The following is a 54,688-nucleotide window of genomic DNA, read 5'->3' on the forward strand; positions in this document are numbered from 1 at the left end:
CTTCCCGCACCCCGAGCTGCTCGGCGATCCGACCGGTGATGCTCTGCACTGTCATGGTGGTTTCTTTCGGCGAAAGGACTGGCGAACGAAACGATCGGGCCCCACACGGCACGTGGAGCCCGATCGGAAGTATCTCGTGGAACGGTTGTCAGCTGATCACGGTCACGCCGGTTGCCTGGGGGCCCTTCGTGCCCTGGCCGATCTCGTAGCGCACCTTCTGGTTCTCCTCGAGGGTGCGGAAGCCGCTCGACTGGATCTCCGAGTAGTGGACGAAGACGTCCGAGCTGCCATCCTCCGGCTGGATGAATCCGTAGCCCTTCTCCGAGTTGAACCACTTCACGGTGCCCTGGGCCATGCCTGTCTCCTAGCTGTCCTGCTGTGGCCGCGGGGGCGGCCGTACATGTGTCGGCGGACGCGGGTTTCGATGCCGGGCGAACACGGCGGCGAAGCGAGCGACCACGGCCAGTCAACCACAGCGCCGGGGGCATGGCGAGGATCGAGCGCGGGTTCATGACCCGGACGGGTGGCCCAGGATGCCGGTCAGGGACTCCCGCACCGACTGCCGGATCTCCTCGGTGGCAAGCGCCCGCGCGCCTGCCCCGGCGATCCGGTCGTAGATCAGCCCGTCGAGGAAGGCGACCAGCGCGCGGCCCTTCCGCTCGGCGTCGCCTGCCCCGGTCGCGGCCACGATCCGCATGGCCAACTGGCGGTACCGCTCGCCGACGGCGGTCAGCGCTGCCCGCAGTTCCGGCCTCCGCGTGGCCTCAATGGACAGCTCGTACCGCGCGAGCATCCGGTCCCGGTGCGTTGTCGAGGCCTGCTCGACAAGGTCGGCGACGAGCGCGGCGAGGTGGTCGACGTCCATCGGCGGCAGATCGGCGGGGACCAGGTCGACCGTGTCCAGGTCGGCCATGCGCGTCACGGTGCCGACGAGAAGCGCGTGGCGGGTGCGGAAGTAGTACGAACACGACCCTTCGGGCAGTCCGGCGGCCCGGTCGACGGCCCGGTGTGTCAGCCCGCGCAGGCCGTCCCTGGCGAGGGTGGCGATCGCGGCGTCGGTCACCTGGTCCCGTCGAGTCACTCTACGAGTGTAGAGTTGCTCTACACCTGTAGAGGGAGGATGGCTATGCGAACGGCGGCGATCGTCGGCGGCGGCATCGGCGGCCTGGCCACCGCGGCGGCCCTGGTCCGGCGCGGCTGGGACGTGCGGGTCTACGAGCAGTCCCCGGAGTTCGGCGAGGTGGGCGCGGGCATCTCTATCTGGTCCAACGCGCTGTCCGCCCTGGACTCCCTCGGCGTGGGCGACCAGGTCCGGGCGGCGGGCGGCCACCCGGGCAAGGGCGGCTTCCGCGACCGCGCGGGCCGGTGGCTGGTCCGGGGGACGGGCTCCGACGACGAGGTCGTGATGCTGCACCGCGCCGACCTGCTGGCGATCCTGCGCGCCGCCGTCCCCGCCGAGTGCCTGATCCCCGGCAGGCGGATCGACGACCCGCGCGTCGAGGACGGCAGGCCGGTGGTCGACTCGACGCCCGTGGACCTGCTGATCGGCGCCGACGGCATCCGCAGCCGGGTCCGCGCCGTCTTCTGGCCGGACGCCCCGGCCCCGCGCCCGGCCGGGTTCACCGCGTGGCGGATGGTGGTCCCGCGCGCGGGCATCCCCGCCTTCGACGGCAGCGAGACCTGGGGCGACGGGCTCGTCTTCGGCGTCTTCCCGATGGGGGAGGACACCGTCTACTGCTACGCGTCCTCCGCCCAGACAGCGCCCGTCGACGACGAGCTGGCCCTCCTGCGCCGCCGGTTCGCGGGCTGGCCGGACCCGATCCCCGCCGTCCTCGCCGCCGCGGACCCGGGCGCCGTGCTCCGCCACGACCTCTACTACCAGCCGGACCTGCCGTCCTTCGCGCGCGGACCGGTCGCCCTGGTCGGCGACGCCGCGCACGCCATGACCCCGAACCTGGGCCAGGGCGCCTGCCAGGCCCTGGAGGACGCGGTGACCCTGGCCGCCCACGCCGACGAGGCCGACGGCCTGGCCCGGTACGACGCCGTGCGCCGACCCCGCGCGCAGGGCATCGTCAAGCGGTCGCGGCAGGTCGGGGCGATGGTGCACCGCCGCAGGGGTCAGGCGCTGCGCAACCTCGTGGTGCGCGCCACGCCCCCGATCGTGATGCGCAGGCAGCTGCAGTCGGTCGCCGGATGGACGGCTCCGGGACAATCGCCTGCGTGATCTCCGACATCTTCGGCGAGCAGTTCCAGCCGCCCGCGGCGATGGTGCTCATCACCGCGGCCGCCGCCCTGCTCGTCGTGCTGTGGGACGCGCTGTGGCGGCCCGCGCGCAACGTCGTCACGATCGTGCACGAGGCGGGCCACGCGCTGGTCGCGCTGCTGGCGGGCAGGCGGCTGTCGTCCATCCGCCTGCACTCGGACACCTCCGGCGTCACCGTCTCCCGGGGCCGCACCGACGGCCCCGGGATGGTGTGCACCGCGCTCGCGGGCTACCTCGCGCCGTCGGTGCTCGGGCTCGCGTTCGCCGGGCTGCTGCTGTCCGAGCGCGTCGGCGTGGTGCTGGTGACCTGCGCGGTGCTGCTCCTCGGGGTCCTGGTGATGATCCGCAACCTCTACGGCGTGCTGTCCATCCTGGTGACCGGCGGCGTCCTCTTCGCCGTGTCGTGGCTGGCCACCGAGGAGGTCAAGGCCGCGTTCGCCTACCTCATCACCTGGTTCCTGCTCGTCGGCGGCGTGCGCCCGGTGTTCGAGCTGCAGCGCAAGCGCCGCCGCGGCCGCGCCCGCGACTCCGACGCCGACCAGCTGCACCGGCTCACCGGCGCGCCCGGGCTGTTCTGGGTCGGGATGTTCGCCGTCATCAACACCGGCGCGCTCGCCGTCGCCGCGGCCTGGCTGCTCGTGCCCTGATTACGCTGCCGGTATGGCACGACTGACCAGGGCGCAGAGCCAGGCCCGCACCCGCGAGCGGCTGGTCGCCACCGCCCGGCAGATGTTCCTGCACGACGGGTACCACGCGACGTCACTGGACAAGGTCGCCGACACCGCGGGCTTCTCCAAGGGCGCGGTCTACTCCAACTTCCGCAACAAGGACGAGCTGTGCCTGGCCGTCCTCGACGACATCCACGCCGGCCACATCGAGGAGATCGCCGCCCTCGTCGTCGGCAAGACCCCCGACGGGGCCGTCACCGCCCTCGCCGAGTGGGCCGAGCGCATGGTCGGCGACGAGGGCTGGACGATGCTGGAGGTCGAGTTCGCCGTCCACGCCCACCGCGACCCCGGGCTCCGCGCCGAGCTGGCCGCCCGCGACAAGGCGGTGCGCGGCGCCATCGAGGCCCTGGCCAGGGATTGGGCCGAGCGCACCGGCCCGGCGGGCCTGCCGCCTGCCGACCTGGCCACCGCGCTGCTCAGCCTCGGCATCGGCCTGGGCATCCAGCGGGTCATCGACCCGGGCATCCCCGTCCGCGTGCTGACCGACACCCTGCGCGCCCTGCTGGCCGCCCCGGACCGCCAGCCGACCTAGCGGCACGGCACAATTGGCCTCCTGACCAGCACGGACGAGAGGGAAGCCCGCGTGACCGAGATCCTCGACCTCGTCAGAAGCTGCGCGACCAAGGCGAAGGCGGCAGCCCCGGCGCTGGCCGCCGCCACCGACGAGGCGATCGACGCGGCGATCGGCGAGATGGCCGCCCGGCTGTCGTCGGCCCGCGGCGCGGTCCTCGCCTCCAACGCCGAGGACGTCGCGGCCGCCGAGGCTGCGGGCATGAGCGGCGGCCTGCTCGACCGGCTGCGCATCACCGAGGAGCGCCTCGACGGCATGGCCGAGCAGCTGCGCCTGCTCGCGTCCGTCCCGCACCCGGCCGCGAGCCGCAAGGTGGGCACGCTCGACGGCGGGTTCGACCTGATCGAGGTCCGCAAGCCGGTCGGCGTGATCGGGGCCAACTACGAGGCCCGGCCCAACGTCACCATCGATGTCGCCTCCCAGCTGGTCAAGTCCCGAAACGCCGGGGTGCTGCGCACCGGGTCGGCCGCGCTCAGGAGCGCCCAGGCGCTCCTCGACCGGGTCATCGCCCCCGGCCTGTCCGACGTCGGCATCGATGAGGACGTCATCCAGCTCGTCCCCACCCCCGACCGGGCCGCGGCGGGCGCGCTGGTCGAGCTGCCCGACCTGATCCCGCTGGTCATCGTGCGCGGCAGCGGCGAGACCACCCGCGAGCTCGACCGCAGGGCCGCCCAGCACGGCGTCCGCACGCTCGCGCACGCCGACGGCGGCGGCGTCCTCTACTACGACGCCGAGGCCGACCCCGACTTCGCCGCCGACCTCATCACCCGCAGCCTCGACCGGCTCGGCGTCTGCAACCGCCTGAACCTGCTGCTCGTCCACAAGGCCGTCTACGACGCCGCCCTCCCCGGCATCACCGCCGCCCTGGAGAAGGCGGGCGTGCGGGCGTCGCTGCCGCCGCACGAGCACCCCATCGGCTACGAGTGGGCGCTCGACGGCGACAACGAGGCGACCGTCACCATCGCCCCGGTCGACGACCTCCAGCACGCGGTGCGCGTGGCCAACGAGGACACGTCCGGCCTGGCAGCGGGCATCGTCACCACCGACGAGAAGGCCGCGGAGGCGTTCTTCGCCGCCTACACCGGCACCGGGGTGTTCTGGAACGCCCCGACCCGCCTGCTCGACGGGTTCAAGCTGCTCGGGGTGCCCGAGACCGGCATCAACCTCGACCGCGTCCCCGGGCCCCGCGGTCCGGTCACCTTCACCGACCTGGTGTTGCGCCAATACGCGGTGCGGCCGGGAGGCGGCGCGGCGTGATGTGGTGTGACCTGGGCAACTGGACCGAAACCGGGCAGAGCCCAGCCGCGCTCGGCCCCACCCGGAGGGCTACGATCCTCCCGGGTGCTCGTCGGGTACCCGCGAGTAGTCCCACCACAAGGCAGTGCAGGAGGCAGGAGTGACTGCAGTAGCCCCCAAGCCGATCGCCACGCGGCCGTACCCGGCCAGCGCGAAGGCCAAGGGTTCGTACCTGCTGCGGCTGTTCCGCACGACGGACCACAAGCAGATCGGCATCATGTACCTGGTCACGTCGTTCGCCTTCTTCATGGTGGGCGGCGCGATGGCCATGCTGATCCGCAGCGAGCTGGCCGTGCCGGGACAGCAGTTCCTGTCCCAGGAGCAGTACAACCAGCTGTTCACCATGCACGGCACCGTGATGCTGCTGCTGTACGCGACGCCGATCCTCTTCGGCTTCGCCAACTTCGTCCTGCCGCTGCAGATCGGCTCCCCGGACGTCGCCTTCCCGAGGCTCAACGCCTTCTCGTACTGGCTGTACCTCTTCGGCGGCCTGATCGTGATGGCGGGCTTCCTCACCCCGGGCGGCGCCGCCGACTTCGGCTGGTTCGCCTACACCCCGCTGTCCGACAAGATCCACTCACCCGGCGTCGGCGCCGACCTGTGGATCACCGGTCTGGCCGTCGGCGGTCTCGGCACCATCCTGGGCGCGGTCAACATGCTGACCACGATCGTCTGCCTGCGCGCCCCCGGCATGACCATGTTCCGGATGCCGATCTTCACCTGGAACATCATGATCACCAGCATCCTGGTGCTGCTGGCGTTCCCGATCCTGACCGCGGCGCTGTTCGGCCTGCTGGCCGACCGCCAGCTCGGCGCGCACGTCTTCGATCCGGAGAACGGCGGCGTCATCCTCTGGCAGCACCTGTTCTGGTTCTTCGGCCACCCCGAGGTCTACATCGTCGCGCTGCCGTTCTTCGGCATCGTCTCGGAGATCATCCCGGTGTTCAGCCGCAAGCCGCTGTTCGGCTACCGCGGCCTGATCTACGCCACCCTGGGCATCGCGGCCCTGTCGATGACCGTGTGGGCCCACCACATGTACGCCACCGGCGCGGTGCTGCTGCCGTTCTTCGCGTTCATGACGTTCCTCATCGCCGTCCCGACCGGTGTGAAGTTCTTCAACTGGATCGGCACGATGTGGAAGGGCCAGCTCACCTTCGAGACCCCGATGCTGTTCAGCGTCGGCTTCCTGGTGACGTTCCTCTTCGGCGGCCTGACCGGCGTGCTGCTGGCCGCCCCGGCCATCGACTTCCACGTCTCGGACACGTACTTCGTCGTCGCGCACTTCCACTACGTGCTCTACGGCACCATCGTGTTCGCGACCTTCGCGGGCATCTACTTCTGGTTCCCGAAGATCACCGGCCGGTTCCTCGACGAGCCGCTGGGCAAGCTGCACTTCTGGACCACGTTCATCGGCTTCCACGGCACGTTCCTCGTCCAGCACTGGCTGGGCAACGAGGGCTTCCCGCGCCGCTACGCCGACTACCTGGCCACCGACGGGTTCACCACGCTCAACATGATCTCCACGATCGGGGCGTACATCCTGGGCGCGTCGACGCTGCCGTTCATCTGGAACGTGTTCAAGAGCTACCGCTACGGCGAGATCACCACCGCCGACGACCCGTGGGGCTACGGCAACTCCCTGGAGTGGGCCACCAGCTCGCCGCCGCCGCGCCACAACTTCACCGAGCTGCCCCGGATCCGCTCCGAGCGCCCGGCGTTCGATCTGCACTACCCGCACATGATCGAACAGTCCCACCACGACAAGTACGTGGGCGTCGGCTCGGCCAAGCACCGGCCTGCCCCGTCGGAGATCGTCGCCGAGAAGATGAACCCGGACGAGATCTCCAAGGGCGATCCCACGCTGCCGAACTAGACCGTCGAGGCCCCGCCCAGTGCGGGGCCTCGTCGCGTCAGCGGTTGCTGTTTGACTGTGTCGGTGGGACGGCGTGGGTACGGTTGGAGCGTGGACGTGACTCCGCGGCGGGACCGGCGTCGGCCGTTCGCCGCGCTGGGCGTGGCCGAGCGGCTCGTCGGCGACGCGCGGGGTCGCCTGCGCCGTCCAGTGACCAGTGAGAACCGCCATGACGCCGTATCGGCGGCGGAAGGCGGCGCCGCCCTCGGGCACGGACCGACCAGGCCGGTGCCGGAGGGCGGGCAGGAGCCCGCAGCCCCGTCGCGGTCCGCGCACACGATGCGCCCGGCCGGACGGGGACCGACCAGGGACCGCGGGCGACCAGCGCACCCACCACCGTTCGGGACGCGCGCAGTGCCAGGACCAGGGCTCGAGCCCACCCCTCACCACTGAAAAGGAACGGTTCTCCAGTGGCATCCACACCTGTCCTGATCACCGTCACCGGCCCCGACAAGCCGGGTGTGTCCTCGGTGCTGTTCGCCGTGCTCACCCGCCACGGGGTGGACATCCTCGACGTCGAGCAGGTCGTCATCCGGGGGCAGCTCGTGCTCGGGGTGCTCGTCGCGGCCGGGCACGACGCCGAGGGGCTGCAGGAGTCCGTCGAGCAGGCGATGGCGTCGGTGGCGATGCGCGTGGAGGTCGAGGTCGGGGTCGACCCGGGCTCGCGGGCGCGGATCGGCTCGTCGCACGTCGTGGTGGTGCTGGGGGCGCCGATGACGGCGCGGGCGTTCACCGAGGTGGCCCGCAGGCTGGCCGCCCTGGGCACCAACATCGACGCGATCCGCAGGGTGGCCGACTACCCGGTGACCGGGCTCGAACTGCGCGTCTCGGTCGACGACGACACCGAGGCGGGCGACGCCGCGCTGCGCTCGGCGCTGGTCGAGGTGGCCACCCGGGTCGGCCTGGACATCTCCGTCGAGCGCGACCTGCTGGCCCGGCGGGCCAAGCGCCTGATCGTCTTCGACGTCGACTCCACGCTCATCCAGGGCGAGGTCATCGAGATGCTCGCGGCCAAGGCGGGCTGCGAGGCCGAGGTCCGCGAGGTCACCGAGGCCGCCATGCGCGGCGAGCTGGACTTCGCCGAGTCCCTGCGCCGCCGGGTGGCGACCCTGGCTGGCCTGCCGGAGTCGGTGCTGGACGAGGTCGCCGCTGACCTGGAGCTGACGCCCGGCGCCCGCACCACGATCCGCACGCTCAAGCGCCTCGGCTTCCGCTGCGGCGTCGTGTCCGGCGGCTTCACCACCATCATCGACCGCCTGGTGGACGACCTCGGGCTGGACTTCGCCGCCGCCAACGAGCTGGAGGTCGTCGACGGCAGGCTGACCGGCAAGGTCGTCGGCGAGATCGTCGACCGCCCGGGCAAGGCCGTGGCCCTGCGCCGCTTCGCCGACCAGTACGACATCCCCCTCGCCCAGTGCGTGGCGGTGGGTGACGGCGCCAACGACATCGACATGCTCTCGACGGCGGGTCTGGGTGTCGCGTTCAACGCCAAGCCCGCTCTGCGCGAGATCGCCGACACGGCGGTGTCCAGCCCCTACCTGGACGCGGTCCTGTTCATGCTGGGCGTGACGCGGGCAGAGGTGGAAGCCGCCGACCTCGCGGACGGCCTGACCCCGTCGCGGCTGTGAGCGTTCTGTCGGGGCTGTTCGACCGGGATGGCGCCGAGCCCAGCGTGGTGCGCGCCATGCCGGTGATCCTGCGCGTGGAGCGGGACCTTCCGCGTCGTACGCCGCTGCTGGAGGCCGCAGCGGCCGCGGCCGTGGCGGTGTGCCTGGACGAACGCGCGCAGGAGGGCGGGGAGTGGCATCCGCTGGTGTCGGCGTGGATCGACGGGCGCATCCGCAAGGTCTCCCGACGGGCGCGGGGGGCGCACTGGCACGCGGTGCAGGACCTCCCCGGGGTGACGGTGTCGGTCGACGGGGCCTCGGCGCGGGCGTTGCTGCCGTGGCCGGTGGACGAGACGCCGAAGACGGTCAGCAGGCTGCAGATCAGCGGCACGGAGCTGCCGATGGACGAGCCCGGTCCCGTCGCGGACGGCGTTCCGGTGCTGTGGGTGAACCCGACGGTGGAGATGACGGTGGGGAAGCTGGCGGCCCAGGTGGGACACGGGTCAATGCTGCTGGCCGCCATGGCCGAGGCGGACGGGGTGGACCTGTCCAAGTGGGACTGCCACTGCGCGGTTCGGATGGCTCGCCCTGGCGAGTGGAACCCCGACGTCTCATGGGAGAGGGACCGAGCGGTGGCGGTGCGGGATGCGGGGTTCACCGAGGTGGAGCCGGGGACGGTGACCGTGGTTGCCCAGTGGGGCTGAGGTTCGGCTGGCAGCCAGCTGGTTTCTAGTTGCCGGGGTTCCGGTTGTCAGTGGGGCTGGGTCGCATATCCCCGGCCGCGTGCCTGGGCCTCGCCTTGGGCTTCAAAGGGTGTTGCACGCGTGCTATGGATTGGTGTTCTCCCCTCGGCCTCGATTGTTTAACCCTGGGAGGGCGGAGTAAAGGGCGCCTTCGGCGTCGCTGCGCGACAGGCTTCGCCTGCCCTTGACACCGCCCTCCCAGGGTTAAAGACGGCCAGGACGAGGGGAAGGGGGTGGAAGGGTCGACTGCTTGGTGAGGTGACGGGGGGTGCTGTACCGCGCCGCCCCGGACACCACCGCACTCCGCCGCGCGCACCAGCGCTCTGCACCGGCCGCGCGCACGCGCCACACCGCCCGCACCACCACCCCGCCGCACGTGTGCTCTGCACCGGTCGCGCGCACGCGCCACACCGCCCGCACCACCACCCCGCCGCACGTGTGCTCTGCACCGGTCGCGCGCACGCGCCACACCGCCCGCACCACCACCCCGCCGCACGTGTGCTCTGCACCGGTCGCGCGCACGCGCCACACCGCCCGCACCACCACCCCGCCGCACGTGTGCTCTGCACCGGTCGCGCGCACGCGCCACACCGCCCGCACCACCACCCCGCCGCACGTGTGCTCTGCACCGGTCGCGCGCACGCGCCACACCGCCCGCACCACCACCCCGCCGCACGTGTGCTCTGCACCGGTCGCGCGCACGCGCCACACCGCCCGCACCACCACCCCGCCGCACGTGCACTCCGTTCCGGCCGCGCGCACGGGCCACACCCCGCCGAGCGCACGCTCCGCACCGGTCGCGCGCTACGCATCGCGCGCACGCGCTAAGGGGGTCGGTCCTCTGCCCTCGGTCTCCGCCTAGGCTTCGAACTCCACCAAGGCTCGGACCTGAACCGAGCCGTAGCGGGCGGTGGGGATTTTGCGAGCCCACGTTAACGCCGTCTCCAGGTCGGGGACTTCGACCACCATCAAGCCTGCGATGGTGACGCCCTCGGTGCCCTTGACTGGGGCGGGGCTGGCTGTCGTGACCGTGTGGGCGTCGGCCGCCGAGTGGAAGCCTGCGGAGTAGACGTGGGCGCCTGCGTCCTTGACCTCCTGGTCGAGGGCCATCCACTCCTCGATCTCCGCCATGCCGCCCGGGGTCGCCTGGGCTGGGTCGTACTGGTAGATCAGGGCGTACTTCATCGGAGCTCTCCCCACCTGTGGTCACTCGGGCGCCCCCAGGGAGCCCCTTCATCGCGGACACCGTATCGGGCCGCACCGACAGAAAAAGGAGAACCGGGTGGGCGGGAGCAGTGGCCGCCCACCCGGTCCGGATCAGTGGCCGACCTTGTCGGCGGCGATCAGCAGGTAGTGGAAGCTGCCCTCGCGGTAGGCCTGGAGGAAGGACTTCTCCACGCCAGTGACCACAAAGGACCGTTCGCGCAGCCCCAGTGCGGGATCGTCTGTGGGGCCACGTCGACCACGGTGATCGGCGTCAGACCGTTGGCCTGCGATGCCTTGGAGCCGCTGCCGGTCGCGTCGTTGCAGCAGCCAGCAGCCAGTTCCGACTCCGCCGCAGGTGCGAAGACCCGGGACAGCACAGACATGGCGCCTCCTCAACGGCCGGAGCTCAAAGCTGGACGCCGTCCAGCACGCCGAGCGCGTCCGGGACCAGGACCGCTGCCGAGTAGTACGTGGTGACCAGGTACGAGGCGATCGCCTTCTCGTCGATGCCCATGAACCGCACGCTGAGCCCCGGCTGGTGCTCCTCGGGCAGGCCCGTCTGGTACAGCCCGACGACGCCCTGGTTCTCCTCGCCCATCCGCATCGCGATGACGGCGCTGGTGCCGCCCTGGCCGATCGGGATCTTGTCGCACGGCAGCAGCGGGACGCCGCGCCACGACGCCTGCTCGGTGCCCTCGACCGACACGCTCGGGGGGTTGAGCCCGCGCCTGCTGCACTCCCGGCCGAACGCCGCGATCGTGCGCGGGTGCGCCAGGAGCACCTGCGTCTTGCGCCTGCGGGACAACAGGTTGTCCATGTCGTCCGGGGTCGGCGGGCCGGTGCGGGTGCGGATCCGCTGGCTCGGGTCGACGTTGTGCAGCAGCCCGAAGTCGCGGTTGGTGACCATCTCGCGCTCCTGGCGCTCGCGCAGCGCCTCGATGGTCAGCCGCAGCTGTTCCTCGGCCTGGTTCATCGGCGCGCTGTAGAGGTCGGACACGCGCGTGTGGATCCGGAGCACGGCCTGCGCGACGCTCAGCTCGTACTCGCGCGGGTGGAGCTCGTAGTCGGCGTAGGTGCCGGGCAGCGTCACCTCGCCGTCGTGCCCGGACGCGACCGCGATCTCCGCCTCGCCCCGCTTGTTGACCGCGGGCGGCCGCCGGGACAGGTGCTCGCGCAGGTGCGGCGCGGCGTCCAGCACCGCGGCGACGGCGGAGCGCGGCAGGGTGAGCGCGGTGACGTCGGTGACGGCCTCCACGCGGTAGTTCGGCTCACCGCCGCGGAACACCTCCTGCCCGACGCAGCCGCCCTCGCCCAGCACGTCGATCACGACGGTGTCGCCGTACTCGCCGCGGCCGAGCTTGCTCACCTTGCCGTGTGCGACCACGGTGACGCCGTCGGCGGGCAGCGTGTCGCCCGCGGCGAACTCGCGCTGCTCGAACCGGTCCGACAGCGCCGAGAGCACGTCCTCGTCGGCGAACCCGGCCAGGACCTCGGCCAGTTCGCTCGGGATCACCCGGTAGAGCGAGCCGATGGCGGTGCAGCCCACCAGCCCGTCGCCCGCCACCGGGACGCGCCTGCGGTTGACCCGGTAGGCGCCGCCCCTGGCCTCCACCCACGGCAGCACGCGCAGCAGCCACCGGTCGGTGATCTCCTGCGACTGGGGCGGGGTCTTGGTCGTGGTGGCGAGGTTGCGGGCGGCCGTGGTGCTGAGGCTCATGCGCCATTCGGCGACGAGCTGGGCGACCACGGCCTCAGCCCTCCCGGCCGATCTCGACGTTCTCCAAGACCCCGAGCGCGTCGGGGATCAGCACCGCGGCGGAGTAGTAGGCGCTGACGAGGTAGGAGATGACGGCCTTCTCGTTGATGTTCATGAACCGCACGGACAGGCCGGGCTTGTACTCGTCGGGCAGGCCGGTCTGGTGCAGGCCGATCACGCCCTGGTTCTCCATGCCCGCGCGCAGCAGGATGATCTTGCTGGTCTGCGTCTCGCTGACCGGGATCTTGTTGCACGGCAGGATCGGCACGCCGCGCCACGCCGGGATCTTGTGGCCGGTGAACTCGATCGGGTCGGGGTAGATGCCGCGCTTGTTCCACTCCCGGCCGATGGCCGCGATCGTGCGCGGGTGCGCGAGGAACGCGGTCGGCTCCTTCCACACCACCGACAGCAGCTCGTCGAGGTCGTCGGGGGTCGGCGGGCCGGTGCGGGTCTGGATGCGGTTGGCGTAGTCGGCGTTGTGCAGCAGGCCGATCTCGCGGTTGTTGATCATCTCGTGCTCTTGGCGCTCGCGCAGCGCCTCGATGGTCAGCCGCAGCTGCTGCTCGACCTGGTCCATCGGCTCGTTGTAGAGGTCGGCGACGCGGGTGTGCACGCGCAGGACCGTCTGGGCGACGCTGAGCGAGTACTCGCGCGGGGAGAGCTCGTAGTCGACGTACGTGCCGGGCAGTTCGGCCTCGCCCTCGTGCCCGGCGGACATCTCGATCTTGGCTTCGCCGTGCTCGTTGCGGTTGCGGGCCTGCCGCGCCTGGAAGTCGTGCAGGTGGGCGCGCAGCGCGTCGGACTGGCGCAGCACCTCGTCGAAGCCCGCCTGCTGCAGCACGAGCACGGTGCAGGTGGTGGCGGCCTTGACCGTGTACTCCCACATGCTCTGCGGGTCGGCCAGGGTCTCGTCGCCGAAGTGGTCGCCGTCGGCGAGCACGCCGAGGTCGGTCGGCTCGCCGTACTGGCTGGTGCCGATCTTCTTCACCCGGCCGTGCACGATGAGGAAGGCGTGGTCGGAGGGGTTGCCGAACTCGACGATCACGTCGCCGGGCTGGTACTCGCGCTGCTCGAAGCGCTCGGCCAGCGCGGTGAGCACCTCGATGTCGTCGAACCCGCGCAGCAGCGGCAGCTCGCACAGCTCCGGCGGCACGACCTGGGCGCGGTCGCCGATGTTGGAGAAGGTGACCCGGCCGTCGCCGACGGCGTAGCTCATCCTGCGGTTCACCCGGAAGGTGCCGCCCTTGGCCTCGATCCACGGCAGCACGCGCAGCAGCCAGCGCGAGGTGATCGCCTGCATCTGCGGCACGGACTTGGTGGTCGTCGCCAGGTTCCGGGCCGCCGCAGTGCCCAGGGTTGATGGATACGGGTTGTCGGAGTCAATCCGGGGCTCTACGGGCTCGGTCACAGTCACTACGCCGCACCGCCAATTCGGGAATTGTCGTCGTCGATCACAGGACAAATCGCGGTGGTGATCACCGGGTCCCGAAGCTAGCAGCGGCCTGCGTCACCGGATAGTCGCACGAAGGTGTTCACCGACGCGCCCCATTCGGCACAGTGTCGGTCCTGCGCACAGTAATGGGCGTCACTCGGTCGAAACGTCGAGTCAGCCGTGGGACGCCAGACGGGTGAGTGCGCCCCGGACAACCTGAGGATTCGTCGTTGTCCAGAACGGCGGCAGCGAATTGCGCAGGAATCCCCCGTACCGGGCGGTGGAGATCCGCGGGTCCAGCACGGCGATCACGCCGCGGTCCGACGTCGAGCGCAGCAGCCTGCCCGCGCCCTGGGCGAGCAGCAGCGCGGCGTGCGTCGCGGCCACGGTGAGGAACCCGTTGCCGCCGTGCGCCTCGACCGACCGCTGCCGCGCCGAGGCCAGCGGGTCGTCCGGGCGGGGGAACGGGATGCGGTCGATCACGACCAGCGAGAGCGACGGCCCCGGCACGTCCACGCCCTGCCACAGCGACAGCGTGCCGAACAGGCTGGTGGCCGGGTCCTCGGCGAACTTCTTGACCAGCAGGGAGGTGGAGTCCTCGCCCTGGCAGAGGATGTCGGTGCCGAGCCGGTCGCGCAGCGCCTGGGTGGCGTGCTTGGCCGCGCGCATCGAGGAGAACAGCCCGAGGGTGCGCCCGCCCGCGGCCTCGACCAGCTCGGCGAGCTCGTCCAGCACGGCGTCGGGCAGGCCGTCGCGGCCCGGCGGCGGCAGGTGCTTGGCCAGGTAGAGGATGCCGCTCTTGGCGTGGTCGAACGGCGAGCCGACGTCCAGCCCGCTCCACCGGATGTCGCTCTTGTCGTGCGGGGCCTCCTTGGCGGTGGCCGCGCCGTCCGCCTGCCTGCCCTGGCGCTGCTCCGGCGGCAGGCCCCACTGCCGGGCGAGCGCGTCGAAGCTGCCGCCGAGGGTCAGGGTCGCGCTGGTGAGCACGGTGGTGGTCTCGCCGAACAGCCGCTCGCGCAGCAGCCCGGCGACGCTCAGCGGCGCGATCCGCATGACCGCGGGACGGTCGTTCTCCCGGCTCACCCACACCACGTCGCGGCGGTCGGGCTCCGGCGGGTCGAAGGACTCCAGGATCCGCTCTGCGGTGTCGTGCACCTCGTCGAGCACCGACAGCGCGAGCTTGCGCGCCGTGGCCGTCTCGACGTCGTCCTTCTTCTCCGGCCCGAGCGCGGTGACGCACGCGTGCGCGGCATCGCGGATCACGGCCACGGTGGTGCGGACCGGGTCGGGGATGGCGTCCATGCGGGCGGCCGGGACGTCCTCCAGCAGCATGCCCAGGCCCTCGCCCGCCTCGGCGAGCCGGTCGGCCAGCCCCTCCTCGACCAGGCGCCCGACGCGCCGGGCCGCGATGCCCACGCTCGCGGCGGACAGCTCGCCGGTGGCCACCGAGGTGACCCGGTCGACCAGCTCGTGGGCCTCGTCCACGACGACCACGTCGTGCTCGGGCAGCACCTGGTAGCCCTGCAGGGCGTCGATGGCCAGCAGGGCGTGGTTGGTGACGACGATGTCGGCCTTGCCCGCCTCGGCCCGCGCGCGCTCGGCGAAGCAGTCGGAGCCGATCGGGCACTTGGACACGCCCAGGCACTCGCGCGCCGACACCGACACCTGCCGCCAGCCCTGGTCGGACACGCCCGGGACCAGCTCGTCGCGGTCGCCGGTCTCGGTGTCGGAGGCCCACTCGCGCAGCCGGGTGACCTCGCGGCCGAGCCGGGACACCGCGAACGGGTCGAACAGGCCCTGGTCCTCCGGCTCCTCGGGGGCGTCGAGCCGGTGCAGGCACAGGTAGTTGCGCCTGCCCTTGAGGATGGCGAAGGTGGGCGTGCGCCTGAGGTCCTTGGCCAGCGCCTTAGCGAGCCTGGGCAGGTCGCGGTCGACGAGTTGGCGCTGCAGCGCGATCGTCGCCGTCGACACCACCACGGTGGTGCCCTTCTCGACCGCGTGCCGGATCGCGGGGACCAGGTAGGCCAGGGACTTGCCGGTGCCCGTCCCGGCCTGCACGGCCAGGTGGTCGCCGGTGCGGATGGCCCGGCCGACGGCCTCGGCCATCTCGACCTGGCCCGGCCGCTCCGCGCCGCCCACCGCTCCCACGGCGGTCTCCAACAGGGCGCGGACGGGAGGCAGGGCGGGCATGACCGTAGACCGTACCCGGCCCGGTCAGTGCTCCAGCGCGACGACCCGGCTCGGCTGTTCGGCGTTGCGGCGGGTCTTGGTCCACCGGTTGTCGCCGCGGACCAGTCGGGCGAAGGCGCGCCACGAGGTGATGTAGAAGGTGTAAATGTAAAGCGCGTAGAGGAATCCGTAGCCGATCGCGTGCGGCAGGCTCACCGACGGTTCGCATTTGCGTCGGTAGATCGGTCCCCAGATCAGGAACGGGAGCAGGCCGAACGAGCCGTAGGTGGCGAACAGCACCCATGCCCCGCCGCTGAACCACTGCCAGACCTCGCCGGGGTTTTCCACAGCGCGGATTCCGAGCAGGATGAACGGGATCGGGTAGACGAGCGTGCCGAGCAGTTGCAGCCACGGCTGGGCGAGGTAATACAGCATTTCCGCGGCGCCGAGGGTGCTCAGGTGCGGGGAGTCCCAGATGCGGCGCACATAGCGGCCGCATTGCATCGTGCCCTGGCCCCACCGCGTCCGCTGAGCTAGGAAGCGGCGCATGCTGTAGAGCGCTTCCTGGTCGACGTGGGTGTCGACGGTGAAGCCGGTCTTCCAGCCCGCGGTGAGCAGGTGCACGCCGAGTTCGAAGTCCTCCAGCAGCGCGCCGCGCCACGGCCCGGCGTGGTCGGCGATCGCGTCGAGCGCGGAGAGCCGGGTGAACTGGCCGTTGCCGCCCATGGAGATCGTCCCGGTGCGCCCCCGGGACAGCTGGATGGCCGCGATCGCGCTGCGGAACTCCAGGTCCTGCATGCGGACCAGGGCCGAGCCGAGCCGCCCGCGCAGCGGGCCGCCGTGGCGCTGCGGGACGCCTCGGTTGCTCATCCGCACGTCCACCTGCACCGCGCCGATCGCCGGGTCGCCGAAGAGGTGGTCGGCGGCGCAGACGTCGAGGCAGTCCGGTGCGGGGCGGCCGTCGGCGTCCACCACGACGACGATCGCGCGGTCGGTGTCGGCGTGCTTCCCCATCCACGCCTTGAGTTCGCGGTACGCGCTGTTGAGCGCGTGGCCCTTGCCGGTCCGCGCGTGCGGGCGGAAGCGGCGCACCAGGTGCAGGTTCCGGTCGCCGCCGCGCTTGGGGCCGCGCAGGGCGCCGACGACGTCGGCGGTGGCGTCGTCGGAGTCGTCGTCGATGACCCAGACGTGCGCGTGCGGGAAGGTCTTGCGCAGGTACCGGACCGTGTCGCCGATGACGGACTCCTCGTCGCGGCACGGCACGAAGAAGTGCCACTCCAGCCGGGAGCCGTCGCCGCTCGGCTGGCGCTTGTGCCGCAGGTACGGGACGACGATCAGGCAGACGTAGGTCACGAACGCCACGCTCATGGTCAGGGCGAGGGCCTGGGTGAAGCCCAGCAGCAGCGCGAGGTTCACGACCGCGCCCGCCGCGTCGACAGCCACACGAACAGCACCAGCGCCGCCGCGCCGCCGATGACGCTGACCATCGAGCCCAGCAGCGTGTGGCCCCAGTGGTAGCCGCGGTCGGTGCCCAGCCACTCGATCAGGCCGACGAGCGTCAGGACGCGCAGCTGGTTGACCGCGATCACGGCGGCGGCCGCGACGGCGAGCGCGACGACGACGCGCCGGGTGATGGCGGGCCGCAGCGCGATCATCACCGCGCCGACGACCAGCAGCGGCAGCACCAGGAAGGCCGACGTGCACTCCGGGCTCATCCGCAGCCCGAAGGCGGTGTCCGAGCCGAGTCCGAAGTAGACGGTCTGACGATGGGCGGCGAGGTGCACGCCGTCGTCGGAGACCAGCCGCAGGATTCCGCTCGCCAACACCATTTCCGCGGTGCGGTAGAACCGGTTGCCGATGACGAGCGCCGCCGCGAGCGCGCCGAGGACGACGACGGCGAGCCGGGCGTGCGGTGCGGGTCTTCGGGGGAGCGCCAGCGCCACGCGATCTCCTAGGTCGGGGGGACCGCCTCATCATCGTTCCGGTGCGTGCGTCTGCCCATCGCTGGATCGGGTGATGATTCGCTCGATGGATCGATACCCGCGGTGAGAAATCGGGTGATCGGCCGGGGCTTCGATCCGCGCTGCCACACGATCGGGTTGTGGTGCGTGTCAACTCCCGAGTCTGCCTCGTTTACGCCGGTGTCCCTTCGCGACGTGAGCGTCGCAGGTCCCCGATGGAGGAATGGATGCACAACCGAATGGCGCGACGGGCCGGTCTGCTCGGCCTGGCCGTCGCCGCCGCGCTCATCGCAGGCGCCGCGCCCGCGGCCGCCGCCCCCGGCGACGGGTCGGCCTTCGCGCTCGACGCGGAGCTCACCCTGGCCGGGACCGGCGTCGTGCGCGTCGGACCGATCTCGCCCAGTCACACCGACGGCCCCAGACAGGCCTCGGTGGCGACCGCGGAGATCCCCGGCGTGCTCACCACCGGCCTGCTGACCAGCGCGGCCGAGCTGGACGATGAGACCGGCGTCGTGCACGCCGAGGCGGCCACCGCCGACGTGGAACTCCTGCTGGCCAGGCTGGGCTCGATCGGGCTGGTCCAGGCGTTCTGCGACGCCACGCAGTCCGGCGTGCGGGGGTCCACTGTGCTCGCCGACGTCCGGCTCGCCGGGGTCGAGGTCGCGGCCGAACCCGGCCCGAACACCGTGGTCGAGGTGGACCTCGGCCTGACCGACCTGGTCACGATCATCTTCAACGAGCAGATCCGCAACAAGGACGGCAGCCTCACGGTGAACGCCGTGCACGTCAAGGCCGACCTGCTGGTCGCCACCGGCGACATCGTCATCTCCCAGGCCCGCTGCGGCCCGGCCGCTCCGCCCATCCCGCTGGCCTCCGGCGCGGGCCTGTGGCTGGGTCTCGGGGTGGCCGCGGCGGCCGTCCCGTTCTGGATCGCGGTGCTGCGCAAGCGCCCGACCGACTGAGGGAGGTGCGGTGTACAAGGCTCCGACCGGAGGCGCGGTCGGCGGCGGCGCGGGCCTCGCGCTCACCGGCGCCGACATCGGCTGGTGGATCGCGTTGGGCATCGCCCTGCTGATCACCGGAATCCTGCTGCTGCACGCCCGGCGGCGCAGGCTCAGTTGACCGGTCCCAGTGGAAAGGCGCTGCGGTGCACCCGGAAGTCCTGATCATCGTCGGCACCCGTCCCGAGGCGGTCAAGGCGGCGCCCGTCGCCCTGGCCATGGCCGGGTCCGGCCTCGCTCCCGTGATCGTCCACACCGGACAGCACGGGCGCGTGGTCGACCAGGCGCTCGCGCCGTTCGGCCTCGTCCCCGACGAGCGCCTTCCGGTGCGCAGGCCGGGCGGCGGGCAGGCGGAGCTCATGTCCGCCCTGCTGCCCGCGCTGGACGCCGTGCTGGCCCGGCGCGGGCCCGCCGCCGTCGTCGTCCAAGGCGACACGACGACGACGCTGGCGGGCGCGCTCGCGGCGTTCTGGCGCGGGGTCCCGGTGGCGCACCTGGAGGCCGGGCTGCGCACCGGCGACCTCGCCGCGCCCTTCCCCGAGGAGGGCAACCGGCAGGCCGTCGCCCGACTGTGCGCGCTGCACCTCGCCCCGACCGCGGCCGCGGCCGGGGCGCTGCGGGCGGAGTCGGTCCCGGTGCCCGACATCGTGGTCACGGGCAACACGGTGGTGGACGCGGTCAGGCTGATCGCGTCCACCGACCGGCCCGCTGTCGACCCGTCCTTCGCGGCGCTGGAGCCGGAGCTGGACGCGGGCGCGCGTCTGGTCCTGGTGACCGTCCACCGCCGCGAGTCGTGGGGCGCGCCGCTGGACGGGGTGTTGTCCGCCGTCCGGGCGCTGGTGGAACGCCATGAGGACGTGCGGGTGCTGCTGCCCGCGCACCCGAACCCGGCCGTGCGCGCCCAGGTGCGGGCCGCGCTGGGCGACACGCCCCGCGCCGTCGTCACCGAGCCGCTGGGCTACCCCGACCTGGTCAGGGCCCTGCGGCGAGCCGCCCTGGTGATCACCGACTCCGGCGGCATCCAGGAGGAGGCCCCGACCTTCGGGGTGCCGGTCCTGGTGGCCCGCGACGTCACCGAGCGGCTGGAAGCCGTCGGCGCGGGCTGCGCCCGCCTGGTCGGCACCGACCGCGCCCGAGTGCTGGAGGCCGCCGACCAGGCCCTGGCCGCGAACCTCCGCATCCCCACCGGCGCCAACCCCTTCGGCGACGGGCACGCCGCCGAACGGGTGGTGGCCGCGTTACGGCGGCTCGTCGCGGCCCCGGTGCTGGTCAGCGCCTCCTGACCGCGGCCTTCCCCGCCTTGGCCGGAAGCGACCGCGCGCAGCCGACCCCGCGGCCGACCCACTCCGCCAGCCGATCACCGAGACCCGCGCCGTCGACGTGCAGCCAGCCGACCATCTCCCGCCCGCCCATCACCATCACCTCGACGTGCTCACCGAGGAGCCCGCCGGCCTCGTCGCGCGGAACGCGGACGAGCAACCCGCCCTGCCCACTGGCGGCCACCGCCATGTTCCCGTTGACCAGGAACGCCAACCCCCCGAACATCGGCTGCTCGGTGATGCCGTCCACGCCCGCGAGCAGTTCCCGCACCCGCTCGGCCAACTCCCGGTCGTACGCCATGGCGGGAGTATGGACCGACCCGCCGACAATCGCGGTGCCCACAAGGTCCAGAGGGTCTGCGCCCGTGACCTGCTGGTCAACAGCCCGGTGATGCTGTTCCGGCGGCCGCGGGGTGGTGGACGAGACGGTCGCCTGGTTTAGCGCCCCGTGGGTACTGCCTACGCCATGGTCGACCACGGCTGGGCGCCGGGCACGGCGGGTCTGGCCGTGGTCTTCACCCACTACGACGCGTTCGCCGCGTGCTGTCCCGAACTGGCGTGGGCCGTGCTTGACCTCATTGCAAACCATTCGCGAGTCGCCGCGCTGATGGGGCGGCGGCTGCTGTGTCTGGTCCACAGCAGCGATCCGGACCTCAGCTTCGAGCCGGTCGGGGCGGCGCCGGTGCTGTGGAACCCCGCCGAGTGGCTCGACGCCGTGCGGCGGGAGGGGTAGCTGGGAGCAGGCTCCGGCGCGCCCAGCACGGACCGCCCATGGCAGTGCCGACAGGAACGCCTGCCGCTCGGTGACCCCCGGCTCGTCCCGTGCGACCCATGGCCTCACCCGTCCACAGTCGCGGTGAGCCCTTCGCCGCCCCGGCCGCCCGCGATCAGGGACTCGACGCGGTCGGCCACCGTGTCCAGGCCGCCGTCGCCCAGTGGGCCTGTCCTGCGCAGATCGATCAGGTGTCTGATGACCGTCAGGTGCTCGGTGAGGTCGGCGGGGCCTGCCGGGTACTCGCCGCGGGCCAGTTCCGTCGCGGTCGCGGTGGCTCCGGTGACGACGTGGCCGATCTGGGGTGCTGCCGTCTCGGCGAACGCGGCGACGTCGATGCCCGCCCGGCGCACCCCGTCGAGCGCGCGCAGCAGGCCGAGTTGGGCGTCGTACCAGACGCCGAAGAGCGCCAGGTCCCACACCGCCGCGGCGTCGGCCCGCTCGCCGACGAACCGCGGCGTGCCCAGCAGGGCCAAAGTGGACGCGTGCCGCTCGAACACCGCCCGCGGTCCGCTGTAGAGGAACGTGGCGGCGCCGGTCCCGATCGCCTCGGGTGGGGTCTGCACGCCCGCGTCGAGGTACGACCCGCCCGCGGCGGTGACGGTCCGCTCGGCCGCCCGCGCGTCCTCCGCCGTGCCGGTGGTCAGCGCGACGACGGTGCGTCCGGTCAGGTCGGGCAGCCGGGCCAGGCAGTCGCGCACCGCCGCGTGGTCCTTGAGGGTGAGCAGCACCAGGTCGCCGCCCTCGACGGCCTCCGCGAGCGACCCGGCGACCCGCGCGCCGGTCCCGGCCGCCCGCTCCGGCGTCCGGTTCCACACCACGACCTCGCGGCCGCTGCCCGCCAGCCGCCGCGCGACCGCCGTGCCGATGGCCCCGGTCCCGATCACCGCGACGCGTGTCCCACTCGTCATGCGGCGATCCTGCGACCTCCAGCGCGCTGGAGGTCAAGGAGCTCAGCCCGCAGGCGCCAGCTTCGGCACGCCCACCAGGGTCACGCCCGCCTCGGTCATGCGGTTCAGCGCGGACTCGACGGTCGGCGCGGCCACGCCCGCGGTCATGTCCAGCAGGACCCGCGTCGTGAAGCCTGCCTCCGCCGCGTCCACCGCCGTCGCCCGGACGCAGTGGTCGGTGGCGATGCCCACGACGTCCACCCGGCCCACGCCCCGCTCCCGGAGCCAGTCCGCCAGCGGGGTGCCGTCGGCGGTGCCCTCGAAGCCGGAGTACGCCGCGGCGTAGTCGCCCTTGCGGAACACCTCGTGGATGCGGGAGGTGTCCAGGTTCGCGTGGAACTCGCTGCCGGTGGTCTCGGCGACGCAGTGCCGCGGCCACGAGTGGACGTAGTCCGGGGTCTCGCTGAAGTGGTCGCCCGGGTCGATGTGGTGGTCGCGGGTGGCGACGACGAAGTCGTAGTCGGTCTCGGCGATGTAGTCGCTGATCGCCGCCGCGACCTCGGACCCGCCCGCGACGGCGAGCGAGCCGCCCTCGCAGAAGTCGTTCTGGACGTCCACGACGATCAGCGCCGTCTTGTCGTGCATCACTGCTCCCCGGTGAGGTGGACGGTCGGGATGGCGGGCTCGCCCGCGGAGAGCTTCAGGCCCTCCCACGGCAGGCTCACCAGGCCGGTGCGGACCCGTTGCCTGCCATCCTCCAGCGTGGGCAGTCCGGGCGCAGGCTGTCCACCACGCAAAAGGGGGATCTGCAGGTACCGGTCGTGCTCGTCGGCGTCGGGCGCGGGACCGGACGCCAGGAACACGACCTCCTCCAGCGCGGTCCCCGTGGCCTTGTGCCGCCGCAGCGCCACCTTGCGCCCGCCCAGCGACTCCTTCGACGAGCTGCGCTTGGCCACCGGCCGCCCGTCGACCTCCACCAGCTTGTAGACCATCCCGGCCGTCGGCGCGCCCGAGCCGGTGACCAGCGACGTCCCGACCCCGTAGGCGTCCACCGGCTCGGCCCGCAGCGCCGCGATCGCGTACTCGTCGAGGTCGCCGGAGACCACGATCCGCGTCCGCGTGGCCCCCAGCCGGTCCAGCTGCTCGCGGGCCTGCCTGGCCAGCACGCCCACGTCGCCGGAGTCGATGCGCACCGCGCCCAGCCCGGTGCCCGCGACCTCGATGGCGGTGTCGATGCCCCGGGTGATGTCGTAGGTGTCGACCAGCAGGGTGGTGTCCGTCCCCAGCGCGTCCACCTGCGCGGCGAACGCGTCGCGCTCGCTGTCGTGGAGCAGGGTGAACGCGTGCGCGCACGTCCCCGCGGTCGGGATGCCGTAGGCCCGGCCCGCCGCCAGGTTCGACGTCGTGGCGAACCCGGCGAGGTAGGCGGCCCTGGCCGAGGCCACGGCCGCCAGCTCGTGCGTGCGCCGCCCGCCCATCTCGATGATCGGCCGCCCGTTGGCCGCGCTCACCATGCGCGCCGCCGCCGAGACGATGGCGCTGTCGTGGTTCAGGATCGACAGCACGACGGTCTCCAGCAGCACCGCGTCGGCGAACGTCCCGGTGACCGTCATGATCGGCGAGCCGGGGAAGTACAGCTCGCCCTCGGCGTAGCCGTCGACGTCGCCGCCGAAGCGGTAGTCGGCCAGCCAGGCCAGCGCCTCGTCGCCGACGACCCCGGTGTCGCGCAGGTGCGCCAGCTCGGCCTCGCCGAAGCGGAAGTCGGCGATCGCGTCCACGACCCGACCGGTCCCGCCCACGACCCCGTAGCGCCGACCGTTGGGCAGCCGCCGGGCGAAGACCTCGAACACGCACTGCCGCGACGCGGTGCCGTCGCGCAGCGCCGCGGCGAGCATCGTCAGCTCGTAGTGGTCGGTCAGCAGAGCCGTGGTCATGGTCGAAGCCTACGGGTACGCCATTCGAGGGAAGATCCCTCGGACCGAGTCAAAGCGGGCATGCCACCATTAGGGGTATGACCGCGCCCGTCGACATGGAGCAGACGCAGAGCAGTCCCGTCGGTTCCGAGGTGGTGTCCGAGGACAGACCGTGGCAGACGGTCGTCTGGAACGACCCGGTCAACCTCATGTCGTACGTGACCTACGTCTTCCAGAAGCTGTTCGGCTACAGCCGGGACAAGGCGACCAAGCTCATGCTCGACGTGCACCACGAGGGCAAGGCCGTGGTGTCGTCGGGGACCAAGGAGAAGGTCGAGGGCGACGTGGCCCGCCTCCACGCCGCCGGTCTCTGGGCGACGATGGAACACGCCTCGTGAAGCAGTGGACGCGCAAGGGCAAGCTGGTGGTGGCCGTCATCGACCGCCAGGAGGCGGCGGTGCTGCGCGGGCTGGTGTCGCAGATCGACGACATGCTCAAGGCCCGCCAGGAGGACTCCCCGCAGGACGAGCTGGCCGAGCTGACCGGCATCCGCACCGGCCCGACGACCTCCCCGGACGACCCGATCCTGTCCCGGCTGCTGCCGGACTTCCACAAGCTCGACCCCGACAACCCGACCCGCGAGGACATCGACTCCGCGGCCGCGCTGCGCTCGCTGCACGAGCCCGAGCTGCTCGACCGCAAGATCGGCGTCGCCGCGGTCGTGATGGACACCTGCCCGATGTACGGCGGCGAGGTGCGGCTCAGCGACGAGCAGGCCGACGCCTGGCTGGCCGCGCTCAACGACGTCCGCATCGCCCTCGGCACGGCCCTCGAGGTCAGCGAGGACACCCCGGACGAGCTGCCCGACGACGACCCCCGCGCGCCCAACATGGCCGTCTACCACTGGCTGACCTGGGTGCAGGAGTCGCTGGTCCAGGCCCTGTCGGCGTGATCGGCGGCGTCCGGGTGGGCCACCACCACCGCATCGGCGACGGCTGGGCCACCGGGACGACGGTCGTGCTGTTCCCCGAGGGGACCGTCGGCGGAGTCGACCAGCGCGGCGGCGCGCCCGGCACCCGGGAGACCGACCTGCTGGCCCCGGAGAACCTGGTCGAGCGCGTCGACGCGGTCTGCCTGTCCGGCGGCAGCGCGTACGGCCTGGCCGCCGCCGACGGCGTCATGCGGTGGTTGGGGGAGCGCGGGCAGGGCTTCCGGGTGGGCGCCGAGCCGCACGAGGTGGTGCCGATCGTGCCCGCCGCGGTGCTGTTCGACCTGCCCCGCTCGGACTGGGGCAACCGCCCGGACGCCGCGTTCGGCTACCTGGCCTGCGAGGCGGCCGGGGAGGGCCCGGTCGAGCAGGGCTCGGTGGGCGCCGGGGCGGGGGCGCGCACGGGCTCGCTGAAGGGCGGCGTCGGCACGGCGTCGGTCCGGGTGGGTGAGATCACAGTGGCCGCGCTGCTGGCCGTCAACGCCCGGGGCGAGGCCGCCGACCCCATGACCGGGGAGCTGTACGCGGCGTCGGTCGCGCCCGGGGAGTTCCCGGAGGCGCCCGGCAGGCCGGGGGCGCTGTCCGCGCCCGCCGCGTCGGACCTGAACACGGTCATCGGCGTCATCGCCACCGACGCGGCCCTGACCAAGGCGCAGTGCCGCAGGCTGGCCATCTCCGGGCACGACGGCCTGGCCCGCGCCCTGCGCCCGGCGCACTCGCTGTTCGACGGCGACACCCTCTTCGCCGCCGCCACGGGCGTGCGCCCGGCGCCCGACGCGGCGGCCTTCGACGGGCTCTGCGCGGCGGCGGCCGACGCGGTGGCCCGCGCGGTCGGCCACGGCGTCCTGGCCGCGTCCACCGTGGGTGACCTGCGCGCATACCGCGACGCGTGGCCCTGACGTGCCCTCTCCCACGGACTGGGAGCACCCCATCCGCGCAGTAGGATGGGCGTCGTGCTGCAGATCCGCCGAGACCTCGTGGACGCGATGGTGGCCCACGCCCGCCGCGACCACCCGGACGAGGCATGCGGCGTGATCGCCGGTCCGGAGGGCTCCGACCGCCCCGAGCGGTTCATCCCGATGCTCAACGCCGCGCGCTCGCCCACGTTCTACGAGTTCGACTCGACCGATCTGCTGCGCCTCTACCGCGACATGGACTCCCGTGACGAGGTGCCGGTGGTCATCTACCACTCGCACACCGCCACCGAGGCCTACCCGTCGCGCACGGACATCTCCTACGCCTCCGAACCCGACGCGCACTACGTGCTGGTCTCCACCCGCGACCCCGAGGTCCACGAGCTGCGGTCGTACCGCATCGTCGACGGCGTCGTCACCGAGGAGCCCGTCGAGGTCGTCGAGTCCTACCGGTTCGCCCACACCGGTCCTGACGACGTGCCCGAGCGCGGCTAGGAATACCCGCCGTTCCGCGGGCGTTTTTCCTTATCGAATCAGCGTTATCCAACCGGAGGTTCCCCCATGGCCGTGACCGTCTCGATCCCGACCATCCTGCGCACCCACACCGGCGGCGAGAAGACCGTCTCCGCGGCGGGCGCCACCCTGGCCGAGGTGATCGACAACCTGGAGGCCAACCACGGCGGCCTCAAGGCCAGGCTGGTCAAGGACGGCACCCTGCACCGCTTCGTGAACGTCTACGTCAACGACGAGGACGTGCGCTTCGCCGGTGGCCTGGAGGCCAAGGTGGCCGACGGCGACAACGTGACCATCCTCCCGGCCGTCGCGGGCGGCTGATTCCCCATGGCCAGGTACGACTCACTGCTGCACGCGCTCGGCGACACGCCGCTGGTCGGCCTGCCCCGGCTGGCGCCCGCCGAGGGCGTGCGGCTGTGGGCCAAGCTTGAGGACCGCAACCCGACGGGGTCGATCAAGGACCGTCCCGCGCTGGCGATGATCGAGGCCGCCGAGCGCGACGGTCGGCTGGCACCCGGCTGCACGATCCTGGAGCCGACCTCGGGCAACACCGGCATCGCCCTGGCGATGGCGGCGAAGCTCAAGGGCTACGGACTGGTCTGCGTGATGCCGGAGAACACCTCCGAGGAGCGCAAGCAACTGCTCCAGGCCTACGGCGCGCGGATCGTGTACTCGCCCGCGGCCGGTGGCTCGAACGAGGCGGTCCGCCGGGCGAAGGCGCTGGCCGAGGAGCACCCGGACTGGGTGATGCTGTACCAGTACGGCAACCCGGACAACGCGATGGCGCACTACCGGTCCACCGGCCCGGAGATCCTGCGCGACCTGCCGTCGGTGACGCACTTCGTGGCGGGCCTGGGGACCACGGGGACGCTGGTGGGCGTGGGCCGGTACCTGCGCGAGCACAAGCCGGACGTGCAGATCATCGCCGCCGAGCCCCGCTACGGCGAGCTGGTCTACGGCCTGCGCAACCTGGACGAGGGCTTCGTGCCGGAGCTGTACGACCCGGATGTGCTGACAGGCCGCTATTCGGTGGGCTCGTACGACGCATTGCGGCGGACGCGGCAACTGCTGGAGGTGGAGGGCATCTTCGCGGGCATCTCCACCGGCGCCATCCTGCACGCGGCGCTGGCGGTGGCCGAGAAGGTCGCCGGGACGGGCGAGTCGGCCGACGTGGTGTTCATCGTCGCGGACGCGGGCTGGAAGTACCTGTCGACCGGGGCGTACTCGGGCTCGCTGGACGAGGCCTCGGAACGGCTCGACGGCCACCTCTGGGCGTAACCGCATTAGCCCGTTGCCGGTAGGAAACGCTTCTTGTCGGTGATTCTCATTGTTTGAGCGGGAAGCCGCCGAGCGCGTTGGCTAGCGTGGATGAGTGCCGAAATCCCCCAAGACCTTCGCGCTCGGCAGCGCCCTGCGCGCTGCCCGGCAGAACAATGACATCACCCTGCGGGACTTCGCGGGGCAGATGGGCGTCGACCCGGCGATGCTCTCCCGCTGGGAGACCGGCTACCGCACACCGAGGCCGGACCAGGTAGCCCGCATCCTGGCAACCCTGGGCGTCGTCGGCGAGCAGTACCAGGACATCATGACCCTCGTCCAGGCCAGTCCGGCCGACCAGTGGATCGCGACGACCCTCCCGGAACGCCGACAGCAACTCGCCGCCTTCGTCGAATACGAGCAGAACGCGGCCACCCTTCTCGAACTTTTGCCCACAATGATCCCCGGTCTCCTGCAAACCACGGAATACGCGCGGGCGATGATGGTGCGCGCAGGACTCTCCGCGGACGAGGTCGAGGCCCGGGTAGCGCTCCGGAACCGCCGCAAGGAGGTGATCCTCCGGCCGATTCCGGCCCATTACACGGCCCTGATCGGCCAAGCCGCGCTGTACCAGCGGATCGGCGGAGCCAAGGTCCTCCACAACCAGCTCCGCTACCTGCTCACGCTGGGCAGGCGCGCCAACATCGAGCTGCGGATCCTGCCCTTCGACGCCGATTGGTACCCCGGGTTGGACGGCTCCTTCCACGTGATCTCCGGTGTTAACCTGATCAAGAGCGTGTTCATCGAGACCGGACGCTCCATGGTCTGGCTGCACAGGCCGGAAGACGTGAACGCCTACCGGCAGGCGGCGGAAGCCAGCCTCCGAGCTGCCCTGAGCATGGACGACTCGCTGCGTCTGGTCGCCGCTCTGGTGCAGCGAACGGAGGCCCGTGGTGACCGATTGGCGCAAGTCGACCCATAGCGTGAACGGCGCAAGCTGCGTCGAACTGTCCAACACCCTCGACGCCATCCGCGACTCGAAGAACGTGGATGGCCCGGTTCTCCGCTTAGCCGTCCCCTCGCTGATCCGCTGGCTCAAGCGCACCTGATTCCGCGCGCCGGGCGCGGTCGCGCCACCACACCCACGTCACCGCCGCGCCCAGTGTTGCGCCCGTGAAGTTGAGCAGTGCGTCGTCGAACGCGACGACGCGGCCCACCGGTAGCAACCACTGCCCCAGCTCTATCCCCACCGCCACGCACGCGCTTGACAGGGCTACTCGCTTCATCGAGCGCAACCACCGCCATCGCAGTGGGGCGATCATCCCCAGTGGCATCAGCAGGAACAGGTTGCCCACCAAGCGCCAGACCGTGATCTCGTCGTAGGCGCCGAACAGGTCCGTGCCCGGGATCAGGCTGACCGACGTGCGCTCGCCGCCGCCCACCGGGACGAACACCAGGTATGCCACCGGAAGCGTGGCCATCATCACCAGCACGTCCGCCACGATGAGCCGCCACGCTCCCCGGCGTCTCCGCAGTGCCGCCAGCGCGCACGCGACCACGATCGCCACCGGCAACGCGAACAACGTCAAGGGCAGCACGTCGCCGAACAGCCGCCACAGCATCTCCATGTGATCCCCCCAAGATCAATCCTGGCAGACGAACACCCCCGCCCGCGCGGCTACCGTCGCGGCCGTGGCGGCCTGGTCGGCGACCGACGGATCGATGCGCCCCGTCGTCAGCAAGTGGTAGTACAGCGGCGCCGACACCGCCCGGATCACCGCCTGCGCGTCGGTGCCCTCGGGCGCCTCGCCCCGCTCGATCGCCCGCTCGACGCACGGGGCCCACTCGGCGACCCGGGTGGCGTAGAAGCCGTGCAAGGCCTCCGCTGCCTGCGCGTCGCACGTCGCCGCCGCGATGATCGACGTGAACAGCCTGCCCTGCCGGGGGTCGGTCAGCGTGCGCAGCACGAGGTCGGCGTTCGCCCGCAGGTCGCCGAGCAGACTTCCCGTGTCGCTGCGGGGTGACGACTCCTCCGCCATGTCGATCAGCAGATCGGCCACCAACGCGGTCACGCTGCCCCAGCGCCGGTAGACCGTCGTCTTGCCCACATCGGCACGACGGGCGATGTCGGCGAGGTCGAGGTGGGCAAAGCCCTGTTCGGCCAGGGCGTCGCCCGTCGCCCGGAGGACCTGTGCGCGGACGCGTGCGGTCCGACCGCCTGGGCGCGTCATAACGGGACTCCAGTTCCTTTAAGTGTGCTACCTTAACGGCACCACAGTACCGTTAACTGGGGAGGAATCATGGAGCATCGTCGATTGGGCGCGTCCGGCCTGCTGGTCCCCGCGCTGAGCCTCGGCGCGGGCACGTTCGGCGGGCGCGGCCCCCTGTTCGGCGCGTGGGGCGACACCGGGGTCGACGAGGCGCGCAACCTCGTGGACCTGTGCTTGGACGCGGGCGTCACCATGTTCGACACCGCCGACGTCTACTCCGACGGCGCGTCCGAGGAGGTCCTCGGCGCTGCGGTCAAGGGCCGTCGCGACCGCGTCCTGTTGTCCACCAAGGCAACCCTCCCCACCGGCGACGGCCCGGCCGACGCGGGCTCGTCCCGCTCGCGCCTGATCAAGGCCACCGAAGCCGCCCTGCGCCGCCTGGACACCGACTACCTCGACCTCTTCCAACTCCACGCCTTCGACGCGGGCACCCCCGTCGAGGAAGTCCTCGACACCCTCCACGACCTTGTCCGCGTGGGCAAGATCCGCTACCTGGGAGTGTCCAACTTCGCCGGGTGGCAGCTCATGAAGTCGTTGTCCCTGGCCGAGAAGCACCACCACCCGCGCTATGTCGCCCACCAGGTCTACTACTCGCTGGTCGGCCGCGACTACGAGTGGGAACTGATGCCGCTCGGCCACGACCAGGGCGTCGGCGCGCTGGTCTGGAGCCCCCTCGGCTGGGGCCGCCTCACCGGCAGGATCCGCCGCGACCAGCCCCTCCCCGCCACCAGCCGCCTCCACGACACCGCCGATTTCGGCCCACCGGTCGACGACGCCCTTCTGTACGACGTGGTCGACGCCCTGACCGAGATCGCGGCGGAGACCGGCAAGACGATCCCGCAGATCGCCATCAACTGGCTCCTGACCCGCCCCACGGTGTCCTCGGTCATCATCGGCGCCCGCACCGAGACCCAACTCCGCGACAACCTCGGCGCCGTCGGCTGGCAGCTGACGCCGGACCAGCTTGCCCGCCTGGACAAAGCCAGCGCGCGGACCGCCCCCTACCCGTACTTCCCCTACCAGCGCCAGGAAGGCTTCGCCCGACTCAACCCGTCACTGATTTAGCTCAACCAGCAACGCCCGCGCCTCGCCCCGCCCCACCGCACTCCACCGCGCGAGCGCCCGAGCAGCCTTGACCCGGATGTGGCGCGGGACAGCGCTGTCCCGCGCCACATCCCGGGCGACGACGGCCGCCTGCTCCCGATAGTCGCGGTGCGCGTCCAGCATCGCCGTGGCCGCCCGCAACCGAACACCGGGCGGCAGGGCCGCGTCACGAGCCAGGTCGTGCAAGGCAATCGCGCCTTCGTAGGGCTCGAACAACGCGACGCACGCGAGCACCTGGACGCGCAGCAGCGGGTTGTCGGTCCTGATCCGGCGAAGCCAGCGCACCAGACCGCCCCGCAGGTCCGGCCGATGCCGGGCGAGCGACCGCGCCGCCTTCACCCGCGTCCCCATCGGCACGTCCTCGTCGTCGATGAGCGCGCGAAGCGCCGCCGCTCCCCATTCCCTGCCCCGCTCACCGAAGCGCATCAGATCGTCGGCGGCCCACCAGCGCAGGGCGGGCAGGCCCGTGCGATCGGTGGCGACGGCGTCCAACACCCGCGCGCCAGCCGCCCGGTCCGGCCCCGAGTGATCGGCGAGCACCTTCGCGGCGGCCACCCGCGTGGCCGCTCGGGGCCGGTCGAGCAGCTTCCGCACGGGGGCGAGCCCGTCCCGGGCCCGAAGCGCGTAGCGGGTGCCGACCAGGTCCCGGTCCGAGAGGCGCGGGTCCGCGCACAGCTCCCGCAGGCTGTCCGTGACCTCGTCGGCGGGGAGTGGGGAGATCTCCAACAGTTGGCGCACCGCCGTCACGCGAGGACGCCACGCGGAATCAGTGACGATCCGGTGGAGTTCGGTCAGCACGCCTTGGCGGTAGGCCCGACCGAGCCCGGCCCGAGCGATTCGCGCACGCGGACCCGTCAGCATGGTCGCGGCGTCCTCAGCGAAGCGAGGCGACAGCTCCGACAGCAACACCGCGGCCTCGACCCGCTCGGACGGCACTGTCTCCGGCGCGACCAACGCCTCCCGCAGCACCTGTTCGGCTTCCACCGCCAGCCTGCGGTTCCGCCACTCACTCACCCCAGCCACCCGCGACCGCAGCGGAGCGGTGGAGTCGGCCAGCAACGCGCGGTGAGCCTCGAACTCCTCGATCCCGCTGAGCGAACGGGCCAGCAGACTCCGGTTCTCCGCCGGGACGGTGGGATCGCGCAACAGCGCCACCTTCATCTGCGTCAGATCGACGCGATCGAAGGCGTGGAGGACGCTCAGCCAGCGCAGGGCGCGTTGTCGTTCAGCTCCGGTGTGCGCCGGGTCCTGGATCAAGCGGCGCAGGATGGCGACCGCGGTGTCACGGGTCTCGGGGGCGAGCCGGCCCACCCGGGACGCGGCCTCCGCCCGGGCCGCGATGGCCTGCCGTTCATCCGTCATCACGGCGCGCGCGTGGTCGATGCCGCCGGAATCGAGGGTCACCAGGCGGATGATTACCTCGATCCGCCAAGTGAAGCCCAGGAACTCGTCGTCGGCCTGGTCGGCAAGCTCGCCGACTGCCGCGCGGCGCTGGGCAGGACATGCCTCCGCCACGATCATCGCGCAGACCTCGCGAGCGTGACGAGGAAGATCGGTGTCCGCCATGAGCGCACGGACGACCGGCAGCGTTCCCGCGTCGAGGCGGACGCGCTCTCGCACCCGTTCTTCCCACCAGTAGTCGGAAAGATGGGCGCTGACCGCGAGATCCAGCTCCGGCACCAACTGGGCTTGGTCATCGCTCGACGGGATGTCGAGTTCCGCCAGTGCGGCGGCCAAGAGGTGCATCTCGCGCTCTGTCACCTCCGGGCGCTGCGCGACCTGACGCAGGGCGTCGGCCAGCTTCCCCCGCGCCGCTGGTCCCAGACCGTCGGACGCGCTCGTCAGGAACGTCAGACTCCGAATCGGGAAGACCAGCGAAACCAGGAGTTCGCATATAGCGCCGACAGCCGCCTGATGGAACCTCGGTCCCCGGTGGACGAGCCGTTGGAAGGCGTTGAACCTGGCACTGGTACAGCGATCTGCGCTGTCTAGATCATGCAGCGCGGCTTCGGCCATGGCGTCGCTGTCGTCACGGTGGTAGGTGTGATCCTGGCCGGAGGCCTCCCAAGAATCCACCTCGTGCGGCTCCAACAGCGCGAGCAGTTCGGCGGACGCTCTGCCACGGAGTTCCGGTCTTAGCTCCCGCAGCCTCTGCCATGCGGTCCACCGGTCGCCTGGGGAGCGCCCGGATTCGGCGATCTCCTGCAGGTGCTGGGACACCTCGGCGTGGAACTCGGGCCCTAGAGCGGCCAACGCGCTCGCCGCCGACAAACGGTCGCTTGTCCGGGCCGACCGATCGCTGAGCAACCGGGTCAGCAGGTCGACGGACTGCTGCCCGCGTGGCCCCCCGAGAGCGGCGAGCGTCCCCCACGCCGACGGGATAGGGACCCAGAACTGCTGGTCGGCCAACAGTTGGTCAATGAGGTCGTTGACCTTGGCTTGGTGCTCCGGGCTCAACTCGGCGGTGATCGTGGTCACCCAGTAGAGATGGTAAATCGCGCGCGCGCTCCTGGCTAAGGCCGTGATCCTGAGCAACTCCAACGCCTGCGCATGCAGTCCGAGCGCGGCTAGGGACCGCGCGCATCGGTGGCGGTCGACCGGTTGCAGGCCGAACTCCCGCGACAACGCCAGAAGACGGTCGATGGCGGCGGATCGCGGGCCCGGGCCCAGCTCGGCGAGGGCGTCGCAGGCGGCGATCCGGACCCAGTAGTCCTTCCGCCGGTTGTCGGCGAGGTCGGTGAGGGCATTGACGGCTTCGGTGGTCTGTTGTGGACCGACAGAGGCCAAACCGATTGCCGCTTCGCGGACGCCTGCCTGCATGCTGGTGCGCGTGGTCAGGACGCGGCGGAACACCGCGATGGCGCGGTCCTGGTGCTCGACGCCGATCTCGATCAGGCCCGTGGCGGCCTCGACGCACCAGTCGTCGGGGGACCAGGGGTCGTCGATGATCGCATCGAGGGCGGCGACGGCGTGGGCGCGGCCGTTGGGGCCCAGTCCGGCCAGGACGACGGCTGCTGGCCTGCTCGTGGCGGCGGTCGCCCTCGAATCGTCGAGGACCGACAGCAACCCGCGCTCGGCGACCTCCTGCTCGTCGCCGCCGCACTCGGACAGCGCCTCTGCGGCGGCGAGCCGGTCGGCGACCGCGATCGTGGTGTCCGTTGTCACCGAACGCAGTAGCGACAGCGCCTCTGCGGCCTCCGTTCCGCGCAATCGGGTCGCCAGCGCCGCCGCCGCTTCCACCCGGGACCGCCATGGCGCGGCGTCGTCCCGCATGAGGTCGAGCAGCCAGCCAGCCAGGCCGGAATGGTGGGCGGCGCGGCTCGCCTCCGCCAGGATCTCGCCAGCCTGGTGCTGGGCCGTCATCGCCCAGTCGCGCACGGTCGCCAGGAACGCGGTCATCGCCTCGGCGCTGGCGGGGATGTGCCAGGCCAGGAGCCGGGCGGCGAGCAGGTGCTCCTCCGCCCAGCCGCTGTGCAGCCACCCGACCAGCCGGTCCGCCTCGGTCGGGTGCAGATGGGTGTGGTGCAGCAGGACCGCGCGGGCGTGGCGGCCGCGTTCCGGGACACGCGCGACGTGCAGGAGGCGGGCGAAGGCGGGGTGGTCGGCGTCGAAGTGGTCGGGCAGCAGCCGGGCTTCCGCGGTCGCGGCGAGGTGTTCGGCGAAGCTGTGGTGGAGGAAGCGCAGGTCGCCTGCTCGGCGGACGAGTGGGCCCGCGGCGGTCAGGTAGGTCGACAGCTCCTCGGTCCAGTCGGCGGGAAGGTCGGGGACGTGCTCGCGCACCCACTCCTGCGCGGCTGTCGTCAGCGAGGTGTCGGCCTCCAGCCGCACTCGGCCCAGGTGTTCCAGCAGCGGGTCCCAGAAGGGCTGGAACGCCGATCGGACGGTGTGGCCGGAGCGGAGGAACTTCAGGTAGCTCTCGTAGAGCTCGTACTGGTTGTCCGGGAGGGGGCGGTTGTCGGTTCGCTCGAAGACGATCGCGGCGATGGTGGCCAGCAGGGGGACCCGGACCAGCTCGTCGAGGTGGGCGGCTCGGACCTGGCGGAGGAAGCGGGCGGCGGCGGGCTCTTCGGTGAACCAGTTGGTCGCGAAGCGGCGCAGGGCCTCCTCGTCGAAGGGCTGGAGTTCGTAGCGGGCGGCGCCGATCCGCTGGACGGGGGCGAGGGAGGCGCCCTCGATGGGGCGGGTGGTCAGGACCAGGCGGTACGGGGAGTCTGGGGTCGCCCAGCCTGCCAGGACGCGGACCAGGTGGTCTCGTTCGGTGGCGTCGGCGACCTCGTCCAGGCCGTCCACGAGCAGCAGCCATCGGCAGCCCACGACGCGGTCGCCCAGGGTGGCCGCGGTCGGGTGGCAGGCCAGGAGAGCGCCGTACTCGGCTCGGGCGCTCTCGGCCAGGGCCTCGGAGAACGGCAGGGTGAGCCGGGTGGCCAGCTCGCGGGCCGTCAGGCGCAGGGGCAGGACCGGCTCGGTCAGCGGCTCCTCGTCGGATGACGCCAGCCAGCGTGCCGCGATGTCCGCCGCCAGTCGGAGGGACAGCGTCGACTTTCCCTGGCCGGGGCCGCCGGTGACGATGAGGTTGTCGTCATCGTCCAGCGCCTTGCGGACCGTGCGGGCCGGTGGGCGGACCGTGAGGCGGATGACGGGGGTCCTGGGCGACTCGGTGAGGTGGCCGCGGGCGTCGAGGATGGGCTCGGGGCGGTGCTGGTGGGTGGACTTCTCCTCCGAGCCGTGGCCGAGGTCCTGGCGGACGTAGACCGTGTCCAGGCTGGGCCGCCGCGCGCCGGGCAGGCGGTAGGGCATCTCCTGGGCCGCCGACACCTGGGCCTGCAACAGAGACCGCACCTCGGCGGGCGGCGTGGGGAGCGCGCACCAGTCGGCGGGCGGGGTGTGGGCGACCGCGGGAGGGCGCTGGGCGTAGTGGATGTGGATGCCGCCGTGGACGTCCCGGGCCTGGACCGCGGGGCCGTGGATCGCGCCGTCGATGTGGTTGGCGACGATGCGGTCGGGTTCCACCGGGCTCCCTCGTGGCGCTGTCGTTGCGGTGGGTGATCTTACTTCGCGCCGGGGCCGCGCGGGGTTGCCGAACGCGGCCGGAGGTAGGTTGCCGGGGTGATTGAACTGGCCCGCTCCGCCGAGGTGCCCGCGCCGCCCATGCAGGTCTGGGCCGTGGTGGCCGACGCGCGCCGTGCTCCCGACTGGTTCAGCTTCGCCGAGCGCACCGACGTGGTGTCGGGGTCGGGGAAGGGCGAGCGGCGGCGGCAGCACGGGCGCTGGGACGGCAAGCGGTCGGAGATCGACCAGGAGGTCGTCGAGTTCGTGCCCGGCGAGGTGATCGCCTGGAAGCACACCGCGGAGCGGGTCGACGGCAAGGACGCGCCCAAGTTCGCCGCGTCGGCGGTCTTCCGGGTCGAGTTGGCAGCGGCGGGGGACTCGACGCTGGTCACGCTGCGGCTGCTGCAGGAGCCCGTGTCGTTCCTGCACGGGCTGGCCATCCGGATGGGCGCGCGGTCGATCACCGCGCGGATGGAGGAGTCGCTGGCGCGCCTGCCGAGGGCGCTGGACTGACCGGTCCTTGACACCGAGGGCCGGACCGTGGTTCGTTGGGCTGGGAGCGCTCCCAGGGAAGGGACTACGGTGTCTCAACGAGTTGTCCTGGCAGCGGCGCTGGCGGGGGCCGCCACGGTGCTGACCGGTGTCGTCGCCGTCACCGCCGCACCCGCCGCCGCTCCGGCCTGTTCCGTCGACTACCGGGTGAACCAGTGGCCCGGCGGGTTCACCGCGGAGGTCGCCGTCACCAACGCCACCGGCGCCGCGCTGTCGTCGTGGCGGGTGACGTGGACGTTCGACGGCGGCCAGCGGATCACCGGGAGCTGGAACACCGCGCTCACCCAGACCGGGAACGCCGTCACCGCGGCGAACGCGGCCTACAACGGGTCCGTGGGCGTCGGCGGCACGGTGCGGTTCGGCATCCAGGGGACGTTCAGCGGGGCCAACCCCGCTCCGGTGGACTTCGCGCTCAACGGGCAGTCCTGTCAGGACAGCCCGCCCACGACCACGACGCCCACCACCCCGACAACAACAACGACCACCCCGCCCCCCGGCTGCCCCGCGGGCTCACTCTGCGAGGACTGGGAAGCGCAGAGCGGCACGCCCGGCGGCCGCTGGGCCGTCACCTACCCCAACTGCCAGGGCACCGGGACCGCCGCCATCGACCCGGCCGCCGGACGCGGCGGCGGCAAGGCGGTCCGGATCGACGGCGGCGGCGGATACTGCAACCACGTCTTCGTCGGCACCGCGCTCGACGGCATGACGCACGGCCGCTTCTACGTCCGCCACGACACCGCGCTCCCCGCGGCCCACGTCACCTTCATGGCGATGCGCGACGCCGTGGAGGGCAAGGACCTGCGGATGGGCGGCCAGAACGCGGCCATGCAGTGGAACCGCGAGTCCGACGACGCCACGCTGCCAGAGCAGAGCCCGAGCGGCGTCGCGCTCAGCCGCCCGCTGCCGGTCGACCGGTGGACGTGCGTCGAGTTCGCCGTCGAGGGCGGCGACATCCGGACCTGGGTCGACGGGACGCTGGTCACCGGCCTGGTCGCCGACGGGGTGCAGACCCACGACGTCGACGGCCAGTGGTTGCGCGGCAAGCCGTCGTGGCGGCCGAACCTGACCGACTTCCGGATCGGCTGGGAGAGCTACGGCGGCGACACCGACACCCTGGTCTTCGACGACATCGTGCTCGCGCCCACCCGCGTGGGCTGCTGAAACCCGTACGCTCGACCAGGTGACGACCACACCGGCCAAGCCCGACCCCGGTCGCGTCCTGCCGCCCAACCCCCGGCAGGCCGCGATCGTGGTCGGGTCGCTCACCCTCCTGCTCTGGCTGATCGAGCTCGTCGACGTCGCCCTGCCCGCCGACCTCGACCTGAACGGGATCATCCCGCGCGCGCTCGCCGGGCTCGACGGCATCATCTGGATGCCGTTCCTGCACGGCGGCTGGGGCCACCTGATCAGCAACACGCTCCCGTTCGCCGTGCTCGGGTTCCTGGTGATGGCGGGCGGGCTCGGCCAGTGGGCGGCCGTCACCGGCACCATCTGGTTCACCAGCGGCGTGGGCGTGTGGCTGACCGGGGCGGCGGGCTCGGTGCACGTCGGCGCGTCCGGGATCGTCTTCGGCTGGATGCTGTTCCTGCTGGTCCGGGGCGTCTTCGCGCGCAGCTTCCGGCAACTGCTCGTGGCCGTGGCGCTGCTGGCGTACTGGGGCACGATGCTGTTCGGCGTGCTGCCGGGCGACCCGCGCATCTCCTGGCAGGGGCACCTGTTCGGCGCGCTCGGCGGCGTGCTGGCCGCGTGGCTGGTGTCGGTCGCCAACCGGCAGGTGGCCGTACGCTCGTGACCGTGGACCCCAGCGCTCCGATCGGCGTGTTCGACTCCGGCGTCGGCGGCATGACCGTCGCCCGCGCCATCCTCGACCAGCTCCCGCACGAGCGCCTGCGCTACGTCGGCGACACCGCGAACGGCCCGTACGGCCCGCTGCCGATCGCCCGGGTGCGCGAGCTGGCCCTGGGCATCGCCGACGACCTCGTGGCCAGCGGCGTCAAGATGCTGGTGATCGCGTGCAACACCGCGTCGGCGGCGTGCCTGCGCGACGCGCGCGAGCGCTACGACATCCCGGTGGTCGAGGTCGTCGTGCCCGCCGTGCGGCGGGCGGTCGCGGCCACGCGCACCGGCCGGATCGGCGTGATCGGCACCGAGGGCACGATCCGCTCGCGCGCGTACGACGACGCCTTCGCCGCCGCGCCCGGTGTGACCCTCACCTCGGCCGCGTGCCCGCGCTTCGTCGACTTCGTCGAGCGCGGGGTGACCTCAGGGCGTCAGGTGCTCGGGCTCGCCCAGACCTACCTCGAACCGCTGCAACAGGCCGAAGTGGACACCGTGGTGCTCGGGTGCACGCACTACCCGCTGCTCAGCGGGTTGGTGCAGGTGGTCATGGGACCGTCGGTGACGCTGGTGTCGAGCGCGGAGGAGTGCGCCAAGGACGTCTTCGGCGTGCTGACCGAGCGCGACCTGCTGACCCCGTTCGACGGCGAGCCCGCGCACGAGTTCGTGGCCACCGGGGCGGCCGAGCCGTTCCACCGCCTGGCCCGCCGCTTCCTCGGCCCGGAACTGGCCAGCTTCGCCCTGGCGTGATCCTGCACACCGTCCGGAGCGGCGGCCCGGTGTGACAGTCTGACCCCGTGCTGCTCACCGTCCTCGGCTGCTCCGGCTCCCTGCCCGGTCCCGACGCCCCGGCGTCCGGCTACCTGGTGGAGGCCGAGGGCTTCCTGCTCGGCATCGAACTCGGCCCCGGCACCCTCGCCGAACTGCAGTCGCGCCGCGACCCGTTCCAGCTGGACGCGCTGGCGTTCTCGCACCTGCACGCCGACCACTGCTCGGACTTCGCGTCCCTGGCCGTGCTGCGCCGCTACCACCCGGCCCCGAGCCGCGACCCGCGCGCGTTCCGGCTTCCGGTGTTCGCGCCGTCCACCGCGCCGCGCCGCCTCGCCATGGCGTACGCGACCTCGGACGAGGAACTGGCCGAGACGGACCTGTCCGACGTCTTCGAGTTCCACGCCCTGCGGCCCGGCGTGGTCGAGATCGGGCCGTTCTCCGTCGCCGTCGCGCCTGCGGCGCACCCGTGCGAGTCGTACAGCCTGGCGATCACCCACGACGGGCGGACCCTGGCGTACACCGGGGACACGGGCCCGAACCCGGCGCTCTCCGCGCTCGTGGCCGGTGTGGACGTCCTGCTCACCGAGGCGTCCTGGACCCACGCCGACGACCGCCCCGCCGACCTGCACCTGTCGGGCACCCAGGCGGGTGAACTCGCGACGGCGGCGGGCATCGGCCGGGTCCTGGTGACCCACATCCCGCCGTGGACCGACGCGGACGCGGTGATGGCGGAGGTCCACGCCGCCTACGACGGGCCTGCGGAGCGGGTCGAGCAAGGCGTGACCTACACGATCTGAGCCGTCCGGTCGGGGCCCGCAGCCGATAGCTAGGCTGGCCCGCGTGGCTCGTAGCGATGGCAGGAAAGACGACCAGCTCCGCGACATCAAGCTGACCCGCGGCTACCAGGACTGGCCCGCGGGCTCGGTGCTGGTCGAGTTCGGGCGGACCCGGGTGCTCTGCGCGGCCAGCGTCAGCGAGGGGGTGCCGCGCTGGCGCAAGGGGTCGGGCCTGGGCTGGCTGACCGCCGAGTACGCGATGCTGCCCTCGGCCACCAACACCCGCGGCGACCGCGAGTCGGTCAAGGGGCGCATCGGCGGGCGCACGCACGAGATCAGCAGGCTGATCGGCCGGTCGCTGCGGGCGTGCATCGACCTGCAGGCCATCGGCGAGAACACCATCCAGCTCGACTGCGACGTCATCCAGGCCGACGGCGGGACCCGCACTGCGGCCATCACCGGGGCGTACGTCGCGCTGGCCGACGCGGTGACCTGGCTCAACGCGGCCAACCTGCTGAAGGACCCGCAGCCGCTGAGCTGCTCGGTCGCCGCGGTGAGCGTCGGCGTGGTCGGCGGGCGCGTGCGGCTGGACCTGCCGTACGAGGAGGACGTGCGCGCCGAGGTGGACATGAACGTCGTCGCCACGGACGCGGGCACGCTGATCGAGGTGCAGGGCACCGGCGAGGGCGCCACCTTCGCCCGCTCGACCCTGGACCGCATGCTCGACGTCGCGATGGAGGGCTGCGCGGAGATCACCCGGCTGCAGGCCGAGGCGCTGGCCCTGCCGTACCCGGGCGAGCTGCCGGAACCGAAGGGCAAGTGATGACCCGCGTCCTGCTGGCGTCCCGCAACGCCAAGAAGCTCGGCGAACTGCGCCGGATCGTGGCCGCGGCCGGTCTCGACGGCCTTGAGGTCGTGGGCCTCGACGACCTCCCACCGTTCCCCGACGCCCCGGAGACGGGCGCGACGTTCGAGGAGAACGCCCTGGCCAAGGCCCGCGACGCGGTCGCGGCCACCGGCCTGCCGTCGATCGCCGACGACTCCGGCATCGCGGTCGACGCCCTCAACGGCATGCCGGGCGTGCTGTCGGCGCGGTGGTCGGGCAAGCACGGGGATGATCAGGCGAACCTGGACCTACTCCTGGGCCAGCTCTCGGATGTGCCGGATGAGCGCAGGGGAGCGGCTTTCGTGTGCACGATCGCCTTCGTGATCCCCGACGGCCCGGAGAAAGTGGTCCGCGGCGAATGGCACGGCACCCTGACCCGGGAGCCCCGCGGCACCAACGGCTTCGGCTACGACCCCATCTTCGTCCCCGACGGCGACACCCGGACCTCGGCGGAACTGACCCCGGAGGAGAAGGACGCCCGCTCCCACCGCGGCCTCGCCCTCGCCCTCCTGGTCCCCCACCTGCGCGACCTCTGATCCACCACCATGTCCCCGGCCTCGATCACCCGGTCCGACACCTCGTGATGCGGCCTCGCCCCGTTCGGCCCGGACCCCACGATCACGAAGATGATCTGATCATATGATGTCATCATGTCGAATCTCGCATGATGGCATCATCTGGAGTTCTGGATGATGAGATCATCCGAATCGGCGGCGTGACCTCGCGCGTGCACCGCGAAGACCCGGTCGGCGCTGGCAACCGGGAAGGGCGGGCCCGCCCGTAGGGGTTGCCGAGCCCGGTGGGCGATCGTTCCGCCGGTCCTCGCCAGGTCAGACGGGTGATTGCTCCAGATGATGACGTCATCTGAAAGTCGCGGCGCGCGCTCGACTCGGATGATCAGATCATATGTTCGGATCATGAAGGCAAGTCAGATGATCTGATCATCTGAGTGTGTCAGGGCAGGTGGGGGGCGAGGGCAGTGGCGCCTGCGGTCGCGGCGGTTGTGGCGGTGCGGAACGGGGTGCCTGGTGGGTGTGAGGTGAGTAGGACGACCACGTAGCGGTCGCCCACGATGCCTGTGGTGTGGGCCGTGGTCGCCTGGGCGGACGTACCCCACGCCTGCTTCACCGCCCACGGGCCGGGGAACGCGGACGGGATGCCGAAGTGCTGGTCGAACCCGTCCGCCGCCGTGCGCGGGGCGTTCAGGAGTGGGGTGAGGAGGGTGGGCATGTCGGTCAGCAGGTACCGGTACACCGTCACCAGGTCCTCCGCGCTGAGCAGGACGTTGCCCCACCGGCCCCAGATGTCCGGTGGGCCGACGCCCGCGATCCCCAGCGACGCGGCCACCCGTCCCGGCAGTGCGTCGCCGCCCAGTTCACCCCACAACAGGCTGGCGACGCGGTCGTCGCTGTCCCGCAGCATCCGCGTGACGCGAGCCCAGGCCGTTCCCGCCCGGGTGGCCGCGATGCCCACCAGCAGCTTCACCAGCGACGCCGACTGGTACCGGGTCGACGGCTCGACCGCGACCATCCTGCTCTCCGTCGCGCTGTCCCACACCAGCAGCCCGACATCGGCCCCCGGTGACACCGCGCGCACCGCCGAGACGACCGTGGCCGCGGTGTCGGCGGGCAGCGCGGCCGCCTCGGGCGCGGCCTGTGGCGGCGCCGCCGGGGCCCCGACGGACGTCTGCGCCGAGCACGTCTCCGGGAGTGCCGCCGTGGTCACCGTCAGCACCAGGACCGCGACCACCGTGGCGGCCAACGCGGTCCGCAATCCCGACATGCCCACATCATGCGCCCACGACGCTGAGAATCAGGTGAGAATCCCGTTCAGCACCCGCGCCCCCGCGGTCACCGAGTCCGCCGCGGTGCGCAGGCGGATGGGGCGGGGGTGCTCGGTCAGCAGGATCACCGCGTAGCGGCCGTTCACCAGGCCCGTCGAGTGCAGGGACAGGTCGTGGGGACTGTCGGACCAGCCCTGTTTCACCGCCCACCGCGCGGAGATCCCGTCGGGGATGCCGAAGTGCTGGTCGAACCCGTCCGCCGCCAGGCGGGGCGCGGAGGCCAGGGCGTCCAGGATGAGGGAGCGGTCGGCGGCGGGCAGGGTGAGCACGTGGTCGTAGATCCGCACGAGGTCGCTGGGCGTCATCATCACGTCACCCCAACGGTTCGGCAGCGCGGGCGGGCGGGTTCCGGTGAGGCGCAACCGCTGCGCCGACGCCGTGATCATGGCCGAGCCGCCCAGCCGCACCCACAAGGCGTTGGCCACCTGGTCGTCGGAGTGGCTCAGCATTCTCCAGACCGACGCGCGGTCAACCGTGCCGCCGCGCAACGCCTCCAGGGCCATGAGCAGTTTGGACAGTGACGCCGACCGGAACGGCCGGTCGGCGTTGGCCGAGACGAGGGCGGTGTGCTCCCGCAGATCCACGACGAGCACGCCCACCTCGGTGTCCGGTCTGGACTCCCGGCGCACGGCCGCGGTCACCTCGGCGGCCACGTCCAGGTCAACCTCAGGCGCGGTCGACGTCTGCGTCAGCGGAAGGGCGATCGGAACCGGCGGCGCGGCAAGGGGAATCGGCTGGGCGCACGCGGAAAGCAGCAGCAGGGCAAGCAGTGCGAGACAGCGCATGCCCTGAACACGCAGCCGTCCCAGCGGAATGTTGCCCGGCTACCCGGGCAACTTTTCCGCCCCGTGCCCCGTAGCGGGGTCAGACCCCGAGGTCGCGACGCAGCTTCGCCACGTGCCCGGTGGCCTTCACGTTGTACTGCGCCAGCGAGATCACACCCTCGGGATCGACGACGAACGTCGACCGGATCACGCCCGTCACCGTCTTGCCGTACATCTGCTTCTCGCCGAACGCGCCCCACCGCTTCATCACGGTGCGCTCGCTGTCGGACAGCATCGGGAACGTCAGCGACTCCGCCGCGACCCACTTGGCCAGCTTCGCCTGGCTGTCGGGGGAGATGCCGAGCACGGCGTACCCGGCCGAGGCCAGCTCGCCCAGGTTGTCGCGGAAGTCGCAGGCCTGCTTCGCGCAGCCGGGGGTTGCCGCGGCCGGGTAGAAGTAGACGATCACCGATCGGCCGCGGAAGTCGGACAGCGACACCGGTTTGCCGGTGCTGTCGGGCAGGGTGAACTCGGGGGCGGGGTCGCCCACGCTCAAGCGCTCAGTCATGGGACAGACGCTATAGCCCGCTCACACCTCGCCGTCGAAGACGGTGACCGCGACGGCGGCCGCCGGGTCCGGCTTGGCCACCACGCGCACGTCCGCCTTCTCCGGCGGCACGGCGAAGGCCACCGAGAACCGCATGCTCTGCCCGGGCGCGATCTCCTCGGTGCCCACCAGGCCGCTGTAGCCCTGGGTGGAGTCGACGACCTGCTTGACCGCCTGCGAGTCCACGTGCGCGGTCAGCGCCAGCAGGGTCGGGCGGTACGGGGTGTCGCCGTCGTTGCGGACCGTCATCTCGAACCCGACCGCGCGCGCCGCCGCCGGGGATGCCGACGAGGTGGGGACGAACGACTTGGGGGCGGACACCGCGATCGACAGACCCCGCCCCAGCGCGGTCAGCGCGCCGCCCTGGGTCGTGGAGCCGGGCGGCTCGGCGCGTTCGACCGAGGGCGCCAGCTGCTCGGGGGGCGGCGTGCTCGATTGCGCCGCGCCGCACCCGGCGAGCGCTGCCAGGAGGGCGCAGGCGGCTGCGGCGCGCCTGGCGGTCTGCACGGTCCACTTCCTCGGTCGACGGGCGGGTACCCGTCCACGATGTCGGCTGGGGGTTGCGAACGCCCATCCCAGCGGCCGGTTGAGTCGGACCTGGAGCCAGGCTGTGGCCTGGCCGTGACCGGAGGGGCACCAACAGTGACGAGGGTCTCAGGCGGCCATGGCGAAGAACAGCACGATGACGCCCACCGCGGCCAGCCACAGCGCGATCAGCCAGCCGAAGTCCCGCCACGGCGAGATGGCCTGGTTGTCCTCGCCCGGCACGTACACCCCGCGCTCCTCGAACCGGTCCACCAGTCGGAGGAGCGCTTTCAGCGGCCTCGGCCTGCGCATGGGCCGATGGTCCCATGGCGCGGGTCGTACCCCGGGATGACGGGCCCGTCCGCCTCAAGATCGACGCGGGCGGACCCGGCCCAGGCCAGACTGGCCTCTGGCGGGAAACCGACCCGAGGGGATGGACATGGGGATCAGAAGACTGGCCGTGCTCGGCACGGCCGTGGTCATGGGGCTCACCGCGACGGTGACCACGGCGTCGGCCGACACCGGCGGCGACGTCGACCCGGCGGTGGTGCAGGCGGCGCTGGACCGGATGGCCAAGGACGGCGTCCAGGGCGTGCAGGTGCGCATCGTCGACGACGGGGAGACCCTGGTGCTGCGCAGCGGGACGGCGCGGCTGAACAGCCAGCGGCCGGTGCCGCTCGACGGGCGGTTCCGGGTGGGCAGCGTGACCAAGACGTTCGTCTCGACGGTCGTGCTGCAGCTCGTCGACGAGGGCAAGGTGGGCCTGGACGAGCCGGTGACGCGCTACCTGCCGGGCCTGGTCGACGACCGGATCACCGTGCGGATGATGCTCCAGCACACCAGCGGCCTGTTCAACTACACGAACGCGCTGCTGCGGGACCCGGAGAGCTTCGTGCGCGAGCGGTTCCGGCACTACTCGGCCGAGCAGCTGCTGGAGATCGGCACCTCCCGGCCGCTGGACTTCGAGCCGGGGACGGACTGGTCGTACTCCAACACCAACTACATCCTGGCGGGCATGCTGATCGAGGAGGTCAGCGGGCAGTCGTGGGAGCGCGCGGTCGAGCGCCGGATCCTGCGGCCGCTGGGCCTGCGCGACACCCGCACCGGCGGCATCGTCCCGCAGGGCCCGCACGCCCACGGGTACATGACCGCATGGGGCAAGCCGGTCGACGTCACCGCGATGAACTCCTCGGTCGCGGGCGCGGCGGGCGCGATGATCTCCACCACGGCCGACCTCGACCGCTTCCTGGACGCGCTGCTGTCCGGTGAGCTGCTGCCCGCGTCCCTGCTGGCGCAGATGCGGACCACGGTCGACGACTACGGCCTGGGCCTGGGCCGCAGCGAGCTGCCCTGCGGCACGGTGGCCTGGGGCCACGACGGCGGCATCCCCGGGTACGTGACGGTCACCATGAGCACGGCCGACACGAGCACCCGCATGATCATGTCGGTGACCTCCGCGCCGACGCCCGGCGCGGCGGACGGGCTCACCGACGTCCTCGCCGAGGTGTTCTGCTCGTAATCGTCGACACGGAAGGGGGCTCACCTGCCGGGTGGGCCCCCTTTCGCGATATTCGGTTGAGGCGGGGACCGGGGGTGGGCGACCGTGATCGGCCATGAGCCACGGCCACGAGGTCATCCGCGACTCCGACAACGCCCTGCTCGGCTACGTCCGGCAGGCAGGCGAGGACACCTGGTCCCCGCGCACCGTGTTCGGCCATCCGCTGGGCCCGGACGCCGACTTCCACGAGGCGTGGGAGACCGTCGAGCGGCGCGGACTGGCGTGCCTGGCCGACCGCTGGTGGTTCCGCGACGCCGACGGCGAGTGGTACGCGTGCGTCATCCAGGAGGCGACCGCGGACCGCGTGCGGGTGAGCATCGTCGACCTCGGCCACCCGGAGGTGTACGGGTCGCGCACGATCGAGAAGCCGACCGAGGCGACGCTGCGGTCCGAGGTCAGCGGTCCGGGCTGAGGAGGAGTGCGGCGGCGCGGGCCTTGACCTGGTCGCGGGTGTGGGCGGGGTGGTCGGCGGCGAGGAAGTGGCTGCCGATCGCCATGCAGAACGCGAGCAGGCTGCGGGCCTCCACCTCCTCCGGGTCGGCGCAGAAGGCGCTGATCGCGTCGCGGAGGAGCCCCATGCGCCGGTTGTCCACCCGGCGCAGGCGTTCGGCGACCTGGTGGTCGCGGCGCGCCCAGTCGCGGACGGCGAGGTCGATGGGGAGCAGGCGGTCGCCGGAGAAGGTGAGCCGCCCGGCGAGGCGGACCCGGTCCATCGGGTCGTCGCTCTCCCGCTCGACGCGGGCGATGACGTCGTCGACGCTCTCGCGCTCCCAGGTGTCCAGCATCTCGGTCAGCAGTTCGCCGCGGTCGGCGAAGTAGCCGTAGAACCCGCCCTTGGTCACCCCGAGCGCCTTGGCCAGCGCCTCCACGCGCACGGCGTCCACCCCGCCAGCGGCCAGCGCCCGCAACCCCGCCTCGACCCACTTCTCCCGCGGCGTCCGCAGCGCTCCCATGTGCCCTCCGGTGTTGTACGGGTGCGTATATGCTGGGGTTATACGTAACCGTATAACAGGGGGAGTTCCGCGATGGTGAAGTGGGCCGGTGGGCTGATCGCGCTGTGCGGTCTGGGGCACTCGGTGGGCGCCTTGGTGCAGACGGCCCCGCACCACGCCGCGAGCTGGCTCGACTGGGCACTGTGGGCCACCCCGAACACCGACCCCGTCGCGATGACCCCCACCACGGGCGCGTTCTGGTACACGTTCTACAGCTTCGGCCTGCCGCTCCTCCTGGTCGGCGCGATCGTCCTGTGGATGGGCGTCCGGGGCATCACACCCCCAGGGTTCATCGCGTGGGGCCTCGCGGCGTGGACGACCGTCGGCGCCGTCCTCTCCGGCCCCTCACCCCTGCTGCTACTCCTGATCGCGGCCGTCCTGCTCCTGGTCCGGCGACCTAGGGCGAGCCGGTGACGGCTGACGAACTCGACTGGGGCGGCCAGCGCGGCGGCGACCCGACGGCCGCCGAACTGGCCTTCATGACGGCGTTGGCCGCGCTGGTGCCGGGCCTTGACTACTGGCTGCACGCCGACGACGACGGCACGCCCTGGCTCCTGGTCTCCCTGGACATCGTCGAGGGCGACTCCATCCGGGACACCCTGCGCCTGGACTTCGACGAGCGCGGCATACGCGGCGGATGGAGCCCGGCCTGCCTCAACTGGGACGACGGGATGCGGGCCGAGGACGCCCTGATCGAGTTGTCCGCCCCCGACTCCCTGGTCCACCCGGCGGGGGAGTCCTCGATCGATGACCTCGCCCGCCGGGCCGCTGAGTGGTTCGTGGCGCCGAAGCGGCGGCGGTTCGCCTCGTGAGGCGGGTCGGAGAGCGTCATCCATCGCTGGCTCTTCGCCGAGGGCGGACACCAGTTCAGGCAGGTCGATGAAGACGAGCGGTCCTAGCCACGGCCGTGAACGTGATCGCCCGGGGCTCGGCGACCGCGACGAGTGGCTGGCGGCGGTCGCCGACCACGGCGACCGACCTGTCATCGAAGGTGATCACGCCCTGGTGGAAGCTGGGCGTGACATCGTCGGTCAGTCGGAACTCCCGCACCGAGCCCCCGGTGCTGCGGGCGACCCGATAACAGACGGCCTTGGATCGCCGAACGTCGAGCACGGCGGACCCTATCGCTCCACGACGGACGCGCCTCACGGTGAGGGGCGGGCCACGCCCGAGCCGGTCGGGTTCTCACGCTGGCGGAGTTGTGGGGCCGGAGAGACTCGAACTCTCACTGGCACGGACCTAAACCGTGTGCCTCTGCCAATTGGGCTACGGCCCCGAGTGGTAGCCCGGACAGCCTACTTGCCTGGCCCATGCGGAAGAGACGGCACCGGGTGATCTACCGTGTGTCCATCCGGGGTCACCGGTACCCCGGCGAGGAGGAAACGTGGCCCGCGATCCCGAGACCATCCAGCGCGAGATCGAGCAGGCGCGCGACGCGCTCGCGGTCACCCTTGACCGGCTGGGCGAGAAGGCCAGCCCGAAGCGGCTGGTGGACAACGCCAAGGCCAGCGCCCGGTCCACGCTCGACGACCCCAAGGTCCGTTACGCGCTCATCGGGGTCGGTGTGGTGGTCGGGCTGCTGGTGGTCCGCGGGCTGTTCCGCTAGGAGCCGGTCGCCGCCTCCCGGACGGGCGCGGCGGCGCGCGGGCGCGGGGCGGGGTCGGCGGGCTTCGGGCCCGTCGCGGGCTCCGGATCGGCATCCGGCCTGCCCAGCCGCGCGGCCAGGTAGGCCGAGGTGAACTGGTAGGCGTCGCCCTCCAGCGTGTGGACCACGGTCCGGACGTCGTCACCGGGGACCAGTTCCTCGACCAGCTGGTCGGCCGCGTCCCGCGCGGCGATGAGGCCGGGGGCGGTGGCGGTCCGGGACTCGCCCGCCGCGGTGACCTCGACGGTCCAATCGTCGCCGTCGGGGGTGTAGTTGGCCAGGATGGGCTCGAACATCGCGCACCTCGAATCTCGCGTCCTAAGACGCACTTAACCCAATCGGCTACAAGCGCGCCCGCTGAACTGCGCAACTTCCTCGCCCGGAATCGGTTCCGGGCCTCACTCAGCCGGGTGAGCGCGCTCGATCAGGCCACGCAAACCGTGCCAAAGGGACGTCATCAGGTAGTCGGCGGCCTCCTCGGCGCCCACCTCGTCCTGGGCGACGTACCACAGCGACAGCCGCTCGCACGCGCCCACGACCACCTGCGCGGCGGCCTCCAGCATCGTCTGCGGCGCGTCGGGCACGAACGCGCGGAACAGCGCCACGTCGATCGCGGCCTGCTCCTGCCGCCCGGCCTCGATCTCGGCGGCGGCGACCGGGCCGGCGGCCGCGGTGTCGCCGCTGAGCATGAGCGACCAGGCCCTGCGGTGGGAGTCGGCGAAGGCGAAGAAGGCCCCGACGCCGCGGCGCAGCGCCTCCTCGGGCGTGGTCGCGCCGACCACCGCCGCGGTCGTGGCCTGCGCCAGCTCCTCGCGCGCTGCCCGGATGCAGGCGACGAGCAGGCCCTCCTTGGAGCCGAAGTACTCGTAGATCATCGGCTTGGACACCCCGCACCGCTCGGCGATCTCGTCGACCGAGGTCGCCAGGTAGCCGCGCTCGCTGAAGATCTCCTCGGCGACCGCCATCATCTGCCGCTCGCGCTCGGCGCGCGGCATGCGCTTGCGGGGCTGGTCGGTGGTGGTCACGAGATTGACTCTACCCGAAGTAACCTACTCCCAGTAAGCTGGACCGCGAGTAACAGTCAGCGAGGGAGGATCGGCGCATGGGCAAGGTCATCCACACCGGTGTGGTGGTCGTCGGGACCGGGTTCTCCGGCATGGGCATGGCGATCCAGCTCCGCCGCGAGGGCCGCGACGACTTCGTCGTGCTGGAGAAGGCTGCCGACTTCGGCGGCACCTGGCGGGACAACACCTACCCCGGCTGCGCCTGCGACATCCAGTCGCACATGTACTCCTTCTCCTTCGAGCAGAAGTCCGACTGGTCGCGCTCCTTCGCCCCGCAGCCGGAGATCTGGGCGTACATGCGCGAGGTCGCCGACAAGTGGGGCCTGCGCCGCCACACCCGCTTCCACTGCGAGGTCGCGGGCGCCCGGTGGGACGCCGACGAGGCGCGCTGGCACGTGGCCACCAAGACCGGCGACACCTACGTCGCCCAGTACGTCGTCGCGGGCGTCGGCGCATTGCACATCCCGTCGGTGCCCGAGCTGCCCGGGATCGAGAACTTCCAGGGCAAGGCGTTCCACTCCGCCGACTGGGACCACGACCACGACCTGACCGGCAGGCGCGTCGCCGTCATCGGCACCGGGGCCAGCGCGATCCAGTTCGTCCCGCGGATCGCCAAGCAGGTCGAGCACGTGACGCTGTTCCAGCGGACCGCTCCCTGGGTCATGCCCAAGCCCGACCACGCTATGCCCGCGTGGACGCAGAAGGCGTTCGCCACCATCCCCGGCACGCAGCGCGCGTACCGGGCGTTCCTGTACTGGCTCAACGAGGTCCGCGCCGTCGGCTTCAACGGCAACCTCGGCCTGCTCAAGGCCGCCTCCAAGCTCGCGGCCTGGAACATCAAGCGCTCGGTGAAGGACCCGGAGATGGTCCGCAAGCTCACCCCGGACTACGTGCTGGGCTGCAAGCGCGTGCTCATCTCCAACGACTACTACCCGACGTTCAACCGCCCCAACGTCGACCTCGACACCTCCGGGGTCGCCGAGGTGCGGGCCAACTCGATCGTGACCAAGGACGGCCGCGAGATCGAGGTCGACACGATCATCTACGGCACCGGCTTCCACGTCACCGACGCCTTCGACTACCTCGACATCACCGGCCGCGACGGGCGGGACCTGGCCAAGACCTGGCGCGAGCACGGGATCAACACCTACAAGGGGATCACCGTCAACGGCTTCCCCAACCTGTTCTTCCTGCTCGGCCCGAACACCGGCCTCGGCCACAACTCGGTGGTCTTCATGATCGAGTCCCAGATCCGCTACGTGGCCGACGCGATGCGCATGGTCGAGCGGCACGGCGGCGACTCCATCGAGGTCCGCCGCGGCGCGCAGGAGCGGTTCAACGCCGAGATCCAGCGCAAGCTCGCCGACGGCGTGTGGACGCAGGGCGGCTGCACCAGCTGGTACCTGGACTCCCAGGGCGTCAACCGGACCATCTGGCCCGGCTTCACCTGGCGTTACTGGCTGCAGACCCGGCGCGTGGACCCGTCGGCGTACGAGGTCGTCGCCCGGCGGCGGGACACGGTGGGGGCGGGCAGTTCAGCCCGGTAGTTCAGCCCAGCCGAACCGATTCACCGGCTTCACCGCCGGATTCGCCCGTTCGCCGTCTGGACAGGCCACGACCCCTTCCCGCCCCGGACACTGGCTCGCAGCCGGTGGATTTCAGTCGGGGCCGGTTGGTTGGGGAGGAGTCACATGGACAGCACGATGGACGGCAAGGCGATCGTGGTGACCGGCGCCGGTCGCGGCCTGGGCGCGGCGTTCGCCGAGTACCTGGCCGCCTCCGGCGCGGGGGTCGTGGTCAACGACGTCGACGCCGACGTGGTCGCCGAGGTGGCGGGCCGGATCCGGACCGCGGGCGGCGCGGCGGTGCCGTGCGTGGCCTCGGTCGCCGACCCGGAGGAGGCCGAGCGCATCGTCGACACCGCGGTGCGCGAGTTCGGCGTCCTGCACGGGCTGGTGAACAACGCGGGCCTGAACTACACGGCCAAGCCGTGGGACGACGACCCGGCGCGGGCGCGGGAACTCGTCGAGGTCAACGTGCTCGGCGTGATCAACGTCGGGCTGGCCGCGGTCCGGCGGATGCGCGAGACCGGTGGCGGCTCGATCGTCAACGTCTCGTCCGGGGCGCTGATGGGCCAGCGCGGGCTGGGCGTGTACGCGGCGAGCAAGGGCGCGGTGGCGTCGCTGACCTGGTCGTGGGCGCTGGACCTCGAGGACGAGGGCATCCGCGTCAACGCGCTGTGCCCCAAGGCGTACACCAGGATGGTGTGGGACTCGCCGCGGCGCGCTGAGCTGTCGAAGCCGACCGAGACGCCGGACCGCATCGCGCCGCTGGTGCGGTTCCTGCTCTCCGACCGCGCGGCCGGGATCACCGGCCAGGTGGTGCGCTGCACCGGCACGCAGTTGCACCTGGTGGGCCACCCGTACTTCAAGGCGCCGGTGCTGCAGCGCGACGAATGGGATCTCGCCTCGGTCGAGCGGGCCTTCGCCGAGGTGCTCGGCGGCGCGCTGGAGCCCTACGGGCTGGAGCGCCGTCAGCCGCCGCCCCTGCGCGAGTGGGTACCCGCGTGAGTCCGCCCACCTTGCCGTAGGCGATCATGCACGCGAGCATCGTCTGAACGGCGCGTGCCGAGAGGGCTACGCTCCGCACGGGCGACGCGGTCGCCGGACGCGGCGCGGTCTCACCGGAGCGGAACCCGGTCACGGCTCCCGCGTCCTATCACGCGACCAGGGAGGTGGGATGGGGAACGGGACCGAAGTGGGTCTCACCAGTCGCGGCTCATCGGAGTCTCCTTCCTCACCGGTTGCTCAGGACACGTCTGGACAGGACAACGACCCGACCTCCGTCGGGGTCACCAGTCGCGGCTCATCGGGCTCACCTCCAGCCGGATCCAGTGTGGCCGACCCGCGTAAGCCCAGCTTGACGGACCTGCCGCCGTCGGCACGCGCGTACGTGCTCGCTTTCGAGGCGATCACCGTGGCGACGGCGGCGTGGGCGATGCTCACCGACGCCCCGCCGGTCACGCTGGACTGGTACCGCTTCGCCGTGCTGGTCGCGGCGGGCGCCGCGCACCGCTGGCTGTCGCGGCGCACCGAGGAGACCCGCCGCGACCAGGCGGCGGGCGGACCGCACATGGACACCAGCGTCGTGTGGATCCTGCCGGGCATGGTCCTGCTGCCCGCGTGGATGGCGGTGGCCGCGCTGATCCTGCTGCGCGTGCAGCTGTACCCGGTGGCCCGCCGCCCGCTCTACCGGTACACCTTCGGCACAGCGGGGATCCTGCTGGCCGCGCTGGCGTCCATGGCGGTGATGCGACTGGCGGGCGTCTCCGTGGACAACGCGATCGGCGTCGGCGACGGGCTGTTCCTCGCGGGCGCCGGGGTGGCGTACTTCCTGGTGAACGCCTTCGCCATCGCGGGGGTGATCGCGCTGTCGAGCGCGCACGCGACGTGGGAGGCGATCGCGGGCAGCAGGCGCGACAACCTGGGCGGCGCGGTGATGGTGTGCCTGGCCGTCATCGCGGCCCTGGCCACCGCGCACGCGTGGCTGGCCCCGCTGATCCTCGTTCCCCTGCTGGCCGCCCTGGACTGGGGCGCGCTGCAGATCGAGACCGCCCGGGGCGACGCCCGGACCGACCACAAGACCCAGCTGCTCAACAGCCTCGGCTGGCACGAGGAGGCGGGCCGCGAGGTCGACCGGGCCCGCAGGCTCTCCGGCCCGCTCGCCGTCGCGGTGATCGACCTCGACCACTTCAAGCAGGTCAACGACACCTGGGGCCACCCGGCCGGGGACGCTGTGCTGCGCGCGGTCGGCGCGGTCCTGCGCGAGACGACCCGCCACGGCGACCTGGTGGGCCGCTTCGGCGGCGAGGAGTTCGTGCTCCTGCTGCCCGACACCGACGCCGCCGCCGCCATGTCCGTTGCCGAACGCGTGCGGCGCGGCATCGCCGACCTGCACGTCCCGGCGACCGACAAGCGCGGCAGACCGGTCACCATCGGCGGCCGCACGACCTCCATCGGGATCGCCGCGGGGTCAGGGCCGGCGACGGATTTGGACGCGTTGTTGAGGGCTGCGGACGCGGCGTTGTACGAGGCGAAGCAGCAGGGGCGCGACCGTATCCGGGTGGCCGGTTAGTCCTCGCGGCTCTGGAAGTCGTGCGGGTCCGGGCGACATGCCCTCTGCGTCTGCGGCCCGCCGTGGCGGTTATCGGGTTGCGGTCGATCGGGACCTCGGGTGGTTGGCGCGGATGTTCTCCTCGGCCAGGTCGACCGTCTGAATCAGTCTGCGCCTGCGGGTCTCGGGGCGTTTGGCGGTGGCGATCCATTCCAGGATCAGGCGCTTGGACGACGGGGGGAAGCGGTCGAAGTTGGCGCGGGCGGTGGTGTTGCGGTCGAGGAGTGCGCGCAGGTCGTCGGGGACGATCTCGCCGACCTCCCACATGCCGGTCGCCTTGGCCGTGTCGATGAGGACCTGGCCGCGCGGGGTCATCAGGCCTGCGGCGGTCATGCGCTCGGCGCGGTCGCGGTTGAGCCTGCTCCAGCCGCTGCCGGGGTTGCGGGGGGTGAAGCGGAGGCGGGAGCCCGCGGCCTGGCTGTCGATCCAGCCGAAGCACAGGGCGTGCTCGACGGCCACCGCGTACGGGAGGTCGGGGTGGATGTCCAGCCACACCTCGGTTTCCGACTCGCCGTGCTCGGCCAGCCAGGTGCGCCATTCGGTGACGTTCACGCGCCCAGCACCTCCAGGTAGTGCTTGTTGAACATGACGCCGAGGACGTTCCCGAACGGGTCCGTCACCGACGCGGTGACGAAACCGGGGCCGTGCTCGGTCGGGGGCAGGTGCTGGGTGGCGCCCAGCGACAGCAGCCGCTCGAAGGCGGCGTGGACGTCGTCGACGGCCCAGTAGATCATCGCCCCGCCCGGCGGCGGGGAGGCGAACCGGCGCGAGAGGATGCCGAGTTCGTGCTGGTAGTCGCCGATGCGGAACTCGATGTAGGCGGGCGAGCCGTCCACGTCGCGGGAGAAGTACGGCTCGACGCCGAGCACGGTGGCGTACCAGTCGGCGGCGGCGCTGACGTCGTCGGCGAAGTAGTTGACGGTGGTGAGTCCTCGAAGCATGGGACCAGCATCGCGCCTAAAGTGCTCACCAACTGAGCACTTTGGAGAACCGATGCGCGCCGACCGTCTCGTCGCCGCCCTGCTGCTCATGCAGGCCCGCGGCCGCGTCACCGCCGCCGAG

At 71.9% G+C, this 54,688-nt stretch carries 64 protein-coding genes and 1 tRNA gene (2 of these 65 only partly in view); 36 read left to right on the forward strand and 29 right to left on the reverse strand.

Features of this window, described 5'->3' with window-relative positions; all coding sequences use genetic code 11:
* The 3 genes from Actkin_RS05605 to Actkin_RS05615 form a co-directional block, all read right to left on the reverse strand.
* Window positions 1-55, reverse strand: the start of a protein-coding gene (locus Actkin_RS05605) for a Tex family protein (RefSeq protein ID WP_258906231.1). The gene continues 2,480 nt to the left of window position 1, outside the view; 55 of the gene's 2,535 nt are visible here — the first part of the coding sequence; it begins with the start codon at window positions 53-55; its stop codon lies beyond the left edge, outside the window.
* Between the two features lie 93 nt (window positions 56-148).
* Window positions 149-355, reverse strand: coding sequence for a cold-shock protein (locus Actkin_RS05610; protein WP_189212334.1), 207 nt, complete (start codon window positions 353-355; stop codon window positions 149-151).
* Between the two features lie 153 nt (window positions 356-508).
* Window positions 509-1,081: a TetR/AcrR family transcriptional regulator gene (locus Actkin_RS05615; protein WP_189212333.1), complete on the reverse strand. Its 573-nt coding sequence runs from the start codon at window positions 1,079-1,081 to the stop codon at window positions 509-511.
* A 45-nt stretch (window positions 1,082-1,126) separates the two neighbouring features.
* On the opposite strand from Actkin_RS05615, the gene Actkin_RS05620 reads away from it, so the two are divergent.
* The 7 genes from Actkin_RS05620 to Actkin_RS05650 all read left to right on the forward strand — a co-directional run bounded on the left by Actkin_RS05620 (window position 1,127) and on the right by Actkin_RS05650 (window position 9,081).
* On the forward strand, window positions 1,127-2,224 hold the full coding sequence (locus Actkin_RS05620) for an FAD-dependent oxidoreductase (RefSeq protein WP_258906233.1): 1,098 nt from the start codon (window positions 1,127-1,129) through the stop codon (window positions 2,222-2,224).
* Window positions 2,194-2,910, forward strand: coding sequence for a M50 family metallopeptidase (locus Actkin_RS05625; protein WP_396122942.1), 717 nt, complete (start codon window positions 2,194-2,196; stop codon window positions 2,908-2,910). The genes Actkin_RS05620 and Actkin_RS05625 overlap by 31 nt, the downstream gene beginning before the upstream one ends.
* A 13-nt stretch (window positions 2,911-2,923) precedes the next feature.
* On the forward strand, window positions 2,924-3,523 hold the full coding sequence (locus Actkin_RS05630; RefSeq protein WP_258906234.1) for a TetR/AcrR family transcriptional regulator: 600 nt from the start codon (window positions 2,924-2,926) through the stop codon (window positions 3,521-3,523).
* Window positions 3,524-3,574: 51 nt separating this feature from the next.
* Entirely contained in the window at window positions 3,575-4,819 is a 1,245-nt protein-coding gene (locus Actkin_RS05635; RefSeq protein ID WP_258906235.1) for an aldehyde dehydrogenase family protein, read from the forward strand.
* Window positions 4,820-4,958: 139 nt separating this feature from the next.
* Entirely contained in the window at window positions 4,959-6,731 is a 1,773-nt protein-coding gene (ctaD, locus tag Actkin_RS05640; protein ID WP_189212330.1) for an aa3-type cytochrome oxidase subunit I, read from the forward strand.
* A 449-nt stretch (window positions 6,732-7,180) separates the two neighbouring features.
* On the forward strand, window positions 7,181-8,398 hold the full coding sequence (serB, locus tag Actkin_RS05645) for a phosphoserine phosphatase SerB (protein ID WP_258906236.1): 1,218 nt from the start codon (window positions 7,181-7,183) through the stop codon (window positions 8,396-8,398).
* A 56-nt stretch (window positions 8,399-8,454) separates the two neighbouring features.
* Window positions 8,455-9,081: a peptidyl-tRNA hydrolase gene (locus Actkin_RS05650; RefSeq protein ID WP_258907858.1), complete on the forward strand. Its 627-nt coding sequence runs from the start codon at window positions 8,455-8,457 to the stop codon at window positions 9,079-9,081.
* Window positions 9,082-9,324: 243 nt separating this feature from the next.
* On the opposite strand, the gene Actkin_RS05655 is transcribed toward Actkin_RS05650, so the two are convergent.
* The 7 genes from Actkin_RS05655 to xrtP form a co-directional block, all read right to left on the reverse strand.
* A complete protein-coding gene (locus tag Actkin_RS05655; protein ID WP_258906237.1) occupies window positions 9,325-9,882 on the reverse strand; it encodes a hypothetical protein in 558 nt (185 codons plus the stop codon).
* A gap of 96 nt (window positions 9,883-9,978) precedes the next feature.
* Window positions 9,979-10,305 (reverse strand): YciI family protein, encoded by a 327-nt coding sequence (locus Actkin_RS05660; RefSeq protein ID WP_258906238.1) that lies wholly within the window; start codon window positions 10,303-10,305, stop codon window positions 9,979-9,981.
* 427 nt (window positions 10,306-10,732) lie between these two features.
* On the reverse strand, window positions 10,733-12,043 hold the full coding sequence (locus Actkin_RS05665; RefSeq protein WP_258907859.1) for a family 2B encapsulin nanocompartment shell protein: 1,311 nt from the start codon (window positions 12,041-12,043) through the stop codon (window positions 10,733-10,735).
* Window positions 12,044-12,077: 34 nt separating this feature from the next.
* Window positions 12,078-13,496, reverse strand: coding sequence for a family 2B encapsulin nanocompartment shell protein (locus tag Actkin_RS05670; protein WP_258906239.1), 1,419 nt, complete (start codon window positions 13,494-13,496; stop codon window positions 12,078-12,080).
* 192 nt (window positions 13,497-13,688) lie between these two features.
* Window positions 13,689-15,704, reverse strand: a complete 2,016-nt coding sequence (locus Actkin_RS05675; RefSeq protein ID WP_258906240.1) for an ATP-dependent DNA helicase — start codon at window positions 15,702-15,704, stop codon at window positions 13,689-13,691.
* Window positions 15,705-15,728: 24 nt separating this feature from the next.
* Window positions 15,729-17,051: an XrtP-associated glycosyltransferase gene (locus Actkin_RS05680; protein ID WP_189212506.1), complete on the reverse strand. Its 1,323-nt coding sequence runs from the start codon at window positions 17,049-17,051 to the stop codon at window positions 15,729-15,731.
* A gap of 44 nt (window positions 17,052-17,095) precedes the next feature.
* On the reverse strand, window positions 17,096-17,626 hold the full coding sequence (gene xrtP, locus Actkin_RS05685) for an exosortase P (protein WP_258906242.1): 531 nt from the start codon (window positions 17,624-17,626) through the stop codon (window positions 17,096-17,098).
* 245 nt (window positions 17,627-17,871) lie between these two features.
* Between xrtP and Actkin_RS05690 the strand changes: the two genes are divergently transcribed.
* From Actkin_RS05690 to wecB, 3 genes are read left to right on the forward strand one after another with little or no spacing between them, the layout of a single operon-like run.
* The gene (locus Actkin_RS05690) at window positions 17,872-18,606 is read left to right on the forward strand and encodes a choice-of-anchor protein CoaP (protein ID WP_258906244.1); all 735 of its coding nucleotides are present in this window, start codon (window positions 17,872-17,874) and stop codon (window positions 18,604-18,606) included.
* A gap of 10 nt (window positions 18,607-18,616) precedes the next feature.
* Entirely contained in the window at window positions 18,617-18,766 is a 150-nt protein-coding gene (locus Actkin_RS05695; protein WP_189212322.1) for an LAXTG motif-containing small protein, read from the forward strand.
* Between the two features lie 25 nt (window positions 18,767-18,791).
* Entirely contained in the window at window positions 18,792-19,928 is a 1,137-nt protein-coding gene (gene wecB, locus Actkin_RS05700) for a non-hydrolyzing UDP-N-acetylglucosamine 2-epimerase (protein ID WP_258906246.1), read from the forward strand.
* On the opposite strand, the gene Actkin_RS05705 is transcribed toward wecB, so the two are convergent.
* Window positions 19,915-20,265, reverse strand: a complete 351-nt coding sequence (locus Actkin_RS05705) for a TfoX/Sxy family protein (RefSeq protein WP_258906247.1) — start codon at window positions 20,263-20,265, stop codon at window positions 19,915-19,917. The genes wecB and Actkin_RS05705 overlap by 14 nt on opposite strands.
* 147 nt (window positions 20,266-20,412) lie before the next feature.
* On the opposite strand from Actkin_RS05705, the gene Actkin_RS05710 reads away from it, so the two are divergent.
* Window positions 20,413-20,697 carry a hypothetical protein gene (locus tag Actkin_RS05710; protein ID WP_258906249.1) on the forward strand — a complete coding sequence of 95 codons (285 nt, stop codon included), beginning with the start codon at window positions 20,413-20,415 and terminating at the stop codon, window positions 20,695-20,697.
* A 104-nt stretch (window positions 20,698-20,801) separates the two neighbouring features.
* Here Actkin_RS05710 and Actkin_RS05715 read toward each other — a convergent pair whose 3' ends face one another.
* The 3 genes from Actkin_RS05715 to Actkin_RS05725 are packed head-to-tail and all read right to left on the reverse strand — an operon-like array spanning window position 20,802 to window position 23,560.
* Complete coding sequence (locus Actkin_RS05715; protein ID WP_258906251.1) at window positions 20,802-21,647, reverse strand: NAD(P)-dependent oxidoreductase; 846 nt, start codon at window positions 21,645-21,647, stop codon at window positions 20,802-20,804.
* Window positions 21,648-21,689: 42 nt separating this feature from the next.
* Window positions 21,690-22,271, reverse strand: a complete 582-nt coding sequence (locus Actkin_RS05720; RefSeq protein ID WP_189212317.1) for a nicotinamidase — start codon at window positions 22,269-22,271, stop codon at window positions 21,690-21,692.
* On the reverse strand, window positions 22,271-23,560 hold the full coding sequence (locus tag Actkin_RS05725; protein ID WP_258906253.1) for a nicotinate phosphoribosyltransferase: 1,290 nt from the start codon (window positions 23,558-23,560) through the stop codon (window positions 22,271-22,273). Before Actkin_RS05725 ends, Actkin_RS05720 begins: the two co-directional genes overlap by 1 nt.
* A gap of 77 nt (window positions 23,561-23,637) precedes the next feature.
* Between Actkin_RS05725 and clpS the strand changes: the two genes are divergently transcribed.
* The 8 genes from clpS (at window position 23,638) to Actkin_RS05765 (ending at window position 28,320) form a co-directional block, all read left to right on the forward strand.
* Window positions 23,638-23,937: an ATP-dependent Clp protease adapter ClpS gene (clpS, locus tag Actkin_RS05730; protein ID WP_189212315.1), complete on the forward strand. Its 300-nt coding sequence runs from the start codon at window positions 23,638-23,640 to the stop codon at window positions 23,935-23,937.
* Window positions 23,934-24,491 (forward strand): DUF2017 domain-containing protein, encoded by a 558-nt coding sequence (locus tag Actkin_RS05735; protein ID WP_189212314.1) that lies wholly within the window; start codon window positions 23,934-23,936, stop codon window positions 24,489-24,491. Before clpS ends, Actkin_RS05735 begins: the two co-directional genes overlap by 4 nt.
* Window positions 24,488-25,426, forward strand: coding sequence for a P1 family peptidase (locus Actkin_RS05740; RefSeq protein WP_258906254.1), 939 nt, complete (start codon window positions 24,488-24,490; stop codon window positions 25,424-25,426). The genes Actkin_RS05735 and Actkin_RS05740 overlap by 4 nt, the downstream gene beginning before the upstream one ends.
* A gap of 45 nt (window positions 25,427-25,471) precedes the next feature.
* On the forward strand, window positions 25,472-25,936 hold the full coding sequence (locus tag Actkin_RS05745) for a M67 family metallopeptidase (protein WP_189212313.1): 465 nt from the start codon (window positions 25,472-25,474) through the stop codon (window positions 25,934-25,936).
* Between the two features lie 66 nt (window positions 25,937-26,002).
* A complete protein-coding gene (locus Actkin_RS05750) occupies window positions 26,003-26,275 on the forward strand; it encodes a MoaD/ThiS family protein (RefSeq protein ID WP_189212312.1) in 273 nt (90 codons plus the stop codon).
* 6 nt (window positions 26,276-26,281) lie between these two features.
* Complete coding sequence (locus Actkin_RS05755; protein ID WP_189212311.1) at window positions 26,282-27,232, forward strand: PLP-dependent cysteine synthase family protein; 951 nt, start codon at window positions 26,282-26,284, stop codon at window positions 27,230-27,232.
* 94 nt (window positions 27,233-27,326) lie between these two features.
* A complete protein-coding gene (locus Actkin_RS05760) occupies window positions 27,327-28,193 on the forward strand; it encodes a helix-turn-helix domain-containing protein (RefSeq protein WP_258906255.1) in 867 nt (288 codons plus the stop codon).
* Between the two features lies 1 nt (window position 28,194).
* Window positions 28,195-28,320 carry a DUF397 domain-containing protein gene (locus tag Actkin_RS05765; RefSeq protein ID WP_258907860.1) on the forward strand — a complete coding sequence of 42 codons (126 nt, stop codon included), beginning with the start codon at window positions 28,195-28,197 and terminating at the stop codon, window positions 28,318-28,320.
* Here Actkin_RS05765 and Actkin_RS05770 read toward each other — a convergent pair.
* Complete coding sequence (locus Actkin_RS05770) at window positions 28,279-28,839, reverse strand: VanZ family protein (protein ID WP_258906256.1); 561 nt, start codon at window positions 28,837-28,839, stop codon at window positions 28,279-28,281. The genes Actkin_RS05765 and Actkin_RS05770 overlap by 42 nt on opposite strands.
* 15 nt (window positions 28,840-28,854) lie before the next feature.
* Window positions 28,855-29,442: a TetR/AcrR family transcriptional regulator gene (locus tag Actkin_RS05775; RefSeq protein WP_258906257.1), complete on the reverse strand. Its 588-nt coding sequence runs from the start codon at window positions 29,440-29,442 to the stop codon at window positions 28,855-28,857.
* Between the two features lie 69 nt (window positions 29,443-29,511).
* Between Actkin_RS05775 and Actkin_RS05780 the strand changes: the two genes are divergently transcribed.
* Window positions 29,512-30,546, forward strand: coding sequence for an aldo/keto reductase (locus Actkin_RS05780; RefSeq protein ID WP_258906258.1), 1,035 nt, complete (start codon window positions 29,512-29,514; stop codon window positions 30,544-30,546).
* On the opposite strand, the gene Actkin_RS05785 is transcribed toward Actkin_RS05780, so the two are convergent.
* On the reverse strand, window positions 30,535-35,595 hold the full coding sequence (locus Actkin_RS05785) for an NACHT domain-containing protein (RefSeq protein ID WP_258906259.1): 5,061 nt from the start codon (window positions 35,593-35,595) through the stop codon (window positions 30,535-30,537). The genes Actkin_RS05780 and Actkin_RS05785 overlap by 12 nt on opposite strands.
* Window positions 35,596-35,691: 96 nt before the next feature.
* On the opposite strand from Actkin_RS05785, the gene Actkin_RS05790 reads away from it, so the two are divergent.
* The 7 genes from Actkin_RS05790 (at window position 35,692) to rdgB (ending at window position 40,991) form a co-directional block, all read left to right on the forward strand.
* Complete coding sequence (locus Actkin_RS05790; protein WP_189212304.1) at window positions 35,692-36,147, forward strand: SRPBCC family protein; 456 nt, start codon at window positions 35,692-35,694, stop codon at window positions 36,145-36,147.
* A gap of 69 nt (window positions 36,148-36,216) precedes the next feature.
* Complete coding sequence (locus Actkin_RS05795) at window positions 36,217-37,347, forward strand: cellulose-binding domain-containing protein (RefSeq protein ID WP_258906260.1); 1,131 nt, start codon at window positions 36,217-36,219, stop codon at window positions 37,345-37,347.
* Window positions 37,348-37,366: 19 nt separating this feature from the next.
* On the forward strand, window positions 37,367-37,978 hold the full coding sequence (locus Actkin_RS05800) for a rhomboid family intramembrane serine protease (protein WP_189212303.1): 612 nt from the start codon (window positions 37,367-37,369) through the stop codon (window positions 37,976-37,978).
* Between the two features lie 2 nt (window positions 37,979-37,980).
* Window positions 37,981-38,772 (forward strand): glutamate racemase, encoded by a 792-nt coding sequence (gene murI, locus Actkin_RS05805; protein WP_189212302.1) that lies wholly within the window; start codon window positions 37,981-37,983, stop codon window positions 38,770-38,772.
* A 47-nt stretch (window positions 38,773-38,819) separates the two neighbouring features.
* Complete coding sequence (locus Actkin_RS05810) at window positions 38,820-39,590, forward strand: MBL fold metallo-hydrolase (protein WP_189212301.1); 771 nt, start codon at window positions 38,820-38,822, stop codon at window positions 39,588-39,590.
* 43 nt (window positions 39,591-39,633) lie between these two features.
* Window positions 39,634-40,392, forward strand: a complete 759-nt coding sequence (gene rph, locus Actkin_RS05815; RefSeq protein WP_189212300.1) for a ribonuclease PH — start codon at window positions 39,634-39,636, stop codon at window positions 40,390-40,392.
* The gene (rdgB, locus tag Actkin_RS05820) at window positions 40,392-40,991 is read left to right on the forward strand and encodes an RdgB/HAM1 family non-canonical purine NTP pyrophosphatase (protein WP_258906262.1); all 600 of its coding nucleotides are present in this window, start codon (window positions 40,392-40,394) and stop codon (window positions 40,989-40,991) included. Before rph ends, rdgB begins: the two co-directional genes overlap by 1 nt.
* Before the next feature lie 418 nt (window positions 40,992-41,409).
* Here the strand turns inward: rdgB and Actkin_RS05825 are convergent, their stop codons facing one another.
* The 5 genes from Actkin_RS05825 to Actkin_RS05845 form a co-directional block, all read right to left on the reverse strand.
* The gene (locus tag Actkin_RS05825) at window positions 41,410-42,237 is read right to left on the reverse strand and encodes a serine hydrolase (protein WP_258906263.1); all 828 of its coding nucleotides are present in this window, start codon (window positions 42,235-42,237) and stop codon (window positions 41,410-41,412) included.
* Between the two features lie 30 nt (window positions 42,238-42,267).
* Window positions 42,268-43,083 (reverse strand): serine hydrolase family protein, encoded by an 816-nt coding sequence (locus tag Actkin_RS05830; protein WP_258906264.1) that lies wholly within the window; start codon window positions 43,081-43,083, stop codon window positions 42,268-42,270.
* A 79-nt stretch (window positions 43,084-43,162) separates the two neighbouring features.
* The gene (gene bcp / locus Actkin_RS05835; RefSeq protein ID WP_258906265.1) at window positions 43,163-43,630 is read right to left on the reverse strand and encodes a thioredoxin-dependent thiol peroxidase; all 468 of its coding nucleotides are present in this window, start codon (window positions 43,628-43,630) and stop codon (window positions 43,163-43,165) included.
* A 21-nt stretch (window positions 43,631-43,651) separates the two neighbouring features.
* Window positions 43,652-44,176, reverse strand: a complete 525-nt coding sequence (locus tag Actkin_RS05840; RefSeq protein ID WP_189212295.1) for a hypothetical protein — start codon at window positions 44,174-44,176, stop codon at window positions 43,652-43,654.
* A 147-nt stretch (window positions 44,177-44,323) separates the two neighbouring features.
* Window positions 44,324-44,506, reverse strand: a complete 183-nt coding sequence (locus tag Actkin_RS05845; protein ID WP_189212294.1) for a hypothetical protein — start codon at window positions 44,504-44,506, stop codon at window positions 44,324-44,326.
* A gap of 127 nt (window positions 44,507-44,633) precedes the next feature.
* Between Actkin_RS05845 and Actkin_RS05850 the strand changes: the two genes are divergently transcribed.
* Together Actkin_RS05850 and Actkin_RS05855 are read left to right on the forward strand one after the other, a co-directional pair.
* Window positions 44,634-45,713: a serine hydrolase domain-containing protein gene (locus tag Actkin_RS05850; protein WP_258906267.1), complete on the forward strand. Its 1,080-nt coding sequence runs from the start codon at window positions 44,634-44,636 to the stop codon at window positions 45,711-45,713.
* Window positions 45,714-45,807: 94 nt separating this feature from the next.
* Window positions 45,808-46,164 carry a hypothetical protein gene (locus Actkin_RS05855; protein WP_258906268.1) on the forward strand — a complete coding sequence of 119 codons (357 nt, stop codon included), beginning with the start codon at window positions 45,808-45,810 and terminating at the stop codon, window positions 46,162-46,164.
* Here Actkin_RS05855 and Actkin_RS05860 read toward each other — a convergent pair.
* A complete protein-coding gene (locus Actkin_RS05860) occupies window positions 46,148-46,705 on the reverse strand; it encodes a TetR/AcrR family transcriptional regulator (protein WP_189212291.1) in 558 nt (185 codons plus the stop codon). The genes Actkin_RS05855 and Actkin_RS05860 overlap by 17 nt on opposite strands.
* A 72-nt stretch (window positions 46,706-46,777) precedes the next feature.
* On the opposite strand from Actkin_RS05860, the gene Actkin_RS05865 reads away from it, so the two are divergent.
* Together Actkin_RS05865 and Actkin_RS05870 are read left to right on the forward strand one after the other, a co-directional pair.
* Window positions 46,778-47,158: a DUF6463 family protein gene (locus Actkin_RS05865; RefSeq protein ID WP_258906269.1), complete on the forward strand. Its 381-nt coding sequence runs from the start codon at window positions 46,778-46,780 to the stop codon at window positions 47,156-47,158.
* Window positions 47,155-47,556, forward strand: coding sequence for a hypothetical protein (locus Actkin_RS05870; RefSeq protein WP_258906270.1), 402 nt, complete (start codon window positions 47,155-47,157; stop codon window positions 47,554-47,556). The genes Actkin_RS05865 and Actkin_RS05870 overlap by 4 nt, the downstream gene beginning before the upstream one ends.
* 55 nt (window positions 47,557-47,611) lie before the next feature.
* Here Actkin_RS05870 and Actkin_RS05875 read toward each other — a convergent pair whose 3' ends face one another.
* Together Actkin_RS05875 and Actkin_RS05880 are read right to left on the reverse strand one after the other, a co-directional pair.
* A complete protein-coding gene (locus Actkin_RS05875; protein ID WP_258906272.1) occupies window positions 47,612-47,857 on the reverse strand; it encodes a hypothetical protein in 246 nt (81 codons plus the stop codon).
* An 89-nt stretch (window positions 47,858-47,946) separates the two neighbouring features.
* A tRNA-Leu gene (locus tag Actkin_RS05880) sits at window positions 47,947-48,020 on the reverse strand.
* Window positions 48,021-48,128: 108 nt separating this feature from the next.
* Here Actkin_RS05880 and Actkin_RS05885 point away from each other — a divergent pair.
* Window positions 48,129-48,350 (forward strand): DUF3618 domain-containing protein, encoded by a 222-nt coding sequence (locus Actkin_RS05885; RefSeq protein ID WP_189212288.1) that lies wholly within the window; start codon window positions 48,129-48,131, stop codon window positions 48,348-48,350.
* Here the strand turns inward: Actkin_RS05885 and Actkin_RS05890 are convergent.
* Together Actkin_RS05890 and Actkin_RS05895 are read right to left on the reverse strand one after the other, a co-directional pair.
* Entirely contained in the window at window positions 48,347-48,685 is a 339-nt protein-coding gene (locus Actkin_RS05890) for a lipocalin/fatty acid-binding family protein (RefSeq protein WP_258906274.1), read from the reverse strand. The genes Actkin_RS05885 and Actkin_RS05890 overlap by 4 nt on opposite strands.
* A gap of 102 nt (window positions 48,686-48,787) precedes the next feature.
* The gene (locus Actkin_RS05895; protein WP_308425913.1) at window positions 48,788-49,414 is read right to left on the reverse strand and encodes a TetR/AcrR family transcriptional regulator; all 627 of its coding nucleotides are present in this window, start codon (window positions 49,412-49,414) and stop codon (window positions 48,788-48,790) included.
* A gap of 77 nt (window positions 49,415-49,491) precedes the next feature.
* Here Actkin_RS05895 and Actkin_RS05900 point away from each other — a divergent pair, with 77 nt between their 5' ends.
* The 3 genes from Actkin_RS05900 (at window position 49,492) to Actkin_RS05910 (ending at window position 53,587) form a co-directional block, all read left to right on the forward strand.
* Entirely contained in the window at window positions 49,492-51,000 is a 1,509-nt protein-coding gene (locus tag Actkin_RS05900) for a flavin-containing monooxygenase (protein WP_258906276.1), read from the forward strand.
* A gap of 144 nt (window positions 51,001-51,144) precedes the next feature.
* Window positions 51,145-52,023, forward strand: coding sequence for an SDR family NAD(P)-dependent oxidoreductase (locus Actkin_RS05905; protein ID WP_189212285.1), 879 nt, complete (start codon window positions 51,145-51,147; stop codon window positions 52,021-52,023).
* 325 nt (window positions 52,024-52,348) lie between these two features.
* A complete protein-coding gene (locus tag Actkin_RS05910; protein WP_194510807.1) occupies window positions 52,349-53,587 on the forward strand; it encodes a GGDEF domain-containing protein in 1,239 nt (412 codons plus the stop codon).
* A gap of 69 nt (window positions 53,588-53,656) precedes the next feature.
* On the opposite strand, the gene Actkin_RS05915 is transcribed toward Actkin_RS05910, so the two are convergent.
* Both Actkin_RS05915 and Actkin_RS05920 read right to left on the reverse strand, forming a co-directional pair.
* Window positions 53,657-54,178 carry a YdeI/OmpD-associated family protein gene (locus tag Actkin_RS05915; RefSeq protein WP_258906278.1) on the reverse strand — a complete coding sequence of 174 codons (522 nt, stop codon included), beginning with the start codon at window positions 54,176-54,178 and terminating at the stop codon, window positions 53,657-53,659.
* A complete protein-coding gene (locus Actkin_RS05920; protein ID WP_189212283.1) occupies window positions 54,175-54,567 on the reverse strand; it encodes a VOC family protein in 393 nt (130 codons plus the stop codon). Before Actkin_RS05920 ends, Actkin_RS05915 begins: the two co-directional genes overlap by 4 nt.
* A gap of 52 nt (window positions 54,568-54,619) precedes the next feature.
* On the opposite strand from Actkin_RS05920, the gene Actkin_RS05925 reads away from it, so the two are divergent.
* Window positions 54,620-54,688 carry the 5' end (the start) of a helix-turn-helix transcriptional regulator gene (locus Actkin_RS05925; RefSeq protein ID WP_258906279.1) on the forward strand. Its footprint extends 858 nt past the window's final position, so only the first 69 of its 927 coding nucleotides appear in the window; the start codon lies at window positions 54,620-54,622; its stop codon lies off the right edge, out of view.

Origin of the sequence: Actinokineospora sp. UTMC 2448, from assembly GCF_024760565.1 — a bacterium.
GTDB classification, from domain to species: domain Bacteria; phylum Actinomycetota; class Actinomycetes; order Mycobacteriales; family Pseudonocardiaceae; genus Actinokineospora; species Actinokineospora fastidiosa.

Bases quoted from the DNA above. Each gene is read 5' to 3' on its own strand.
- Actkin_RS05610 (WP_189212334.1), bottom strand. From the start codon at position 355: ATGGCCCAGGGCACCGTGAAGTGGTTCAACTCGGAGAAGGGCTACGGA.
- Actkin_RS05620 (WP_258906233.1), top strand. From the start codon at position 1,127: ATGCGAACGGCGGCGATCGTCGGCGGCGGCATCGGCGGCCTGGCCACC.
- Actkin_RS05625 (WP_396122942.1), top strand. From the start codon at position 2,194: ATGGACGGCTCCGGGACAATCGCCTGCGTGATCTCCGACATCTTCGGC.
- Actkin_RS05630 (WP_258906234.1), top strand. From the start codon at position 2,924: ATGGCACGACTGACCAGGGCGCAGAGCCAGGCCCGCACCCGCGAGCGG.
- Actkin_RS05650 (WP_258907858.1), top strand. From the start codon at position 8,455: ATGCCGGTGATCCTGCGCGTGGAGCGGGACCTTCCGCGTCGTACGCCG.
- Actkin_RS05660 (WP_258906238.1), bottom strand. From the start codon at position 10,305: ATGAAGTACGCCCTGATCTACCAGTACGACCCAGCCCAGGCGACCCCG.
- Actkin_RS05665 (WP_258907859.1), bottom strand. From the start codon at position 12,043: ATGAGCCTCAGCACCACGGCCGCCCGCAACCTCGCCACCACGACCAAG.
- Actkin_RS05675 (WP_258906240.1), bottom strand. From the start codon at position 15,704: ATGCCCGCCCTGCCTCCCGTCCGCGCCCTGTTGGAGACCGCCGTGGGA.
- Actkin_RS05680 (WP_189212506.1), bottom strand. From the start codon at position 17,051: ATGAGCGTGGCGTTCGTGACCTACGTCTGCCTGATCGTCGTCCCGTAC.
- Actkin_RS05690 (WP_258906244.1), top strand. From the start codon at position 17,872: ATGCACAACCGAATGGCGCGACGGGCCGGTCTGCTCGGCCTGGCCGTC.
- Actkin_RS05705 (WP_258906247.1), bottom strand. From the start codon at position 20,265: ATGGCGTACGACCGGGAGTTGGCCGAGCGGGTGCGGGAACTGCTCGCG.
- Actkin_RS05715 (WP_258906251.1), bottom strand. From the start codon at position 21,647: ATGACGAGTGGGACACGCGTCGCGGTGATCGGGACCGGGGCCATCGGC.
- Actkin_RS05720 (WP_189212317.1), bottom strand. From the start codon at position 22,271: ATGCACGACAAGACGGCGCTGATCGTCGTGGACGTCCAGAACGACTTC.
- Actkin_RS05725 (WP_258906253.1), bottom strand. From the start codon at position 23,560: ATGACCACGGCTCTGCTGACCGACCACTACGAGCTGACGATGCTCGCC.
- clpS (WP_189212315.1), top strand. From the start codon at position 23,638: ATGACCGCGCCCGTCGACATGGAGCAGACGCAGAGCAGTCCCGTCGGT.
- Actkin_RS05745 (WP_189212313.1), top strand. From the start codon at position 25,472: ATGGGCGTCGTGCTGCAGATCCGCCGAGACCTCGTGGACGCGATGGTG.
- Actkin_RS05750 (WP_189212312.1), top strand. From the start codon at position 26,003: ATGGCCGTGACCGTCTCGATCCCGACCATCCTGCGCACCCACACCGGC.
- Actkin_RS05755 (WP_189212311.1), top strand. From the start codon at position 26,282: ATGGCCAGGTACGACTCACTGCTGCACGCGCTCGGCGACACGCCGCTG.
- Actkin_RS05770 (WP_258906256.1), bottom strand. From the start codon at position 28,839: ATGGAGATGCTGTGGCGGCTGTTCGGCGACGTGCTGCCCTTGACGTTG.
- Actkin_RS05775 (WP_258906257.1), bottom strand. From the start codon at position 29,442: ATGACGCGCCCAGGCGGTCGGACCGCACGCGTCCGCGCACAGGTCCTC.
- Actkin_RS05780 (WP_258906258.1), top strand. From the start codon at position 29,512: ATGGAGCATCGTCGATTGGGCGCGTCCGGCCTGCTGGTCCCCGCGCTG.
- rdgB (WP_258906262.1), top strand. From the start codon at position 40,392: ATGACCCGCGTCCTGCTGGCGTCCCGCAACGCCAAGAAGCTCGGCGAA.
- Actkin_RS05825 (WP_258906263.1), bottom strand. From the start codon at position 42,237: ATGTCGGGATTGCGGACCGCGTTGGCCGCCACGGTGGTCGCGGTCCTG.
- Actkin_RS05830 (WP_258906264.1), bottom strand. From the start codon at position 43,083: ATGCGCTGTCTCGCACTGCTTGCCCTGCTGCTGCTTTCCGCGTGCGCC.
- bcp (WP_258906265.1), bottom strand. From the start codon at position 43,630: ATGACTGAGCGCTTGAGCGTGGGCGACCCCGCCCCCGAGTTCACCCTG.
- Actkin_RS05845 (WP_189212294.1), bottom strand. From the start codon at position 44,506: ATGCGCAGGCCGAGGCCGCTGAAAGCGCTCCTCCGACTGGTGGACCGG.
- Actkin_RS05850 (WP_258906267.1), top strand. From the start codon at position 44,634: ATGGGGATCAGAAGACTGGCCGTGCTCGGCACGGCCGTGGTCATGGGG.
- Actkin_RS05855 (WP_258906268.1), top strand. From the start codon at position 45,808: ATGAGCCACGGCCACGAGGTCATCCGCGACTCCGACAACGCCCTGCTC.
- Actkin_RS05860 (WP_189212291.1), bottom strand. From the start codon at position 46,705: ATGGGAGCGCTGCGGACGCCGCGGGAGAAGTGGGTCGAGGCGGGGTTG.
- Actkin_RS05865 (WP_258906269.1), top strand. From the start codon at position 46,778: ATGGTGAAGTGGGCCGGTGGGCTGATCGCGCTGTGCGGTCTGGGGCAC.
- Actkin_RS05890 (WP_258906274.1), bottom strand. From the start codon at position 48,685: ATGTTCGAGCCCATCCTGGCCAACTACACCCCCGACGGCGACGATTGG.
- Actkin_RS05900 (WP_258906276.1), top strand. From the start codon at position 49,492: ATGGGCAAGGTCATCCACACCGGTGTGGTGGTCGTCGGGACCGGGTTC.
- Actkin_RS05905 (WP_189212285.1), top strand. From the start codon at position 51,145: ATGGACAGCACGATGGACGGCAAGGCGATCGTGGTGACCGGCGCCGGT.
- Actkin_RS05920 (WP_189212283.1), bottom strand. From the start codon at position 54,567: ATGCTTCGAGGACTCACCACCGTCAACTACTTCGCCGACGACGTCAGC.